This is a genomic window from Mycoplasma sp. P36-A1, assembly GCF_049478495.1.
Taxonomy (GTDB): domain Bacteria; phylum Bacillota_I; class Bacilli_A; order JAJDGJ01; family JAJDGJ01; genus P36-A1.
The window spans coordinates 1,845,487-1,903,157 of sequence record NZ_CP168083.1 but is presented as its reverse complement, the minus strand read 5'-3'; the positions used below and the strand labels follow the sequence as shown (position 1 = coordinate 1,903,157).

The following is a 57,671-nucleotide window of genomic DNA, read 5'->3' as shown; positions in this document are numbered from 1 at the left end:
AATAGGTGGAGTGGTAGCAGGATCAAGAGCAGCAGTAGATGCAGGCTGGATAAGCAAACCAAACCAAGTAGGACAAACAGGGAAAACAGTAAGACCACAAGTATACATAGCATGTGGAATCTCAGGAGCGGTACAACATACAGCAGGAATGGACAAAGCAGACTTTATCATAGCAATAAACAAAGATAAATATGCACCAATCTTTGATGTAGCACATGTTGCAATCGTAGGAGACTTATTTGCAATTTTACCAGCACTTGCTGAACAAATAGTTGCAAAAAAATAAAAATAGCAGATAGAGGATGCGTTTAGTTTTGTAGAATCAGAGTGAGTGTATCAAACTTATTAATCTGATTTGAAGTAACCGACGCCGAAGACACCATTTATTGATACATTTGGTGATCTGGAGTAGAAAAACAACTTTCCTACTCTCTCAAAAATATAAATTGAGGAGCTATCAAAAATATTATATATATTTTTGATTGCTCTTTTTTTAATCAAGAAAATAGGAGGAAATAATCAATGAAAAAAATTGAATCAACAATCAGATTAAGAATGTCAAGTCATGATGCACATTATGGTGGAAACCTAGTTGATGGTGCAAGAATGCTTGGTTTATTCGGAGATGTAGCAACAGAATTACTAATCAAACGCGATGGTGATGAAGGTCTATTTGTAGCATATGATCAAGTAGAGTTTACAGCACCAGTATACGCAGGTGATTATATTGAAGCTTATGGTTATATCGAAAAAGAAGGTAACACTTCAAGAAAAATGAAATTTGAAGCAAGAAAGGTCATTGCTCCTAGACCAGATATTAATGATAGTGCTGCAGATTTCTTAACTGATCCAGTAATAGTATGTAAAGCTTCTGGAACATGTTTAGTAACTAAGGATAAAAAAAGAAATGACTAAGTTAATATTAACAGCAGCAATCTCTGGAGCAGAAGTAACTAAAGAGCATAATGCAGCTGTACCATACACTACAGAAGAATTTGTAAGAGAGTCAAAAAGTGCATACGATGCTGGAGCATCAATAATCCACCTTCATGTTAGAGAAGAAGATGGAACACCTACACAAAGTTATGACCGTTACAAAGAAGTAATGGAAGCAATTAAAAAAGAATTGCCAGAAGTTATTGTACAACCATCAACAGGTGGAGCTGTAGGAATGAGTTCAGAAGAAAGATTACAACCAGTAAGATTGAACCCAGAAATGGCAACTTTAGATTGCGGTACAACAAACTTTGGTGGAGATGAAGTATTTGAAAACACTGAAAATATGATTATTGAATTTGCAGCAATGATGAAAGAACACAATGTAAAACCTGAATGTGAAGTATTTGATAAAGGTATGATAGATATGGCACTAAGATTAAAGAAAAAAGGCCTTATATATGATGAAAACCTACATTTTAACTTTGTAATGGGTGTAAATGGTGGAATTTCAGCAACAGCTAGAGATTTAGTATTTATGCAAGGTTCAATTCCAGAAAATAGTACATGGACTGTAGCTGGAATTGGTAGACATGAATTCCCACTTGCAGCTATAGCAATAGCTATGGGTGGACATGTAAGAGTTGGATTTGAAGATAATGTATACATCGAAAAAGGTGTACCGGCAAAATCAAATGGTGAATTAGTTGCTAAAGTAGCTAGAATAGCAAAAGAACTTGGTAGAGAAATAGCAACACCAGATGAAGCAAGAAAAATATTGGGGTTGAAATAAATGTTAAATAAACAAATAACTAAAGAACAGATTAAAGATCATTTACATAATGGTATGACAATCTTAGTTGGTGGATTTATGGCAGTAGGTACACCATCAACTATTATAGATGCAATTGTAGAAAGCAAAGTTAAAGACTTAATTTTAGTTTGTAATGATGCTGGATACGAAGATAAAGGTATAGGCTTAATTATAAAAAATGGTCAATGTAAAAAATTAATTACAAGCCATATTGGTCTTAATCCACAAGCACAAGACATGATGAAAGATGGTTCAATGGAAATTGAATTAACACCTCAAGGAACTCTAGCAGAAAAAATTAGAGCTGGTGGTAGTGGTTTAGGAGGAGTATTAACTCCAACAGGACTAGGAACACTAGTAGAACAAGGTAAAGAAGTAATAAGTGTAGATGGTAAATTATACTTACTTGAAAAACCAATCAAAGGTGATTTAGCAATAATAAAAGCTAACATATGTGATACAAAAGGAAATTCTACATTACTTGGAACAACAATTAACTTTAACCCTGTTATGTCTTTAGCAGCAGAAAATGTAATTGTTGAATCAGATGAAATTGTTGAACATGTAAATCCAAACCATGTTACAATTCCACATGTTGTAGTTAACCATATAATTCAAGGAGGTAACATCTAATGAACGCTAAAGAAAAAATTGCAAGAAGAGTTGCTCTTGAATTAAAAGATGGACAATTAATAAATTTAGGAATTGGACTTCCAACACTAGTTGCAAATTATTTGCCGGAAGGTGTTGAAGTAACATTCCAATCTGAAAATGGGATGGTTGGATTAATTGGACTTGATGAAAATCAAGATGTAAATCCAACTATAACAAATGCAGGAGGAGCACCAGTAGGAATAAACTCTTATGGAGCATTCTTTGATAGCAGCTATTCATTTGCACTAATAAGAGGTGGACATGTTGATGCAACAGTACTAGGAACACTAGAAGTTGACCAACAAGGAAACATTGCTAATTACATGATACCAGGAAAATTAGTTCCAGGTATGGGTGGAGCAATGGACTTAGTAACAGGTGCAAAAAAAGTAATAGTATCAATGGTGCATACATCTAAAGGAAAACCAAAAATTCTTAAAGAATGTACATTACCATTAACTGGAACAAAATGTGTAGACATGATTGTAACAGAAATAGCAGTATTTGAAGTTAAAGACAACTACTTACTACTTACAGAAGTTGCAGAAGAAAGTAGTGTTGAAGAAATAATTAGTCTAACTGAAGCTGAAGTAAAAGTTGCAGAGACATTAAAGACATTTTAAAATAAGGAAAGAGGAATAACATGAAACACGGAGAAAAATACGGAACACACAGAGTAATTGAACCAAAAGGGGTATTACCACAACCAGCTACAAAAATTGATAACGATATGAATATTTATGACAATGAAATCTTAATTGATGTTATAGCATTAAATGTTGACTCAGCTTCATTTACACAAATTGCAAATGAACAAGGTCATGATCCAGAAAAAATCGGAAACAGAATTATGCAAATTGTTGAAGAAAAAGGAAAACAACAAAATCCAGTAACAGGTTCTGGAGGGATGTTAATCGGAACTGTTAAAGAAATAGGACCAGCTTTAGAAGGTAAAACTGAACTTAAAGTTGGAGATAAAATTGCTACATTAGTTTCATTATCTCTAACACCATTAAAAATCAACAAAATCAAAAATATCGAAATGGATATTGACAGAGTTGAAATTGATGGAGAAGCAATCTTATTTGAATCAGGTATCTATGCAGTATTACCAAGCGACATGTCAGAAACATTAGCATTAGCTGCTTTAGACGTTGCAGGAGCACCAGCTCAAGCACAAAAATTAGCAAATCCAGGTGAAAAAGTAGTAGTATTAGGTGCTGCAGGTAAATCAGGAATTATGTGCTGTTATGAAGCTAAAAAATCAGTAGGAAAAACTGGACAAGTAATCGGTATTATTAATTTAGAAGAAGACAGAGCTTTACTAGAAAGCACAGGATTCTGTGATAATGTAATCGTTGCAGATGCTACAAATGCAATCGAAGTTCTAGACAAAGTTAAAGAAGTTACAAACAATGAAGAAGTTGATGTATGTATCAACTGTGTAAACGTACAAAACACTGAAATGGCTTCAATTTTACCAGTAAAAGATGGTGGAATCGTATACTTCTTCTCAATGGCAACAAGCTTTACAAAAGCAGCATTAGGTGCTGAAGGTGTTGGTAAAGATGTAATGATGATTATTGGTAATGGTTATACAAAAGATCATGCTAAAATCACTTTAGATGCATTAAGAGAATCACCAACATTAAGAAAAATCTTTGAAGAAAAATATTTATAAGATTATTTAAAATCATCCCCCCAAAAAATAAGAATATTAGATAACAAACTACAAGAGAGAAAAAACAAAGGAGAAAAACAAATGAACACATTTAGCTTAAGACACAAATTATTTCCAGAAGTAACTGATGAACAATGGAATGACTGGAAATGGCAATTACAAAACCGTATTGAAACTATTGAAGACCTACAAAAATATGTAGACTTAACAGAATCAGAATTAGAAGGAGCTTCTAAAACATTAGGAACATTAAGAATGTCAATCACTCCTTACTATATTTCAATTATTAATCCAGATGATCCACATGATCCAGTTCGTAAACAAGCTGTACCATTAGAAGCTGAACTTCACAAAGCTGCTGCAGACTTAGATGATCCACTACATGAAGATGTTGACAGTCCAGTTCCTGGATTAACTCATAGATATCCAGATAGAGTATTATTATTAGTTACTGATCAATGTTCAATGTACTGTAGACACTGTACAAGAAGACGTTTTGCAGGTCAAAATGATAGTGCATTACCAGTAGAACAAATCGATAATGCAATTAAATATATTGCAGCACACCCAGAAGTACGTGATGTTGTAATTTCAGGTGGAGATGCATTAGCAATCTCAGATTCTTCATTAGAACACATCTTAAAATCATTAAGTGAAATTGATCATGTTCAAATGGTACGTCTTGGAACAAGAACTCCAGTTGTTATGCCACAAAGAATTACAAAAGAATTATGTGAAATGATTAAAAAATATCATCCAGTATGGGTTAACACTCACTTTAATCACCCTAATGAAATTACTCCAGAAACTAAAAAAGCATGTGAAATGTTAGCAGATGCAGGTTGTCCAATCGGTAACCAATCAGTATTACTTGCAGGAGTAAATGATAGTGTATTTGTAATGAAAGATTTAGTAAATGAATTAACTGCAATCAGAGTTAGACCTTACTACATTTACCAATGTGATTTAAGTAATGGATTAGAACACTTCAGAACTCCAGTATCAAAAGGTATTGAAATTATTGAAGGTTTAAGAGGACATACTTCAGGACTATGTGTTCCTACATTTGTAGTTGATGCACCTGGTGGTGGAGGTAAAATTCCAGTAATGCCTCAATATGTAATCTCTCAAGCTCCAGGAAAAGTTGTATTAAGAAACTTTGAAGGTGTTATCACAACATATACAGAACCAACTCATTATGAACAAGTACCATTAAGTGGTGAAGTTGCAACTCATAAAGTTGGTGTTGCTGGACTTCTTGAAGGTGAAGAAAGCACATTAGAACCAATCGGATTAGAAAGAAATGAGCGTAGTGCTGAATAATTTTTTAACTGAAATTAAAGAATTAAATAGTATAGCAATAATAGGTTTATCAAAAAATGCAGGTAAAACTACAACAATGAATGCCATACTAAAATTACTAAATTATGAAAAAGTAGCTTTAACATCAATTGGCTATGATGGAGAAGACAACGACTTAGTCTTTAACACTCATAAACCTAATATATTTATAAAAAAAGGAATGTTAATTGCAACAGCTAAAAAATGTGTATTAGAATCGACAATTCAGTTCAAAATACTTGAAACAACAGGTTTTAATACACCACTTGGTGAAATAATTATAGTAGAAGCATTAGAAGATGGACTAGTTAAATTAGCTGGTCCATCATATAATGCTCAATTAAAAGAAGTTATAAAATTACTAAAATCATTTAAAGATAGTTTGGTTATAGTTGATGGAGCTTTAAATAGAAAAACATTTAGTGATCCAAGTGTTTGTGATGGAACAATATTATGTAGTGGAATGAATATAGCTAATAATATTAATGAAGTAGTAGCAATAACTAGCTATACATTAAAAAACTTACAAACAAAAAAATTAGAAGCTAACAATGAAATATTTGATTTAAAATCAAAACCTCTAGTTATTTTTGATAAAGAATTAAATCAAAATGAGCTAAAAGTAAAAACTACAATTAATGCAGATGCTCTTTTATTAAAACAATTAAATAAATCAGCAAAATATCTTTTTGTAAATGGACCACTAACAGATAAATTAGCTCAAGCAATCATTAGACATAGAAATAATTTGGATAATATTACAATAGTTTTAAACAATGCAACTAACAATTTTATTAAAGAAAAAAGTGCTGAGCAATTAGCATTAGCTAAGATAAAAGTAAGAGTACTACATGAAATAAATGTAGTAGCAGTTGCAATGAATCCAAATAGTTTACATATGCAGTATGATTCAAAAGAATTATGCACTAAGATGCGAAAAGAAACTAATGTATTTGTTTATGATTTTGTAAAAGGAGAATAGAAATGAAACAATATTTAGACACTAAACAAAAAAATGAAATAGGTTATAAATATGTAATGGATCTATTGAATATTAATAGTATTTATGGACAAGATCTACTAAATACATTAAAACCTTATACAAATGAAGCCGAATTAGAAGAAGAGTTTAATAAAATACAAATTGTTCAAGAATTACTAAATAATAATAAAAAAGTTTTTAAAGAAACTGAAGTCTTACTTGCACGATTTAAAGATATTAAAAATATAGTAGATAATTTAGAAATTATGATTTTAGATGAAATAGAAATATTTGAAATAAAAAAAATGATTTATAATGTAAAAAAATTAGTTGTTTTATTTACTCCAATTGAAACAAAGCTTCAAGAATTTAATTTCTTTGATTATACACCATTGTTTGAATATCTAGATAAAGATAATTCAAAGATGCCATTTTTTCATTTATATGATGAATATTCTGAAAAACTAAAACAGAATAGACGTTTATTAAAAGAAAATAAAGATGATGAATCAATTAAAGAAATTATAAAAGATGAAGAATTAAAAGTAAAAGTTGAAATAAGTAAAACAATTGCTAATTATCAAGATTCATTAATTGCTACAATAAAACAAATATCTAAATTAGATTTGCTAATAGCTAAAGCTAAAGTTGCAAATAATTATAATTTAAACAAACCTAGTTTTAGTAAAAACATTGTCTTAAATCAAGCATATAATCCAATGATAAAAGAAATAGTCTGCCAAAATGGATATAATTATACTTGTTTAGATATTGACATAGAAGAAAATATTTCATTAATTACAGGATCTAATATGTCGGGAAAAAGTGTTACTTTAAAAAATATTTTACTAAATACATTACTGTTTCAAAATGGTTTTTACCCATTTGCCGATCAAGCATCAATGCCAATACTTTCATACATACTTTTTGTTTCTGATGAGTTACAAGATGTAGAAAATAGTTTAAGTTCATTTGGTATGGAAGTATATGTCTTAAATCAAGCATTAGAAATAATTAATAACAATGATAATGGTCTAATAATACTTGATGAATTTGCAAGAGGAACAAATCCAGTAGAAGCTAAGAAAATTGTAACAGGATTAATAAGATATTTGAAAAATAAAAATGTGTATGCAGTCTTATCAACACACTTAGACTTAGATCCAGATGTTAAGCATGTACATTATCAAGTAAAAGGTTTAGATGATTGTGATATTATATGTAGTACAAGTGATGATATCCAAAGAGTAATGGATTACACTTTAGTAAAAGTTGATAAAGAAAAAACAGTTCCATATGATGCTTTTAAAGTAATGAACTTTTTAAACATGGATAAAGAACTAAAAAAATATATAGAAACAGAATACAAGAAAGGGGAATAAGAATGAGCAAATTAAACATAGATTGGAATCAAGTTGATAAAGCCAGAGAGATATCTAAAACTATAGCAGATGATGTACAAGAATTTGTGGATTTACATACTACTGTAGCAACTGAAAGAACAATCGCTCGTCTATTCGGAATTGATAATGTTGATGAAATGGGAGTACCATACCCAAATTTAATCGTTGACCATTTAGTAGAAAACAACAAACTAGGAGATGGAATTTGTTTATATTTAGGTAATGCTATGATTCAAACAAATTTAAGCGCTCAAGAAATTGCTGAAAAAGTTGGAGCAAAAGAACTAAATATAACTGAACTTGCTATGGCTAGTATTGAAGAAATTAAAAATACAGTGGATAAAGTAGCAAAAGAATCTGTAACAAAAATAGCAGGTAATCGTCAACAACGTAACAATTATTTAGCAGACTATGGAGATAAAACAGGTCCATTGTTATATGTAATTGTTGCAACAGGAAATATATATGAAGATATCACACAAGCAAAAGCAGCAGCTAGACAAGGTGCAGATGTTATTGCTGTAATTAGAACAACTGGTCAATCATTATTAGATTATGTTCCATTTGGTCCAACTACAGAAGGTTTTGGTGGTACATATGCAACTCAAGAAAACTTCAGAATCATGCGTAAAGCGCTTGATGAAGTAGGAGAAGAACAAAAAAGATATATTAGATTATGTAACTACTGTTCAGGACTATGTATGCCTGAAATCGCAGCTATGGGAGCTTTAGAAAGATTAGATGTAATGCTAAATGATGCACTTTATGGAATTCTATTTAGAGATATCAATATGAAAAGAACATTAGTTGATCAATACTTCTCAAGAATAATTAATGGATTTGCTGGGGTTATTATAAATACAGGAGAAGATAACTACTTAACTACTGCAGATGCTTATGATCAAGCACATACAGTTGTAGCTTCTCAATTCATCAATGAACAATTCGCACTTAATGCAGGTATGCCTGAAGAACAAATGGGATTAGGACATGCTTTTGAAATTGATCCAGATACAAAAGATAGTTTTGTTTATGAATATGCACAAGCGCAAATGGTAAGAGAAATCTTCCCAAAAGCACCTCTAAAATATATGCCACCAACTAAATATATGACTGGTAATATCTTTAAAGGACAAGTACAAGATGCATTATTTAATATGGTAACTATTTTAACAGGTCAAAGATTACATTTATTAGGAATGATGACTGAAGCAATTCACACACCATTTATTTCTGATAGATATGTTTCAATAGAAAATGCACAATACATCTTTGATTCAATGGCTTCACTAAGTGATGAAATTGAATTTAAAAAAGGTGGAATAATGGAAAATAGAGCAAAAGTAGTTTTAGATAATGCTGTTGATCTATTAGCAGAAATTAATGATTATGGACTTTTCAATGCATTAGAAAAAGGAATTTTTGCAGATGTAAAAAGACCAATTGATGGTGGTAAAGGTCTAGAAGGTGTAGTAGCTAAAGAAGACGTATACTATAATCCATTTATTGATTTAATGAAAGGAGTGGATCCAAGTGTCTAGTACATTAGATATGAAAAATGTTCTTCCTTATGGAGATACTATGAATGATGGTAAAGTACAACTTTCATTTACTTTACCTGTGAATAATGATCAAAAAGGAATAGAAGCAGCTAAAATAACAGCAAAAAATATGGGATTAGAAAATCCTTTAGTACCTTATGCTCATAAATTAGATGATGGATTCACTTTCTATGTTGTTTATGGTCAATTAACTAAAGGATTAGACTATGATGATATTAAAGTAGTTGAAGTAGAAACTGAAGTAATGGATATGCATGAAACAGATGATTATATCAAAGAAAACATTGGACGTAAAATAATAGTAGTTGGAGCTTCAACTGGTACAGATGCGCACACTGTTGGTATTGATGCAATCATGAACATGAAAGGTTTTGCTGGACATTATGGTTTAGAACGATACGATATGATAGATGCATATAACTTAGGTAGTCAAGTAGAAAATGAAGTATTAATTCAAAAAGCTATCGATTTAAATGCAGATATTTTATTAGTGTCTCAAACAGTAACACAAAAAGATGTTCATATTGAAAATATGACAAACTTAGTAGAATTATTAGAAGCTAGTAATTTAAGAGATAAAGTTATCTTAATTGGTGGTGGACCAAGAATTTCACATGAACTAGCTAAAGAGCTAGGTTATGATGCTGGATTTGGACCTGGAAAATTTGCTGATGATGTTGCAAGTTTTGCAGTTCAAGAGATGGTAGAAAGAAATATTAAATAGATAATTTATACAAATAAAAAAATGCTAGATGTTAAAAATCTAGCTTTTTTTTGTAAAAAATACGTAAAGTAAAGGAATAATCTATAACTTTAAAAACAATGATTAATATTATACTAATACATAAGTAATGCTTATGAGTTACATAAAAAAACAATATTAGCGAATAGTATGATAAACTTGTGATAAGGAATTATGATGTTTATAATAAAATTAGGTAAAGAAAAATTAATAAAATCACTTGAGTAAAAAGTCACATGTCAGGTGTTAGATAAATGACTAATTTAGTATTATAATTATAAATGAAGAAAGTAATAGAAAAGAAAGTGTTATTTTCTAACTCATAATAAATTTATTATATAATAGAATAATCTACTAAAAATTGAGAAGTGATGTAAATAAAAATTGATTTACCTTATTCAGAAAAATCAGAAAAAATATAAAAAAAATAACCTAAAGGAGGATATACATATGAATGTATACATTATTGATTCTAAAAGAACAGCAATTGGTTCTTTAGACAAATCATTATCAAAAGTACCAGTAAGTGAATTAGGAGCTACAGTTGTAAAGACTCTTGTTGAAGACAACAAAATTGATTCTAACGATATTAACGAAGTAATTACAGGTAATGTATTACCAGCACTAGCAGGACAAGGTGTTGGTAGACAAGTAGCTATTAAAGCTGGTTTAGATCAAAAAATTCCAGGATACTCAGTAAACATGGTTTGTGGTTCAGGAATTAAAAGTATAGCAAATGCTTATACTGCAATCAAAGCTGAAGAAGCTGAAATGATTATTGCAGGTGGTAGTGAAAATATGTCAATGTCACCATATGCTATTCCAAATGCTAGACAAGGATTAAGACTTGGAGATGCAGTTGCAAAGGATACACTAGTATTTGATGCATTAACTGATGCATATAGTGGAGTTCACATGGGAGTAACTGCAGAAAACATTGCAAGATTACACTCTATTTCAAGAGAAGCACAAGATGAATTTTCTTACAATTCAACTTTAAAAGCAATAAATGCAATAGACAATGGATACTTTAAAGAAGAAATAGTTCCAGTAACTATTAAAAACCGTAAAGGTGATATTGTTTTTGATACAGATGAACATCCTAACCGTACAAGTGATTTAGCAAAACTTGGAAAATTACGTGCTGTATTTGAAAAAGATGGAACTGTAACTGCAGGTAATGCAAGTGGTATTAATGATGGTGCAGCTTATTCAATTATCGCAAGTGAAAAAATGGTAGAAAAATATGGTTTCAAACCAATGGCAAAAATTCTTGCAGTAGGACAAGCAGCAATCGATCCTCAATACATGGGACTTGGACCAGTACATGCAATTGAAAACTTATTAACAAAAACAGATATTAAATTTGAAGATATAGAAATATTTGAATTAAACGAAGCATTTGCAGCTCAATCATTAGGAGTTGTAACAGAATTAGTTGAAAAATACAATACACCAAAAGAAGAACTATTAGCAAAAATTAATGTGTGTGGTGGAGCAATAGCTTTAGGACACCCAGTTGGAGCAAGTGGTGCTCGTATTGTAACTACACTATTACACCAAATGAAAAGATTAAACAAAAAATATGGTTTAGCTTCATTATGCATTGGTGGAGGAATGGGAATTGCAATATTAGTCGAAAATATTGATTAATAAATAAAAACAAATAAAGGGGTAAGTAAAATGAGATTAGAAAACAAAGTAGCAGTAGTAACTGGTGGAGCAAAAGGAATCGGTATGGAAACTGCAATTAGATTAGCTGAAGAAGGAGCTAAAGTTATCGCAACTGATATGTCAGAATTATCTTATACACATGAAAATGTAGAAGGAATGATTCTTAATGTAACAGATGTTGAAGGATGTAAAGCAACTTTTGATGCAATTATTGCAAAATATGGAAAAATTGATATCTTAGTAAATAATGCTGGTATCACAAAAGATACATTAACTGCAAAAATGACAGATGATCAATGGAATGCAGTAATTGATGTAAACCTTAAAGGTGTATTCAATATGACAAGATTAATTGGACCACACATGGTTTCAAACAAAGTAGGTTCAATTATTAACATTTCATCTGTAGTTGGAGAATTTGGTAATATTGGTCAAGCTAACTATGCAGCAACAAAAGCTGGAGTTATTGGTCTAACAAAAACTTGGGCAAAAGAATTTGCTCGTAAAGGTGAACAAGTTAGAGTTAACGCTGTAGCTCCTGGTTATGTAATGACAGATATCTTAAAAACTGTACCAGAAGATTTATTAGAAAAATTTGCAAAAATGACTATGTTACAAAGACTTGGTCAACCAGAAGAAATTGCAAATGCAATTTTATTCTTAGCAAGTGATGAAGCATCATATGTTACTGGACATGTATTAAGTGTTAATGGTGGAATGAGACTTTAGTACTCACACTACAAACAAAATAAATTAAAAGAGCTCAACTGAGCTCTTTTTTATATGTATTTAGATATTAATGATATTAGTATATTAGGCAAAGAATCTAAATCACTAATGTTTAGAAAATTACTAGCTCCATAAATATTCTTGATTTTTTCTTTATCATCACCAATTGCAGCAGCAATAAAGATAATACCATTAGAAATAGCTTGTCGAGTAATATCTTGTAAATCATCAATAGCAACTTGATTAGAATAATTTGGCGCAGCTTTTGGAAGCCCATCACTAATATTAATAATAATTTTAGTTCTAGCTTCTACATTTTCTAATTTACTTAAAATTACTTTTAAAACAGCACCATCACGGTTGTTTTGCTTAGGTTTAATAGCTTCTAAAGAATAGATACCTCTATCATAGTCATCTTCAAACTCCTTATATGAATAAATAGAAGTTTTCTCACGCTCGCTTATATCAGCAGTATCACCATAGATTAGTAAAGGTAGATCTAAATATTTAGCAAACAAGCTAATAGCTAAGGCAGAAACTTTTGCACTATTAATCCTATTACCTTTAGACATAGATAGTGATTCATCAATTCTCAAGGCAATAGCTATTGGTGGTCTAGTATCTTCATTAGAATACTTAGTAAAATAACGAAAATCCTTATTAACAATTTTAGAAGCATTAAACTTTTGACCAATAAAAGAATTGTTATTTATAGATACATCACTATCCTGATCAATTAAAGCAAGTGTTTTTTTAACTAATGATATTACTACAGGTTGTATTTTTAAAATATCATCATTAATCAACTCAATATATTCTTGTTTAATCTTAGGTCTATGAATAATTAAACCAGACTTACTGTGAATAGTTTTATTCAAAATGGCTCGAGCATCTTTATTCAAAAGCTTTCTATCAACACCACTTTTACTAATATCAGCTAAAGAATGAACTGATACTATATCTTTATTTTCTTGTAACTTACTATCTTTATCACTAGAGCTTTTTAAACTTTCATTATAATTACTACTTTCTATCGATTCATTAACTTCTTCTTTTTTACTATCATTAACATCAAATTTATCTTTATTTTCCAATTCTTTATTAACAAGTAAAGACAATTCATCAGAATTAATATCTTCAACAGTAAAAGTAGATAGATCAACTTGCTTTAAAGATAACTGATCATTAGAAGTTTGCTTTAATTTATTTAATAAATCATCTTTATTTAAAACATCAAGCAGTATTTGAATTTCGGTAGAATCAGTAGTAATCTTATATAAGACTTTATTGTAAAATGAATCAATAATATCATGATTATTTTTCAAATCATTAACCCAGTATAAAAATGATCTCATACCAGAGACACCTTTTATGTTATTAGCTTTTGCAGTTTCATCTAATAATTTAATAATAAGGGCCATCGAATTAAGTAAATTCCTGTTATTAAAATTAGTTTTAGCAATGGCTCTATCAATCATAATATCAATGCTAGGTAAATTCATCTTAATACTAATATGCATTCTATCTCTTAAAGACTCATTTAAAGGTCTATTACCTTGATAAGAACGATTAGTAGTTAAAACTACTATAGTATCATTATGTCTTTTTATAGACTTGAATGGGGTATTTAAAATACCATCTTGTTCTAAAACAGAGTTTAAAGCAACTAGCACAGAAGCATCCCGAATAACAGTAGGCTCTTGAATTTCAAGTAAGTAACCATGCTCAAAAGCATTTACAATTTCAGAAGGATAATATTTGTAACTAACCTCTTTAGGCTTAATTTCATTAACTAAGTTATTTAAGTAACTAGATACACTATCTTTATCAATAAATAGCTCACTGCTTATTTTATTGACTACCTCATCATAAATACTATATTTTTCTAAAATTTCTACAATAGCTTTATACTTAGTATCATCACTATCTATAACAGGCAATAAAGCCCCAAATACATCAGATTTATCCATATCTGCAAAACAAGTAACTTTAACATATGGTAGGTTTAAATGATATGAAAGAGCTTTTGCTAACTCAGTTTTTCCAGAACCAGCATCACCTTCTAAAAGGATATTATTAATTCTTAAATCACTTTCATAAAATGTTTCAAAAATATTACTAGCAATTTCTAACTCTAAATTACTAATTTTATGATTCATTGGCATATCCCATATTTTAGATAATTCATCACTACTAAAAATTCTATTATTAGTAATATTATATGGCTTCATAGTTTAATAACCTAATTCTTTAAGTAATCTAGCAATAATTTTGTATCTTTCACCTAATATTTCACCATTTTGTTGGAGTGTATTATAGAAAGAATTTAAATCTCTTTCAATATTTGGATTATCTAAATCAATATCAAAAGTTAGTCTTCCACCTTGAACACCAATTAATCCAGCTGTTGGGTTATCCTTGTCATACAAACTCTTAAATTTATAGGCATCTTGAAAGTATAATGATGTTTGTAATAAAGTAATTGCTGAATCTAGAGCTTGTGTTGCAGTTAATATTTTAGATTCGTTATCTTGAAATTCGACTGCAATGTCACCATCTAATAGACCATTTCTTTCAACATAGCCAATACTTAATGATTCAATATCAGAATCTAAATAGTCTTTACCATCTATTTTATTATAATTTTTATTTTTTATTATATAATTTATGTCTTTTTTCACGTAAAACAACTCCTTTTTGTTATTATAATTATTATACTGATAAATTTTTAACTTGTATAAGACAACACTAGTTTTTAACTAAACTTTAAATAATCTAGAATTTTGATACACTATTAGTGTTAATAAAAAAATAAAATTATAATGTGTTTTGTATATAATTGAATGTAGTGTTCTAAAATGGTAAAATATAATAGAATGAATTTAAGAAATGGGGATGAATCATGGCAAAAATAATGGCAGTTACCAATCAAAAGGGTGGTGTTGGTAAAACAACCACTAGTGTAAATTTAGCATCTGCATTAGGACATATGGAATACAAAGTATTACTTGTAGATTTAGATCCTCAAGGTAATAGTACTAGCGCATTAGGGATAGATAAACCAACAGTAGAAAAGTCAGTATATGATGTAATAATGCATCAATGCGAAGCTGAGGAAGCCTTAGTACAAACCAAGTTTGTAAATTTAATTATAATGCCTGCAAGCATTGACCTTGCTGGTGTTGATTTACAACTTGCAAGTGTTACAAATGGAAGAGAGAAAATGCTTCAAACCCAACTTGAAAAACTAAGACCCTTTTTCGATTTTATAATAATTGATTGTCCACCTTCTTTAGGAGTTTTAAATACTAATGCTTTAACTGCAGCAGACTCAGTTATGATTCCAGTTCAAAGTGAATTTTTTGCATTAGAAGGATTAACTCAATTATTAATGACTATAAGATTAGTACAAAAAAACTTCAATCATAATTTGAAAATTGAAGGAGTTCTTTTAACTATGTATGATAAAAGAAATAATCTAAGCATGGAAGTTGCAAAAGAAGTAAGAAAATACTTTAAAAATAAAGTATATGAAACTGTGGTAAATAGAAATGTAAAGCTGAGTGAAGCACCTGGAAGTGGAATGCCTATAAGTGAATATGCGCCAAATTCTCCAGGTAGCAGAGACTATGAAAGTTTAGCTAAAGAGGTGAGTGAAGCTAATGGCAAAAAGTAATAAAAAACTTGGTAAAGGTTTAGAAGCCTTATTAGGTGGCGATGTAAATGAATTCATTGATGAGTTAGAACAAAATTATAATAAAGATGAAGTAGTTAGTTTAAAATTGAGTGATATCACTCCTAATCCTTTTCAACCACGTAAAGTTTTTGATGATGAGAAAATAGAAGAACTAGCACAATCTATTTCAGAGCACGGTGTTTTTACTCCAATTATAGTAAAAAAAGCTGCCATTGGTTATAATATTGTCGCAGGTGAAAGAAGATATCGTGCTGCAATTAAAGTAGCACTAGAAACTTTGCCAGCTATTATTGTTGATATTGATGATAAAAGTATGATGGAAATAGCTTTGTTGGAAAATGTTCAAAGAGAAAATTTAAATCCAATTGAAGAAGCTGAAGCTTTAAAACAAATTATGGATTATTCTAACTACACTCAAGAAGAATTAGCTAAGAAGATGGGTAAATCACGCTCTCACATAGCTAATACACTTAGATTGTTATCTTTAAATGAAAGAATAAAAGAGTTAATATTAAATCAAAAAATTAGCATGGGACATGCTAAAGTATTGATTGGCTTAGACAATGATATTTTAGAGATAGTTGTAAATGAAATTTTAGGAAAAAATCTAAGTGTAAGAGAGACAGAAAAACTAGTACAAGATCTCAAAACAGAACATAAACCTAAAAAGAAAATCAAACAAGTAAATGCTGAGTATTTAGAAGTTGAGTCAAACTTAAGAGAAAGACTTGGCACAAAAGTTAAAGTAGATAATAAATCAATTAATATCTACTTTGAAAATGAAGATGATTTAAACAGATTAATGGAATTGCTTAATGTGAATATTGATTAATTATATTATTAAGCTAATTTTAACTGATATACAATAAAAAATTTATAAATTTACAATTCGTTGATAATACGGGTTGTTTTTTTTTGAACTTATTAAAAGCCTATACCTAAGGTAGTTATTTAACTTATTGATACTCGCATATATTGTTAATGAATGATTAAACTAGTAAAGAAACTCTGTTAGTGTGGAAAAAATATGAACAAATGTTTGACTTTTATGTGTACGTTCGTTATACTAAATGCGTAATCATATAGTTGTATAGACTATCTTTATAAGGAGGAAAAAACATGAATAAAAAGATCACGTTTACTGAAGCCCTTCTTACTGCCGTAGGTATGGTAATCGGTTCAGGAATTTATTTCCGTGCCGATAACATCCTAGCGATGACGCACGCAAATGTCGGAGTTGCTATCTTAGCATGGCTAGTATTAGGTTTCACATTAATTTTCGCAGGAATTGGTATGTCAGTTCTTGCAGCACGATCTACTAAAGAAGGTGGAATCGTAGGTTATATGGAAGAATGCTATGGAAATAAAGCAGCTTTCATTACTGGATGGTTTACAACATTTGTATATATTCCTACATTAATGGGAATTTTATCAATTGTAGCTTCTGGGTTCTTACTAGACCTAGTTAGCGTTGTAAATCCAAGTGCTATCTTAGTTCAAGGAGTAGCTTTATGTTTATTACTTCTTTGCTATGCTTGGAACTATTTCAGTACTAAGTTTTCAGCATTATTCTCATCAGCTGCTACTATCATCAAATTATTCCCAATTGTTATTGTTGGTGTAATGGGAATGGCTAAGTTTGATATGGGAGTTGTATCTTCAGGAATTGGTAATTTTGAAATGGCTTTATTTACTGCTCCACTTCTTTCAATGGCATTTGCTTTTGATGGATGGACATCAGTTGCTACACTGTCTAGAGACATGGAAAATCCACAAAAAGATATCGCAAAAGTTCTTGCAATTAACGCTATTATCGTAACTGCAGCTTATGTTTTATACTTTACAGGAATGACAATGTTATTCAAAGATAACCCACAGAGAATCGTAGACTTAGGTGATGGACACGTTGCAGAAGCTGCTACAATGTTACTAGGTAATATGGGTGGTAAATTAATTATCTTCTGTGTTGTTATCTCAGTAATGGGAACTTTAAATGGTAACCTTATGGCTGCATTTAGATATCCACATGCATTAGCTGTTAACAATGACTTACCAAATTCTAAATTCTTTGCACAAGAAACTAAATATGGAACTACTGGTAATGCTTCATATTTAACTTTAGCTGCTGCTTTAGTTTGGTTTGTACTTTATTCAATTCAAGCAATCGCTGCTGAAGGTGCTGCAGATGGTGCAAGCTATATGTTCAGTACAATTGCATTTGATGACATTCCAATCATGGCAATGGCAATATTAATCATTATCTTGTTACTAGCTTCTATTAAGTATGGTACTAGAGAAGGTGCAGGAATTCTAAAATCAGTAATTGCTCCAGTGATTGGTATTATTGGACAAGGTTATATTGTATATTCATTCATTTCAACAAATGAAGCTTGGGCTTTATACTCTGGAATTGTAATTTTAATTCTAGTAGTAGGATACTTTATTAATAATTCAGTTAAGAAAAGTAATGGGGAAGGTCCTATAGCAGAATAAGCAATTATTATAATATTAAAGAGGGTGTTTAATCACTCTCTTTTTTTTATCAAGTAATAAATAATAGTTTATTGACAAGATGTGAAATAGGTTGCTAGTAGAGCATAAATTAAGTATAATTAATATAGTTTAGAGGTGAAAGAAATTGAATTTAGATTATAAATTAAAATATAAATGTAAGCAAAGCAATGCAAGACTTGGTTCAATTACTACAAAACATGGAACATTTGAAACACCAATGTTCATGCCAGTAGGAACACAAGCAACAGTAAAAACATTATCTCCAGAAGAAGTAAAAGCAACTGGAGCTGGAGTAATACTAGCTAATACTTATCACTTATGGTTACGACCAGGTGCTGATTTAGTCGAAAAAGCTGGTGGTGTTCATAAATTTATGAACTATGATCAAGCTATGTTGACAGATAGTGGAGGATACCAAGTATTTTCTTTAAGTAATTTAAGAAATATTACCGAAGAAGGAGTTACTTTTAAATCTCATATTGATGGAAAGAAATTATTCATGTCTCCTGAAATAAGTATTGGTGTACAAAATAAAATCGGTGCTGATATTATTATGAGTTTTGATGAATGTATTCCATTTCCTGCAGATTATAAATATGCAAGAGAAAGTACAGAAAGAACTTTACGCTGGGCAAAACGTGGAAAAGAAGCACATGCTAGAAGTGATGATCAAGCCCTTTTTGGAATTGTACAAGGTGGAAACTATCCTGAATTAAGAAAATCATGTGCAGAAGAATTAGTGAAAATGGATTTTGATGGATATGCTATTGGTGGTACAAGTGTAGGAGAACCTAAAGATATTTATAAAAATATGATAGATATGGCTATTAAATATTTACCAGAAGATAAACCAAGATATTTAATGGGAGTTGGTTCACCGGTTTCAGTATTAGAAGCAATAGAACGTGGAATTGATATCTTTGATTGTGTGTTACCAACTAGAATTGCAAGACATGGTAGTGCAATGACATCAAAAGGAAGAGTTGTCATAAAAAATGCTAAGTACAAAGAATCATTTGAACCATTAGATGATGAATGTGATTGTTATTGTTGCCAAAATTATACTAGAGCATACTTAAGACATTTATTTTCAGCAAATGAGCCATTTGGTCAAAGATTAGTAAGTATACATAACACAAGATTTATTATTAATCTTGTAGAACAAGCAAGAGAAGCAATAAAAAATGATCGATTTATTGATTTTAAAAACGATTTTTATAAAAAATACGGAATAGATCCAGAATCAAATAAAGGATTTTAGGGAGTTGAAATAATGAGAGTTTTTTCATTTAGTAAAGTAATATATGATGGATATTTATCAATAGATTTAATGTTCTTCATAATTAAATTAAAACCAAGAAGATTGTTTTCATTTTTGACTTTGATACCAGATTTAATAAAGTATCTACTTAAAATGATCAATTCAACTAAATTAGCAAATCATTTTTATGAAGTACTATTAAGTAATTTAACAGTTAGTGATTTAAACTTATTTAAAGTGAGTAACATTCATAAATTAGATTTAGGTGGATTTGGTGTAGGGAAAGAAGATTTAATTATAACTGGTGAGCCAGCATTTCTATTAGAATTATTTATAAATAGGAATCAATATAATTGTTTATGCACAGAATATGATTTGCGTAACAGAGAAATAATTGGTGGTCTTAACATGGGTAACAATAAAATCTTAAACCTTAAGAAATATAAAATTAACCATATAAATCAATTATTTATTTACAATTTTAGAGATAAAGCATTAATGAAGATGGCAGATTATATATTAGTTTATAGAGATCATGAAGTAATTGATTATGATCAATACGAAATGAGACTTAAGGATATGATACTTTACAATAGTACAAATAAAAAGTGGTTATCATTTTTAATACTCTCATTAGCAACAATGGTATTAGCCGTAGTAAGTGCTGAAATATTAACTATATTTCTTCCTTTATTAGAAGCCTTTCTTATTGGATTCTTTTTATGGATATGTGTAACATATTACTTAACAACAACATTCATTAATGAACAACCATTTAATTTTGATAATATAGTTGGCTATATTATAGGGATTATTCCTAACTTTCTAACAGCTTTATTAATCGTATTATCACTTGGAGTATTCATAGGCTTTAATGTAGGAATAGTAATGCTATTGGCAGGAATTATTTCATTTCCAATGCTTATATTTGTTTTAAGATTTTACAAATTTGACTAACAAGGTGCAATATAATTTGCACTTTTTTCTTTAAAGATATAAATAAAATCCAAATTAATAAAATATTGTTAAAGGACACTTTAATAATGTATAATAATATAAGGTGATAAAAATGAAACAAGGATTGTTTATAACATTCGAAGGTCCAGATGGAAGTGGTAAAACCACAATACTAGAGAAAATTACACAATACTTTAAGACTGAAGGTATTGATTTTATAAAGACAAGAGAACCAGGTGGTTCAGCAATAGCACAGCAAATTAGGGGTGTTGTTTTAGATGAGAATAATAAAAACTTATCTGCAACAACTGAAGCTTTACTATTTGCTGCAAGTAGGGCACAACACTTTGATGAAATAATAGTGCCTACACTAAAAGAAAATAAAGTTTTGTTATGCGATAGATTTATAGATAGTTCATTAGTCTATCAAGGTATTGCAAGAGGATTAGGTGTTGAGCAAGTATTAAGTATTAATAACTTTGCAATACAAGGTAAAATGCCTGATCTAACAATATTTTTTGATGTGAAACCGCATATAGGACTAGCTAGAATTGCTTCAAATAATAATAGAGAAGTAAATAGATTAGACTTAGAAGATATCGAGTTTCATCAAAAAGTTTATGATGGGTACTTAATGATTAGAGATATGTATAAGTCAAGGTTTAGAACAGTAGATGCTTCACAAGACATCGATACCGTATTTGAACAAGTAAAAAATATAATAAAGGAGAACTTAAATGGATAATTTTATAAAATCACAAAGCAAATTTGTGAAAATGATAGATAATTGTTTAGCCTTTGAAAAACTACCACATGCAATGATGATTGAAGGTAATTCTACGTTTCTATTAGATAAAGCAGTAGATTATTTATGTACTAGAATCATAAGTGATAATAAAGAATTTGATCCACTAGTATATAAAAGAGTTGTCGAAAAAAAATTAGTTGATATTATAGAGTTTGATTTAAGTAATCAGACCCTAAAAAAAGAAAATGTTTTAGAAATACAAAAAAGATTTTCAAAAACAGCTTTAGAAGCAACAAACTCACAAATATATATAATTAAATATATCGAAAATGCCAGCAGTATTGCTTTAAATGCCTTATTAAAATTTGTTGAGGAACCAAATGAATCAGTATATGCTATCTTCACAACACAAAATAGCGAAAAAGTATTAGATACTATTGTGTCTAGATCACTAATGTATCGTTTAGCAAATAATAATATTGAACAAATAAAATCATTTTTAATAGATAATTATGATTCAACAGACATAGATCTAGTTTCATTAATAACACACGATGAAGTAATTATGCAAAATATTTTAGATAGTGATGTATTTCAATACTATAAAGAAACTGCCAAAAAAATGTTTTCTAATATATCACATGGAAACTTTTATTTAGTTAGTTATGAAACTCTTTCATCATTAGATAAAGATCAATTAAAAATATACTTTGAATTATTCTATGCAACTCTAACTAACTCTGTATTTTTAACTACTCTAGGAGTAGACAAAGAAATTACAAAAGAGTTAATAAAACCAGGAGTATATGAAATGTTATTAGATGCAAACTTAAGTGCTAGATTACAATTAGAATCTAATATGAACAAAGACTTATTAGTAGATGCATTTGCAATAAAGATTGAGGGTGTTATAGAATGAGAGTAGCATCAATAACTTTTAAAGAAAATAAAAAAGAGTACTATTTTAAAAGTGATGATAAACTTAAAGTTAAAATTGATGACTTAGTTGTTGTAGATACAGTACGCGGACCAGAACTAGCAAAAATATGTAATCCAGATGTTAAAAATTCAAATATTCCAGCAAAAGATTTGATGCCAATTTTAAGAAAAGCATCTAAAAAAGATCAAGAGCAGTTTGAAAAAAATCTTGAAATGGCACAAATAGCACACGATAAATTTGTGGAAATATTAAAAGAATTTCCAGGTTTAGAAATGTCTCTAGTAGAAACAGAATATAACTTAGATCAAAGTAAATTATTGTTCATGTATGTAAGTGATGATAGAGTCGATTTTAGAGAACTACTTAAAGTGCTTGCTTCTAATTTTAAAACAAGAATAGAGCTTAAACAAATTGGTGCAAGAGATAAAGCTAAATTAGTCGGTGGACTAGGACCATGTGGAATGGTTATATGTTGTACTAGATTTTTAAAAGAATTTGATAATATTTCAATTAATATGGCTAAAAACCAAATGCTTTCATTAAATCCAGTTAAGATATCAGGATTATGCGGACGTTTACTATGTTGTCTTAAGTATGAAAATGATCAATATTCAACAGAGAAAAAGAGTTTTCCAAAACTAGGTACTCATGTACAATATGAAGGTTCTAATTTCAAAGTAACTGGATTAAATATACTATTAGATCAAGTTAAGATAGAAGGTTGCGGTATAGTTAAGTTTATAGATAAGAAGGAAATAAAATGGTAGAAGTAGAAAATTACTTACTAGAAAATAAAAAATTAAAAATAATCCAAAGAAAAGATATGTTTAACTTTTCTTTGGATAGTGTTTTGTTAAGCCACTTTGTTTTTATTTCAAAAAAAAATAAGACCATAGTAGATTTTGGAACTAATAATGCAGCAATACCTCTAATGCTTTCAACAATGACTAATCAGAAAATAATAGCTGTTGAGATACAAAAGGAAGCTGTAGACTTAGCTAATAAGAATATAGTTTTAAACAACTTAGAAGAACAAGTAGAAGTAGTTCATTCAGATATAAAAGACTTTGTGAAAAATTTAAATATAAAAGTAGGTACAGTAGTTTGTAATCCTCCATTTTTCAAAGTGAAAGAATGTAGCAATGTTAATGAAAATGAATTTTTACAAATTGCAAGACATGAAATAAAAATAACATTAGAACAAATAATTGCTAGTGCTGCTAAAATATTAGAAAATAATGGTCGTTTTGCAATGATACATCGACCAGATAGAATGATTGAGATAATTGAATTGATGAAAAAATACAAAATAGAACCAAAAAGAATTCAATTCATCTATCCAAGAATTAATCAACAAGCTAATATGATATTAATTGAAGGTAGATTTCAAGGAAATGCAGGAGGTTTAATAATTGAGAAACCTATATATGCTCATAATGAAGATGGTAGTTATACAGAACAAGTAAAAGAAATGTTTTTAGGTGATAAAAATGAAAAAATTTAAGTATAATGATAATGAGTTTCCTACAATTTATGTAGTAGCAACACCAATTGGTAATTTAAGTGAAATATCGCAAAGAGCATTAGATATGTTAAATAAAGTAGAAACAATTTATTGTGAAGATACTAGAGTAAGTTCTAAATTATTATCACATTTTAATATTAAAGATAAGAAGCTTGAGAGTTTTTACTTACATAATGAGTATGATAAAAGCATTCAAGTTATTGAAACAGTTAAAAAATTACAGGAAGTCGTTTTAATAAGCGATGCTGGATATCCTGTTATAAGTGATCCAGGACAACATTTAGTAAGTCTAGCAATAGAAAACGATGTTAATGTAGTGGTTATTAATGGACCTAATGCCTTACTTCCGGCCTTAATAAATTCAGGATTTAAGACAATTCCATTTACTTTTATTGGTTTTCTACCACATAAAAGTAATGATGCTACAAATATGTTAGAGCAATATGTTGATTATAGACATACTTTAATAATGTATGAATCAGTTCACAGGTATAAAAAAACATTAAATATTATTCAGCAAGTATTAGGGAATGTCAATGTTTGTATTAGTAGAGAGCTTACTAAAATAAATGAGGAACATATTTATGGTACTGTAAGTGAATTATTATATGCGGATTTAGAATTAAGAGGCGAATTAGTAATAAGTATAGATAATAATACAGAAATAGAAGAAGCAGAAATTGATGATACTTTTATTATAAATGAGGTTAATATTCTTATTGAACAAAATGTATCAAGAAAAAATGCAATAAAAGATATAGCAAAAAAATATGGCTTAGAAAAGAATTATGTGTATGATTTAGTACATAGAAAGTAAGAATATGTATATATATCTTGTGTTATAATAAAAAATGAGGTGAAAAAAAGTGTTTTGCAAATATAGTTTAGAATTAAAAGAAGAAATAGAAAAACATGTATCACGTTTAAATTATAAAGATCATAATTTATCATTTACAAATATGTTTTTATGGAAGGATAAATTCAAATTAAAAGTATATCTAAGCGATGAGTTTATAATAGTATTTAGTAATTTTAATAATCATCTATTCTCCCTAAATCCCATTTGTGTACTTGAAAATGTCGATCAAGCAATTGAGTTTTTAATAAAATATTTTGAAAAAGAAAAACTACCTTTTACAATTCATAATTGTGTAAGAAAAGTAAAAGAACAAATAGAAAGTGTTTATGGAGATTACTTTAACTATGAATTAGATAGAGATTCTTTTGATTACTTATATTCAATTGAAAAAATATTAACATATAGTGGTAAAAAATTACAGAAAAAAAGAAATCATGTTAATAATTTCAAAAAACAGTATGAAGGACGTTATACTTTTAAAGAGATAGATGGTAACAAAGACGTTGCTCAAGACTGCATTGACTTTACATTGTGGTGGGCATCACAAAAAGTAGTACATGATGAATATATGCAACCTGAAGTTGATGGTACTATTGATGTATTAAACAACTTTGAAAAATTAAGTTGTGAAGGTTTAGCTTGCTATATAGATGGTAAAATTGCAGCATTTGGTATAGGAACACAACTAAATGATAAAACTGCAGTTTTAAATGTTGAAAAAGCCGATGGTGATATTATAGGATTGTATCCATTTATGAGACAAAACTTAGTTAAAACATTCTTTGATGATTTAACTTACTTAAATACTGAAGATGATGTAGGAGATGTAGGTCTAAGAAAATCAAAATTATCATATCAACCAGAATATTTAGTAGATAAATTTACAATAACAAGAGCAGATGAAAAATGATAAGAAAAGCAACTAGAGAAGATTATTCTACATTAAAAGATATTTGGTATGAATGCTTTTTAGAACATGATACAAAACAAAGTATTGACTATTACTTTGATAATGCCTTTGATTTTGACCATACTTTAGTTTTAGAAATTGCATCTGAAATAGTTTGTACATTACAATTAAATCAACATTTATTATGCATAGATAATGAAATGATAAATACAAGTTTTATTGTAGGAGTTGCAACACCAATAAAACATAGAAAAAAAGGTTACATGAAACAGTTAATGCAATATGCTATTAATTATGCTAAGAATGATCTAAATCAAAAAATCATGATATTACAAGCATATAATTGGGATTTGTATAAGCCTTTTGGTTTTAAAGAAGAATACTATAAAAGTAAGCTTACTCTAGATAAGAATTTCTTCTCAGACTTTGAACAAATATCTATAATTGAAAATGATCCAAGTAGTTTACTTGAAATTTACCAAAACTACACTTTAGATTTAAATGGATATAAAATTAGAGATGAAAAATATTACCATAAAATGATTTCAATGAATCAAATAGATAATATACACTATGCAATGTCAAAACAAGCATATATAGTTTATTCAGTAGAGGAAAAACAAATAGTAGTTAATGAAGCTGTCTTTTCGACTCATTATGAATTGTTCTCTTTAATTAAATCAATACTTATAAAATACGATTGCAACGTAGTAGAATTACATTCTGATATTTTTAATTTTAATTATTACAAATATGAAAAAGAGTTATTTATGATGATTAAAGTTTTAGATCAAAGCTTTGAATTTAAAAATAATAGACTTTTTATAAGTGAGTGGATATAAACAATTAGTTAATTCTAATTGTTTTTTTTATGCAAATACTGGCATGTATATAATTAAATACTATAATTAAATGCATTAGGATACAAATAAATAAAAAATTATGATTTAATGATAATATCATGTACAATTTATGTCTATAACTTATATAAATATTATAACAACTTGTAAATTAAATAGAATGTTTTACTGTATAGTTAATTGTTCTAACCTAAACATAATAATAGAAATTATATAATAACAATATTAACTTCATTTTATTATAAAAAAAGTTGTATAAATAAACTATTTTTTATATAATTGTAAAAAAAGATAACAGTGTTAATCATTAGATGTTGTAAATATTACAATCTAGGAAGTTAATAGTTGTAATATTTACAATAATTGATACATTAGTTAGCAAAAAATCATTAAATTTAAAGGAGAAATAATTATGAAAATTTTTGAAATTTTTATCAGTGAAACTGTTGCAGCAATAGATGCATTTAATTCAGGACTTGCAAGTGGCTCATTAAATGGATTCATTGAAGGTTTAGCAGCTTTGATATGGTCTCCGGTTACAGCACTGTTATGTTTATTTGCAGGTTTATATTTTTCATTTAGAATGCGCTTTGTTCAGTTAAGAAAAATTCCTACAATGGCAAAATTGTTGTTTTCCGGTTCCGGATCAGATGAAGGAATTTCTTCATTCCAAGCATTTGCACTTGCAGTTGCAGGTAGAGTTGGAACTGGTAATATAGTTGGAGTTGCTACAGCAATAGCTTATGGTGGTCCTGGAGCATTATTCTGGATGTGGGCAGTTGCCTTCTTTGGAGCTGGTTCTGCTTATATCGAATCAACATTAGCTCAGCTATATAAAACTGAAATAGATGGTGAATATAGAGGAGGACCTGCATACTACTTTAGAAAAAGAGGTCTTAAACCTTTAGGATATATTTTTATGTTTTGTTGTTTAATTGCTACAGGAATCCTTTTACCAGGTGTTCAATCTAATGCAATAGTAACGGCAGTATATAATGGTTTTGGAATAAGCCAAACAGTAATGATGATAATTGTACTAGTACTTATAGGAATTATAATAGTCGGTGGTACTAAATCATTATCAAGAGCAGCAGAAATAATTGTTCCATTTATGTCTGGTATATATATAATAGTAGCTATTATTATTCTTATTGTTAATATAGGACAAGTTCCAGCTACATTTAGTTTAATATTTAGATCAGCATTTGGAGCGGATGCTATACTTGGTGCTTCTTTAGGGCAAGCAATACTTTGGGGAGTTAAAAGAGGAGTGTTTTCTAATGAGGCAGGACAAGGTACAGCACCTCATGCAGCAGCAGCAGCTGAAGTTAGTCACCCAGCTAAACAAGGTTTAGTTCAAGCCTTCTCAGTATACTTTGATACAATCTTTGTATGTAGTGCAACAGGTCTTTCAATAATTATTACAGGAGCTTATAGTATATTTATACCAGGTACTCAACAAAATGGAATTTTCCAAACATATGCAGAGCATAGTACAATGGGTGGAAGCCCAGATAAGATAGCTGAATATACTCCAACAGCTATGAGTTCACTAATTGGAGGTTTTGGGCATGGATTTATTGCAATAGCATTATTCTTCTTTGCCTTTACTACACTTATGGCCTACTATTATTATGCAGAATCTAACCTTGAATTATTAATGCGAAACAAATTTAGTGATAAACAAAGAAAAATTGCTATTTGGATGCTTAAGGGAATATTCTTAGCAGCAACATACTTCTTTGGTATAAGATCAAATGCAGCAGCTTGGGCAGCAGCAGATATTGGTGTTGGATTAATGGCAATTATAAATATCATTGGAATTCTAATAATATGTAAACCAGCAATAATATGCCTAAAAGACTTTGAAAAGAAACAAGCAGAAGGAAAAGAAGACCAACCATTTGTTTTAGAAGATTTATCTATAGAAGAACAAAAATCCTTTAAGGGAGTTGACTTTTGGACTAGAGAAAATATTTCAAAAAAGAAATTTTAAAATATTAAAAAAAATCACTGTTAGTAATAACGGTGATTTTCTTCGTATTTATGCATTTTTCAACTGTTTTCTATAATAAAATTATATATCTCTATATTAATTTTAAAAAAAGCAAAAAAAAAGCAAAAAAGCGTTGACCTATAGTGTTTAAATTGTTATTATATATGGGCGTTGAAAAACGAAAGTAATAAAACGCAACGATCTTTGAAAACTAAACAGAACTGTCAATTCAATTCAGTCAGGAAATCAAAACAAATGGATAACACAATTATCCTGTCAATAAATTAATATGAAGAGTTTGATCCTGGCTCAGGATGAACGCTGGCGGCATGCCTAATACATGCAAGTCGAACGAAGAAAACCAAGAATAAAGTGCTTGCATTTTAAACTTGGATCATTTTCTTAGTGGCGAACGGGTGAGTAACACGTAGGTAACCTACCCTTTAGATTGGGACAACAGTTGGAAACGACTGCTAATACCAGATAATATCAACCATCGCATGGTGGAAGATTAAAAGAAGCTTTCAAGCTTCACTAAAGGATGGACCTGCGGTGCATTAGCTAGTTGGTGAGATAAAAGCTCACCAAGGCGACGATGCATAGCCGACCTGAGAGGGTGAACGGCCACACTGGGACTGAGACACGGCCCAGACTCCTACGGGAGGCAGCAGTAGGGAATTTTCCACAATGGGGGCAACCCTGATGGAGCAATGCCGCGTGAGAGAAGAAGGCCTTCGGGTTGTAAATCTCTGTTATAAGGGAGGAAAACTGCAAAGAGGAAATGCTTTGCACTTGACATTACCTTATCAGAAAGCCACGGCTAACTACGTGCCAGCAGCCGCGGTAATACGTAGGTGGCGAGCGTTATCCGGAATTATTGGGCGTAAAGGGTGCGCAGGTGGTTATGAAAGATTGTGGTTAAAGAATGGGGCTCAACTCCATAATGCCATGATAACTGCATAACTAGAGTACAGAAGAGGAAAGCGGAATTCCATGTGTAGCGGTGGAATGCGTAGATATATGGAGGAACACCAGTGGCGAAGGCGGCTTTCTGGTCTGTAACTGACACTGAGGCACGAAAGCGTGGGGAGCAAATAGGATTAGATACCCTAGTAGTCCACGCCGTAAACGATGAGTACTAAGTGTTGGGGCAACCCAGTGCTGAAGCAAACGCATTAAGTACTCCGCCTGGGGAGTATGCTCGCAAGAGTGAAACTCAAAGGAATTGACGGGGGCCCGCACAAGCGGTGGAGCATGTGGTTTAATTCGAAGCAACGCGAAGAACCTTACCAGATCTTGACATCTAGTGCGAAGCTATGGAAGCATAGTGGAGGTTAACACTAAGACAGGTGGTGCATGGTTGTCGTCAGCTCGTGTCGTGAGATGTTGGGTTAAGTCCCGCAACGAGCGCAACCCCTATTGTTAGTTGCCAGCATATAAGGTGGGGACTCTAACAAGACAGCTAGTGACAAGCTAGAGGAAGGTGGGGATGACGTCAAATCATCATGCCCCTTACGATCTGGGCTACACACGTGCTACAATGGTCAGTACAAAGAGAAGCAAACTCGCAAGGGCAAGCAAATCTCAAAAAGCTGATCTCAGTTCGGATTGTAGTCTGCAACTCGACTACATGAAGCTGGAATCGCTAGTAATCGCGGATCAGAATGCCGCGGTGAATACGTTCCCGGGCCTTGTACACACCGCCCGTCACACCACGAGAGTTGATAACACCCAAAGTCGATGACCTAACAGCAATGAAGGAGTCGCCTAAGGTGGGATTGATGATTGGGGTGAAGTCGTAACAAGGTATCCCTACCGGAAGGTGGGGATGGATCACCTCCTTTCTAAGGAGAAAGAAGGCTGGATTGAAAAAGGCAGTACTGTTTAGTTTTGAGAGGTCGAAAAGACTTCTTAAGTAGTAAAGATCTTTGACAACTGAATAATATTAGAAAACAAACAAGATAGATAAGTAAGACAAACAAAAATAAATGGAAGGAATTTCTGTTTATTGGAGTGGGTAATACTAAAGATTTTACAAAAAACAAGCAAAAGAAAGAGCGAAACTTTCAAAAAAACGCAAGAATAAACTTGAAAAAAAAGTAAGGTTAAGGAAGAAAGAGCGTATGGTGAATGCCTAGACACTTGGAGCCGAAGAAGGACGCGGTAATCTGCGAAAAGCCCTGATAAGAGGATAACACTCGTAGTCAGGGGTATCCGAATGGGAGAACCCATAGTTAGAGATAACTAAATGCATGCATAAATACATAGTGCATGACAAGGCAGACCTAGGGAACTGAAACATCTTAGTACCTAGAGGAAAAGAAAACAAAAGTGATTCCCCTAGTAGCGGCGAGCGAACGGGGAGAAGCCCAAACCGCAGCGATGCGGGGTTGTAGGACCACAATAGAGTGAGCGAGTGATAGCCGAATTACCTGGGAAGGTAAGTCAAAGAGAGTGAAAGCCTCGTAGGCGAAATTACTTCAACACAAAGTGGAATCCTGAGTACAACGGGACACGAGAAATCCTGTTGGAATCCGCCAGGACCATCTGGCAAGGCTAAATACTACCAAGTGATCGATAGTGAACCAGTACCGTGAGGGAAAGGTGAAAAGAACCCCGGAAGGGGCAGTGAAAGAGAACCTGAAACCATATGCTTACAAAAAGTTAGAGCCCGTTAAAGGGTGATAGCGTGCCTTTTGTAGAATGAACCGGCGAGTTATGATTGCATGCGAGGTTAAATAGAAGATATGGAGCCGAAGCGAAAGCGAGTCTTAATAGGGCGCAAAGTATGTAGTCATAGACCCGAAACCAGGTGATCTAGCCATGGCCAGGTTGAAGTTTAGGTAACACTAAATGGAGGACCGAACCTACGCACGTTGAAAAGTGCGAGGATGAGCTGTGGTTAGGGGTGAAATTCCAATCGAACCTGGAGATAGCTGGTTCTCTCCGAAATAGCTTTAGGGCTAGCCTTGATAAGAGTCTTCTGGAGGTAGAGCACTGAATGTATGATGGCCCCAGCATGGGGTACTGAGTATAATCAAACTCCGAATGCCAGAAAGATATGATCAGGAGTCAGACTATGGGTGATAAGGTCCGTAGTCGAAAGGGAAACAGCCCAGATCTCCAGCTAAGGTCCCAAAGTATATGCTAAGTGGAAAAGGATGTAAAGTTGCACAGACAGCTAGGAGGTTGGCTTAGAAGCAGCCATCCTTCAAAGAGTGCGTAACAGCTCACTAGTCGAGTGACTTTGCGCCGAAAATTTACCGGGGCTAAGCATAACACCGAAGCTGAGGACAGAAATGTGGTAGGAGAGCGTTCTAATTGAGAAGAAGCCATACCGTGAGGAGTGAGTGGATTGATTAGAAGTGAGAATGCCGGTGTGAGTAGCGAATAAGGGTGAGAATCCCTTACACCGATTGACTAAGGATTCCTGGGGAAGGCTCGTCCGCCCAGGGTAAGTCGGGACCTAAGGCGAGGCTGAAAAGCGTAGTCGATGGACAGCAGGTAGAGATTCCTGCACCGTTGTTACAACAGAAGGAGTGACAAAGAAGGCTAGGGTGAGCTAGCGAGATGGATGTTAGTAGGCTAGTAGAAGGAGTACTATAGGCAAATCCGTAGTACATAATCTAAAGACTAGACAAGATTGAGCAATCAAGAACACCCGATGCCAGCTTTCAAGAAAAGCTTCTATGGCTAATTGTAACAATGCCCGTACCGAGAACGAACACACGTGGTCAGGAAGAGAATTCCGAGGTGAGCAAGAGAACTATTGTTAAGGAACTCGGCAAAATGACTCCGTAACTTAGGGAGAAGGAGTGCTTATAGAAATATAAGCCGCAGTGAATAGGCCCAAGCGACTGTTTACCAAAAACACAGCTCTCTGCAAAGTCGTAAGACGAAGTATAGGGGGTGACGCCTGCCCGGTGCTGGAAGGTTAAGGGGAAGTGTTAGCAGCAATGCAAAGCACAGAACCGAAGCCCCAGTAAACGGCGGCCGTAACTATAACGGTCCTAAGGTAGCGAAATTCCTTGTCGGGTAAGTTCCGACCCGCACGAAAGGCGTAACGATTTGGGCACTGTCTCAACAATAGACTTGGTGAAATCTTAGTACCTGTGAAGATGCAGGTTACCCGCGACAAGACGGAAAGACCCCATGGAGCTTTACTGTAGCTTGATATTGGGATTTAGTATATTATGTACAGGATAGGTGGGAGCAAAAGAGATACATGCGCAAGTGTGTATTGATGCGATGTTGGGATACCACCCTTGATATATTGAATCTCTAACTAGAACCCCTAAACGGGGTATAGGACAGTGTCTGGTGGGCAGTTTGACTGGGGCGGTCGCCTCCTAAAAGGTAACGGAGGCGCCCAAAGGTACCCTCAGCATGGATGGAAATCATGCAAAGAGTGCAATGGCAAAAGGGTGCTTGACTGCGAGAGCAACAACTCGAGCAGGGACGAAAGTCGGGCATAGTGATCCGGCGGTGCAGAATGGAATGGCCGTCGCTCAACGGATAAAAGCTACCCTGGGGATAACAGGCTGATCTTGCCCAAGAGTTCACATCGACGGCAAGGTTTGGCACCTCGATGTCGGCTCATCGCATCCTGGGGCTGAATTCGGTCCCAAGGGTTGGGCTGTTCGCCCATTAAAGCGGTACGCGAGCTGGGTTCAGAACGTCGTGAGACAGTTCGGTCCCTATCTGTCGTGGGCGTAGGATATTTGAGAAGGGCTGTCCTTAGTACGAGAGGACCGGGATGGACCTACCTCTGGTGCACCAGTTGTCACGCCAGTGGCATGGCTGGAAAGCTAAGTAGGGAAAGGATAACCGCTGAAGGCATCTAAGCGGGAAGCCTACTTCAAGATGAGATATCCCAATAAGTAAGACCCCTTGAAGACTACAAGGTAGATAGGACACATGTGTAAGTACAGCGATGTATTAAGCTGAGTGTTACTAATAGGTCGAGGACTTAACCTTGAAAAAGACTAATATTATTCAGCAAAGACTTTACAAAGTCTGGTGTTGATGGCAAGATGGACACACCTGTACCCATACCGAACACAGAAGTTAAGCATCTTAGCGCCGAATGTAGTACGAAAGTGCGAGAATAGGACATCGCCAGGCAAAGTAAGAGCCCCCTTAAAAGGGCTTTTTTTATTAACAGCTCTTAGGGCTGTTTTTTTATATTCTTTATTAAAAAAAGTGATCGTTCTACTTAGCTTATAAATAATAAGTTATATCAATGGTAACTTATTACCAGAAAATAAAATAAAATACTCATCCCATTTTTAAATGATAACAAATCAAGCAGTAGAGCCCTTTTTCTATTAACATAGCTCTTTAGTAATATAATCTTAAACATAGTGCTAGAGTTATTAAATTATCTATTTAAAGATATTACAATAGTAGCAATCATTACTAAAGTGTCACATCGATTAATTTATAGAGATCATAATATAAATAGTTTTAAAGTAAAAGAAACAGTAGAATGTTTAAATAAAACAGCGTTATTGTAAGTGTCATTTAGATAATAATATACATGTTTAGTACTTTTACTTATAAGTGTAACTATAGATAAAGATAGATGATAAAAAATTTACATATAGTATTTAAAGGTTTTAAGTGTTGTATACTTACGTTTTTATTAAAAACAGGTTAATTTTATTTTAATATAGTAAAAAGAAACAATTAATATTGCTTATGTAAGGGAAAAAATGGTATTATATAAACAAGCCAAATAGGCGATAAAAAATAGTAATAACAAATTAATTATAAAAAAGATATGAAAAGCATTGACAAAACAGTAGTAAATTTGTTATTATATATAAGCGTTGAAAAAGCGCAAAACACATCGAAAGATGTACGATCTTTGAAAACTAAACAGAACTGTCAATTCAATTCAGTCAGGAAATCAAAACAAATGGATAACACAATTATCCTGTCAATAAATTAATATGAAGAGTTTGATCCTGGCTCAGGATGAACGCTGGCGGCATGCCTAATACATGCAAGTCGAACGAAGAAAACCAAGAATAAAGTGCTTGCATTTTAAACTTGGATCATTTTCTTAGTGGCGAACGGGTGAGTAACACGTAGGTAACCTACCCTTTAGATTGGGACAACAGTTGGAAACGACTGCTAATACCAGATAATATCAACCATCGCATGGTGGAAGATTAAAAGAAGCTTTCAAGCTTCACTAAAGGATGGACCTGCGGTGCATTAGCTAGTTGGTGAGATAAAAGCTCACCAAGGCGACGATGCATAGCCGACCTGAGAGGGTGAACGGCCACACTGGGACTGAGACACGGCCCAGACTCCTACGGGAGGCAGCAGTAGGGAATTTTCCACAATGGGGGCAACCCTGATGGAGCAATGCCGCGTGAGAGAAGAAGGCCTTCGGGTTGTAAATCTCTGTTATAAGGGAGGAAAACTGCAAAGAGGAAATGCTTTGCACTTGACATTACCTTATCAGAAAGCCACGGCTAACTACGTGCCAGCAGCCGCGGTAATACGTAGGTGGCGAGCGTTATCCGGAATTATTGGGCGTAAAGGGTGCGCAGGTGGTTATGAAAGATTGTGGTTAAAGAATGGGGCTCAACTCCATAATGCCATGATAACTGCATAACTAGAGTACAGAAGAGGAAAGCGGAATTCCATGTGTAGCGGTGGAATGCGTAGATATATGGAGGAACACCAGTGGCGAAGGCGGCTTTCTGGTCTGTAACTGACACTGAGGCACGAAAGCGTGGGGAGCAAATAGGATTAGATACCCTAGTAGTCCACGCCGTAAACGATGAGTACTAAGTGTTGGGGCAACCCAGTGCTGAAGCAAACGCATTAAGTACTCCGCCTGGGGAGTATGCTCGCAAGAGTGAAACTCAAAGGAATTGACGGGGGCCCGCACAAGCGGTGGAGCATGTGGTTTAATTCGAAGCAACGCGAAGAACCTTACCAGATCTTGACATCTAGTGCGAAGCTATGGAAGCATAGTGGAGGTTAACACTAAGACAGGTGGTGCATGGTTGTCGTCAGCTCGTGTCGTGAGATGTTGGGTTAAGTCCCGCAACGAGCGCAACCCCTATTGTTAGTTGCCAGCATATAAGGTGGGGACTCTAACAAGACAGCTAGTGACAAGCTAGAGGAAGGTGGGGATGACGTCAAATCATCATGCCCCTTACGATCTGGGCTACACACGTGCTACAATGGTCAGTACAAAGAGAAGCAAACTCGCAAGGGCAAGCAAATCTCAAAAAGCTGATCTCAGTTCGGATTGTAGTCTGCAACTCGACTACATGAAGCTGGAATCGCTAGTAATCGCGGATCAGAATGCCGCGGTGAATACGTTCCCGGGCCTTGTACACACCGCCCGTCACACCACGAGAGTTGATAACACCCAAAGTCGATGACCTAACAGCAATGAAGGAGTCGCCTAAGGTGGGATTGATGATTGGGGTGAAGTCGTAACAAGGTATCCCTACCGGAAGGTGGGGATGGATCACCTCCTTTCTAAGGAGAAAGAAGGCTGGATTGAAAAAGGCAGTACTGTTTAGTTTTGAGAGGTCGAAAAGACTTCTTAAGTAGTAAAGATCTTTGACAACTGAATAATATTAGAAAACAAACAAGATAGATAAGTAAGACAAACAAAAATAAATGGAAGGAATTTCTGTTTATTGGAGTGGGTAATACTAAAGATTTTACAAAAAACAAGCAAAAGAAAGAGCGAAACTTTCAAAAAAACGCAAGAATAAACTTGAAAAAAAAGTAAGGTTAAGGAAGAAAGAGCGTATGGTGAATGCCTAGACACTTGGAGCCGAAGAAGGACGCGGTAATCTGCGAAAAGCCCTGATAAGAGGATAACACTCGTAGTCAGGGGTATCCGAATGGGAGAACCCATAGTTAGAGATAACTAAATGCATGCATAAATACATAGTGCATGACAAGGCAGACCTAGGGAACTGAAACATCTTAGTACCTAGAGGAAAAGAAAACAAAAGTGATTCCCCTAGTAGCGGCGAGCGAACGGGGAGAAGCCCAAACCGCAGCGATGCGGGGTTGTAGGACCACAATAGAGTGAGCGAGTGATAGCCGAATTACCTGGGAAGGTAAGTCAAAGAGAGTGAAAGCCTCGTAGGCGAAATTACTTCAACACAAAGTGGAATCCTGAGTACAACGGGACACGAGAAATCCTGTTGGAATCCGCCAGGACCATCTGGCAAGGCTAAATACTACCAAGTGATCGATAGTGAACCAGTACCGTGAGGGAAAGGTGAAAAGAACCCCGGAAGGGGCAGTGAAAGAGAACCTGAAACCATATGCTTACAAAAAGTTAGAGCCCGTTAAAGGGTGATAGCGTGCCTTTTGTAGAATGAACCGGCGAGTTATGATTGCATGCGAGGTTAAATAGAAGATATGGAGCCGAAGCGAAAGCGAGTCTTAATAGGGCGCAAAGTATGTAGTCATAGACCCGAAACCAGGTGATCTAGCCATGGCCAGGTTGAAGTTTAGGTAACACTAAATGGAGGACCGAACCTACGCACGTTGAAAAGTGCGAGGATGAGCTGTGGTTAGGGGTGAAATTCCAATCGAACCTGGAGATAGCTGGTTCTCTCCGAAATAGCTTTAGGGCTAGCCTTGATAAGAGTCTTCTGGAGGTAGAGCACTGAATGTATGATGGCCCCAGCATGGGGTACTGAGTATAATCAAACTCCGAATGCCAGAAAGATATGATCAGGAGTCAGACTATGGGTGATAAGGTCCGTAGTCGAAAGGGAAACAGCCCAGATCTCCAGCTAAGGTCCCAAAGTATATGCTAAGTGGAAAAGGATGTAAAGTTGCACAGACAGCTAGGAGGTTGGCTTAGAAGCAGCCATCCTTCAAAGAGTGCGTAACAGCTCACTAGTCGAGTGACTTTGCGCCGAAAATTTACCGGGGCTAAGCATAACACCGAAGCTGAGGACAGAAATGTGGTAGGAGAGCGTTCTAATTGAGAAGAAGCCATACCGTGAGGAGTGAGTGGATTGATTAGAAGTGAGAATGCCGGTGTGAGTAGCGAATAAGGGTGAGAATCCCTTACACCGATTGACTAAGGATTCCTGGGGAAGGCTCGTCCGCCCAGGGTAAGTCGGGACCTAAGGCGAGGCTGAAAAGCGTAGTCGATGGACAGCAGGTAGAGATTCCTGCACCGTTGTTACAACAGAAGGAGTGACAAAGAAGGCTAGGGTGAGCTAGCGAGATGGATGTTAGTAGGCTAGTAGAAGGAGTACTATAGGCAAATCCGTAGTACATAATCTAAAGACTAGACAAGATTGAGCAATCAAGAACACCCGATGCCAGCTTTCAAGAAAAGCTTCTATGGCTAATTGTAACAATGCCCGTACCGAGAACGAACACACGTGGTCAGGAAGAGAATTCCGAGGTGAGCAAGAGAACTATTGTTAAGGAACTCGGCAAAATGACTCCGTAACTTAGGGAGAAGGAGTGCTTATAGAAATATAAGCCGCAGTGAATAGGCCCAAGCGACTGTTTACCAAAAACACAGCTCTCTGCAAAGTCGTAAGACGAAGTATAGGGGGTGACGCCTGCCCGGTGCTGGAAGGTTAAGGGGAAGTGTTAGCAGCAATGCAAAGCACAGAACCGAAGCCCCAGTAAACGGCGGCCGTAACTATAACGGTCCTAAGGTAGCGAAATTCCTTGTCGGGTAAGTTCCGACCCGCACGAAAGGCGTAACGATTTGGGCACTGTCTCAACAATAGACTTGGTGAAATCTTAGTACCTGTGAAGATGCAGGTTACCCGCGACAAGACGGAAAGACCCCATGGAGCTTTACTGTAGCTTGATATTGGGATTTAGTATATTATGTACAGGATAGGTGGGAGCAAAAGAGATACATGCGCAAGTGTGTATTGATGCGATGTTGGGATACCACCCTTGATATATTGAATCTCTAACTAGAACCCCTAAACGGGGTATAGGACAGTGTCTGGTGGGCAGTTTGACTGGGGCGGTCGCCTCCTAAAAGGTAACGGAGGCGCCCAAAGGTACCCTCAGCATGGATGGAAATCATGCAAAGAGTGCAATGGCAAAAGGGTGCTTGACTGCGAGAGCAACAACTCGAGCAGGGACGAAAGTCGGGCATAGTGATCCGGCGGTGCAGAATGGAATGGCCGTCGCTCAACGGATAAAAGCTACCCTGGGGATAACAGGCTGATCTTGCCCAAGAGTTCACATCGACGGCAAGGTTTGGCACCTCGATGTCGGCTCATCGCATCCTGGGGCTGAATTCGGTCCCAAGGGTTGGGCTGTTCGCCCATTAAAGCGGTACGCGAGCTGGGTTCAGAACGTCGTGAGACAGTTCGGTCCCTATCTGTCGTGGGCGTAGGATATTTGAGAAGGGCTGTCCTTAGTACGAGAGGACCGGGATGGACCTACCTCTGGTGCACCAGTTGTCACGCCAGTGGCATGGCTGGAAAGCTAAGTAGGGAAAGGATAACCGCTGAAGGCATCTAAGCGGGAAGCCTACTTCAAGATGAGATATCCCAATAAGTAAGACCCCTTGAAGACTACAAGGTAGATAGGACACATGTGTAAGTACAGCGATGTATTAAGCTGAGTGTTACTAATAGGTCGAGGACTTAACCTTGAAAAAGACTAATATTATTCAGCAAAGACTTTACAAAGTCTGGTGTTGATGGCAAGATGGACACACCTGTACCCATACCGAACACAGAAGTTAAGCATCTTAGCGCCGAATGTAGTACGAAAGTGCGAGAATAGGACATCGCCAGGCAAAGTAAGAGCCCCCTTAAAAGGGCTTTTTTTTATGTCTCTTTGATCAAAAGGGATGTAATTATACAATTTGATACATGATTTAATACAAGATAAAACAGCTTTTTGGGCTGTTTTTTTAATTAATTATATTATTGCCTAGATCTAAGATGTTAAAAATAGAAGTGTTTCTTAAAAGAGTTGATTTATAATATTAATTAAAAAAGAGCTGCTTATATTATTAATAAATGATAAAGTTATATTGGTATTAATTTGATAACTACTTAAGTAGTTAAGCTAAATAAAAAGTATTGAATCTAGTAGTGATGTAAAAAGTATTATAAAGATATTTTTTACACTAACTATTTAACAACTACTGTATTATTATTACTTGAAGCTATTATTTCCATTCAATAAATTATAGAATTAAAACATAATTAATAAAACTGGATAGTAATGATTATGAGTAAAAGCAGCCTTTATTTAGTGGTCTTTTAAAAAAACAGCTAGTTATTAATTAAGATAGAGCTTCTTATAGTAAAATAAAGAGCAAAATAACTTGATACAAGCTTAAATAAGCAAGTATAAGCTTAAATAGATAAACAATGATATAAAGTATCATCTATAGTACTAATAGCTATAATTGTGGCAACTATCTTAATTTTAGATTAGTATCTAAAACTAAAAGCAGTTAATAAATTACTTGTTAAGAAAGTTTACTAAGAAGTATTCGTTTAGTATTATTGTAGATAACTTTTAATATAGCTAGCTAAATAGTCAAAAAAAGATTAAAAATACTAGAATAAGGACAAAAAATTAAATTATTATAAGATTATATTCTAATGCTAGTATTTATAAGTGTTGATAAAATTAGCTTAAAACTATTAAAAATAGAATAATCAACTAAACTTATCCCCAAAACACTAAAAAAAGAAGGTAAAACATAAAATAAAGAAGAAATAAATAAAGTCTAAAAACAACTGTGGATAAAAGTAAAAGCATAAAAGTTTGTGAAATTATTAACAAATAGTGCAAATGAAAAAATATTATCAATTGAAAAAAATAAAAAAGAAATGAAAAGAATTAGAAATGGTTAACTAGAAAAGAAAAAAGAAGAAAAGCAAGAAAAAACAAGCAGAAAAATGATAAAAAAAAGGCAAAATACATTAAAGAAAACTATAGAATTATAAAAGAAAAGAAAATAAGTAAAAAAAGCAAAAAAAAAGCAAAAAAGCGTTGACCTATAGTGTTTAAATTGTTATTATATATGGGCGTTGAAAAACGAAAGTAATAAAACGCAACGATCTTTGAAAACTAAACAGAACTGTCAATTCAATTCAGTCAGGAAATCAAAACAAATGGATAACACAATTATCCTGTCAATAAATTAATATGAAGAGTTTGATCCTGGCTCAGGATGAACGCTGGCGGCATGCCTAATACATGCAAGTCGAACGAAGAAAACCAAGAATAAAGTGCTTGCATTTTAAACTTGGATCATTTTCTTAGTGGCGAACGGGTGAGTAACACGTAGGTAACCTACCCTTTAGATTGGGACAACAGTTGGAAACGACTGCTAATACCAGATAATATCAACCATCGCATGGTGGAAGATTAAAAGAAGCTTTCAAGCTTCACTAAAGGATGGACCTGCGGTGCATTAGCTAGTTGGTGAGATAAAAGCTCACCAAGGCGACGATGCATAGCCGACCTGAGAGGGTGAACGGCCACACTGGGACTGAGACACGGCCCAGACTCCTACGGGAGGCAGCAGTAGGGAATTTTCCACAATGGGGGCAACCCTGATGGAGCAATGCCGCGTGAGAGAAGAAGGCCTTCGGGTTGTAAATCTCTGTTATAAGGGAGGAAAACTGCAAAGAGGAAATGCTTTGCACTTGACATTACCTTATCAGAAAGCCACGGCTAACTACGTGCCAGCAGCCGCGGTAATACGTAGGTGGCGAGCGTTATCCGGAATTATTGGGCGTAAAGGGTGCGCAGGTGGTTATGAAAGATTGTGGTTAAAGAATGGGGCTCAACTCCATAATGCCATGATAACTGCATAACTAGAGTACAGAAGAGGAAAGCGGAATTCCATGTGTAGCGGTGGAATGCGTAGATATATGGAGGAACACCAGTGGCGAAGGCGGCTTTCTGGTCTGTAACTGACACTGAGGCACGAAAGCGTGGGGAGCAAATAGGATTAGATACCCTAGTAGTCCACGCCGTAAACGATGAGTACTAAGTGTTGGGGCAACCCAGTGCTGAAGCAAACGCATTAAGTACTCCGCCTGGGGAGTATGCTCGCAAGAGTGAAACTCAAAGGAATTGACGGGGGCCCGCACAAGCGGTGGAGCATGTGGTTTAATTCGAAGCAACGCGAAGAACCTTACCAGATCTTGACATCTAGTGCGAAGCTATGGAAGCATAGTGGAGGTTAACACTAAGACAGGTGGTGCATGGTTGTCGTCAGCTCGTGTCGTGAGATGTTGGGTTAAGTCCCGCAACGAGCGCAACCCCTATTGTTAGTTGCCAGCATATAAGGTGGGGACTCTAACAAGACAGCTAGTGACAAGCTAGAGGAAGGTGGGGATGACGTCAAATCATCATGCCCCTTACGATCTGGGCTACACACGTGCTACAATGGTCAGTACAAAGAGAAGCAAACTCGCAAGGGCAAGCAAATCTCAAAAAGCTGATCTCAGTTCGGATTGTAGTCTGCAACTCGACTACATGAAGCTGGAATCGCTAGTAATCGCGGATCAGAATGCCGCGGTGAATACGTTCCCGGGCCTTGTACACACCGCCCGTCACACCACGAGAGTTGATAACACCCAAAGTCGATGACCTAACAGCAATGAAGGAGTCGCCTAAGGTGGGATTGATGATTGGGGTGAAGTCGTAACAAGGTATCCCTACCGGAAGGTGGGGATGGATCACCTCCTTTCTAAGGAGAAAGAAGGCTGGATTGAAAAAGGCAGTACTGTTTAGTTTTGAGAGGTCGAAAAGACTTCTTAAGTAGTAAAGATCTTTGACAACTGAATAATATTAGAAAACAAACAAGATAGATAAGTAAGACAAACAAAAATAAATGGAAGGAATTTCTGTTTATTGGAGTGGGTAATACTAAAGATTTTACAAAAAACAAGCAAAAGAAAGAGCGAAACTTTCAAAAAAACGCAAGAATAAACTTGAAAAAAAAGTAAGGTTAAGGAAGAAAGAGCGTATGGTGAATGCCTAGACACTTGGAGCCGAAGAAGGACGCGGTAATCTGCGAAAAGCCCTGATAAGAGGATAACACTCGTAGTCAGGGGTATCCGAATGGGAGAACCCATAGTTAGAGATAACTAAATGCATGCATAAATACATAGTGCATGACAAGGCAGACCTAGGGAACTGAAACATCTTAGTACCTAGAGGAAAAGAAAACAAAAGTGATTCCCCTAGTAGCGGCGAGCGAACGGGGAGAAGCCCAAACCGCAGCGATGCGGGGTTGTAGGACCACAATAGAGTGAGCGAGTGATAGCCGAATTACCTGGGAAGGTAAGTCAAAGAGAGTGAAAGCCTCGTAGGCGAAATTACTTCAACACAAAGTGGAATCCTGAGTACAACGGGACACGAGAAATCCTGTTGGAATCCGCCAGGACCATCTGGCAAGGCTAAATACTACCAAGTGATCGATAGTGAACCAGTACCGTGAGGGAAAGGTGAAAAGAACCCCGGAAGGGGCAGTGAAAGAGAACCTGAAACCATATGCTTACAAAAAGTTAGAGCCCGTTAAAGGGTGATAGCGTGCCTTTTGTAGAATGAACCGGCGAGTTATGATTGCATGCGAGGTTAAATAGAAGATATGGAGCCGAAGCGAAAGCGAGTCTTAATAGGGCGCAAAGTATGTAGTCATAGACCCGAAACCAGGTGATCTAGCCATGGCCAGGTTGAAGTTTAGGTAACACTAAATGGAGGACCGAACCTACGCACGTTGAAAAGTGCGAGGATGAGCTGTGGTTAGGGGTGAAATTCCAATCGAACCTGGAGATAGCTGGTTCTCTCCGAAATAGCTTTAGGGCTAGCCTTGATAAGAGTCTTCTGGAGGTAGAGCACTGAATGTATGATGGCCCCAGCATGGGGTACTGAGTATAATCAAACTCCGAATGCCAGAAAGATATGATCAGGAGTCAGACTATGGGTGATAAGGTCCGTAGTCGAAAGGGAAACAGCCCAGATCTCCAGCTAAGGTCCCAAAGTATATGCTAAGTGGAAAAGGATGTAAAGTTGCACAGACAGCTAGGAGGTTGGCTTAGAAGCAGCCATCCTTCAAAGAGTGCGTAACAGCTCACTAGTCGAGTGACTTTGCGCCGAAAATTTACCGGGGCTAAGCATAACACCGAAGCTGAGGACAGAAATGTGGTAGGAGAGCGTTCTAATTGAGAAGAAGCCATACCGTGAGGAGTGAGTGGATTGATTAGAAGTGAGAATGCCGGTGTGAGTAGCGAATAAGGGTGAGAATCCCTTACACCGATTGACTAAGGATTCCTGGGGAAGGCTCGTCCGCCCAGGGTAAGTCGGGACCTAAGGCGAGGCTGAAAAGCGTAGTCGATGGACAGCAGGTAGAGATTCCTGCACCGTTGTTACAACAGAAGGAGTGACAAAGAAGGCTAGGGTGAGCTAGCGAGATGGATGTTAGTAGGCTAGTAGAAGGAGTACTATAGGCAAATCCGTAGTACATAATCTAAAGACTAGACAAGATTGAGCAATCAAGAACACCCGATGCCAGCTTTCAAGAAAAGCTTCTATGGCTAATTGTAACAATGCCCGTACCGAGAACGAACACACGTGGTCAGGAAGAGAATTCCGAGGTGAGCAAGAGAACTATTGTTAAGGAACTCGGCAAAATGACTCCGTAACTTAGGGAGAAGGAGTGCTTATAGAAATATAAGCCGCAGTGAATAGGCCCAAGCGACTGTTTACCAAAAACACAGCTCTCTGCAAAGTCGTAAGACGAAGTATAGGGGGTGACGCCTGCCCGGTGCTGGAAGGTTAAGGGGAAGTGTTAGCAGCAATGCAAAGCACAGAACCGAAGCCCCAGTAAACGGCGGCCGTAACTATAACGGTCCTAAGGTAGCGAAATTCCTTGTCGGGTAAGTTCCGACCCGCACGAAAGGCGTAACGATTTGGGCACTGTCTCAACAATAGACTTGGTGAAATCTTAGTACCTGTGAAGATGCAGGTTACCCGCGACAAGACGGAAAGACCCCATGGAGCTTTACTGTAGCTTGATATTGGGATTTAGTATATTATGTACAGGATAGGTGGGAGCAAAAGAGATACATGCGCAAGTGTGTATTGATGCGATGTTGGGATACCACCCTTGATATATTGAATCTCTAACTAGAACCCCTAAACGGGGTATAGGACAGTGTCTGGTGGGCAGTTTGACTGGGGCGGTCGCCTCCTAAAAGGTAACGGAGGCGCCCAAAGGTACCCTCAGCATGGATGGAAATCATGCAAAGAGTGCAATGGCAAAAGGGTGCTTGACTGCGAGAGCAACAACTCGAGCAGGGACGAAAGTCGGGCATAGTGATCCGGCGGTGCAGAATGGAATGGCCGTCGCTCAACGGATAAAAGCTACCCTGGGGATAACAGGCTGATCTTGCCCAAGAGTTCACATCGACGGCAAGGTTTGGCACCTCGATGTCGGCTCATCGCATCCTGGGGCTGAATTCGGTCCCAAGGGTTGGGCTGTTCGCCCATTAAAGCGGTACGCGAGCTGGGTTCAGAACGTCGTGAGACAGTTCGGTCCCTATCTGTCGTGGGCGTAGGATATTTGAGAAGGGCTGTCCTTAGTACGAGAGGACCGGGATGGACCTACCTCTGGTGCACCAGTTGTCACGCCAGTGGCATGGCTGGAAAGCTAAGTAGGGAAAGGATAACCGCTGAAGGCATCTAAGCGGGAAGCCTACTTCAAGATGAGATATCCCAATAAGTAAGACCCCTTGAAGACTACAAGGTAGATAGGACACATGTGTAAGTACAGCGATGTATTAAGCTGAGTGTTACTAATAGGTCGAGGACTTAACCTTGAAAAAGACTAATATTATTCAGCAAAGACTTTACAAAGTCTGGTGTTGATGGCAAGATGGACACACCTGTACCCATACCGAACACAGAAGTTAAGCATCTTAGCGCCGAATGTAGTACGAAAGTGCGAGAATAGGACATCGCCAGGCAAACAGACAGCCATTAGGTTGTCTTTTTTTGTGTATAAAAATATATTTTGTATCTTCACAATTATTTTATGTTTTAATATAAAATATAATGTATAATTAAATAAAAGGATGTGAATTTTTTAATGTACGATATAATAGTTATAGGAGCTGGTCATGCTGGAATTGAGGCATGTTTAGCTACTTCAAGAATGAATCATAATACACTATTAATTACTACTCATATAAAGTCAATTGGTCACCTACCATGTAATCCTAGCATAGGTGGTCCCGCAAAAGGAATAGTAGTTAGAGAAATAGATGCACTTGGTGGTCAAATGGGTATTACCACAGATGCTACATATATACAGCTTAAAATGCTGAATACTACAAAAGGTCCTGCTGTTCAATCACTTAGAGCACAGGTTGATAAAATTAAATATCCAGCATTTATGAAAGATGTTGTATTGAACCAAAGTAATTTAGAAGTTCTAGAAGATAGTGTTATAAGTTTAATAGTGGATAATAAAAAGAATATTACCGGGGTAATAACTAAAAATGGAAAAGAAATTCATGCGGAAAAAGTTATTATAACATCTGGTACATATTTAGAGAGTTGTCAACTTATAAGTGATGAAGTTACTAGTAAAGGACCAGATGAATATGATAGTGTAATTGGACTATCTGCTCGTTTAAAAGAATTAGGTTTTAAATTACAACGACTTAAAACAGGAACACCTGCAAGAGTCGCTCTTGATACTGTAGATTTTTCAAAAACAAGTGTAGAGTACGGTACAAATGAAAAACTCGCTTTTTCAGACATGACAAAAGAATATGTTCCATACGACTTACAGGTACCTTGTTATCTTACTTATACAAATTTAGAAACTCATAAAATTATCAATGATAATTTAAGTAGATCAAGTATGTATTCAGGAGTAGTCACAGGAATTGGACCAAGATATTGTCCATCTATTGAAGATAAGTTAGTTAGATTTAGTGATAAAGATCGACATCAATTATTTTTAGAACCAGAATCAAGAGAGATGAACTCAATCTATGTACAGGGATTTTCTACTTCTATGCCTAGAGATGTTCAAGAAAAAATGATTCACAGTATTGCAGGTCTTGAGAACGCTAAAATATTAAAATATGGTTATGCTATAGAATATGATGCTATAGATTCTACCCAACTCTATGCAAGTTTAGAGTCTAAATTAGTAAATGGATTATATTTTGCTGGTCAAATCAATGGTACAAGTGGATATGAAGAAGCAGCAGGACAAGGAATTATGGCTGGTATTAATGCAGGATTATCATTAATGCAAAAAGAGCCCCTTATCTTGAAAAGAGATGAAGCCTATATAGGTGTTATGATTGATGATCTTGTAACTAAAGGTACTGCTGAACCATACAGATTATTAACAAGTAGAGCTGAATATCGTTTATTATTAAGAACAGATAATGCTTCACAACGTTTAACTATTAAAGGATATGAAGCTGGATTAGTATCACAAGAAAGATATAATGCATTATTGAATATAGATGAACAAACACAACAGTTAAAAAATTTACTTAATACAAGCAGATTTACACCAAAGAGTGAAATAAACAAAAGGTTTAAAGAGATTGATTCAAGTCCACTATACGAAGGCGTAAGCGCTCTTGAATTGTTAAAAAGACCAGAAATAACAGTGAAATTCTTACTAGAAAACATTAATCAAAGCATTGTATTTGATGATAAAGCAATCAAAGCAGTAGAAGTAGATGTTAAGTATGAAGGTTACATTAAAAAAGCTGTTAATCAAGCAAAAAAATATCGTGAACTAGAAGATAAAATAATACCTTCTAAAATAAATTATGAAATGGTTTCTAATTTAGCACTAGAGGCTAGACAAAAACTATCTAATATTAGACCTCAATCTATAGGTCAAGCATCACGAATTTCAGGTATTAATCCAAGTGATATACAAAATTTACTTCTGTATATCAAAACAGGAGGTTTAAATGACTAAACAACAATTTACTAAGGCTTTATTAGAAATTAATATTAATATTAGCGAAGAACAATTAAATAAGTTTGATATTTATTATAAGACATTAGTTGAATGGAATGAGAAAATGAATTTAACTGCAATAACTAAGGAAGATGAAGTTTATGAAAAACATTTTTATGATTGCTTGTTAGCTTCAACTATGATAGATTTTTCAGATCAGAGTATTGTAGACATAGGAGCAGGTGCCGGATTTCCAAGTATTCCTCTTAAAATTATTTTCCCTAATCTTAAAATTACAATAGTAGATAGTTTAAATAAAAGGATTATTTTCTTAAAAGAATTAATTAACAGACTTCAAATTGAAAATGTTACAGCTATTTCAGGAAGAGCAGAAGAATTTGCACTTAATAATAGAGAAAAATATGACATTGCAACTGGTAGAGCCGTTGCAAGATTAAATATATTAGATGAACTATGCTTGCCATTAGTTAAAAAGAATGGATATTTTTTAGCATTAAAGGGTAAACAAGGATTAGAAGAGGCAGAAGAAGCCAAAAAAGGAATAGATATACTTGGTGGAAAAGAACTAAACATAAAAAAATATGAACTATCTAGTGAACATAGTACAAGATATTTGTTATTATATAAGAAGGTAAATAAAACACCAATAAAATACCCAAGAAGTTTTGGGCAAATAAAGAAAAAGCCGCTATGAGGGGGGAAAAGTAGTGGAGAAAGATATCAAAGAGATTACAGTTGATTCAATAATGTTGAATCCACATCAACCAAGACTAAATTTTAGTGAACAACATATAATAGAACTAGCAGACTCAATAAATGAGAACGGATTAATACAACCTATAGTTGTAAGACAAACAAGAGATGGTTATGAATTAGTTGCTGGAGAACGAAGATTAAGAGCTACAATGCATCTAAAACAACCTAAAATACAAGCAATTGTTACAAACTATAATGATAAAGAATCTGCTAAGATTGCTATAATAGAAAACATTCAAAGAGAAAATTTAAGCTCGGTTGAAGAAGCAATTGCATTTGAAAAATTAATAAAAGAACATGACTATACACAATCACAATTAGCTAATTCATTAGGAAAATCACAGTCAACAATTGCTAATAAACTTAGATTATTAGGTCTAAGTGAAAAAGTTAAAGAGCATATTGTAAACAAAGATATAAATGAAAGACACGGAAGAGCACTATTAAAATTTAGCTCAATAGCTGATCAGGAAGAAATAGTAAACACAATTATTGAAAAAAAGCTTAATGTAGCACAAACAGAAGCATTAATAGATAAAAAGATTGCTAAAATAAAGAAACCACTTAAAAAAAGAATTGTAGTAAAAAATGATTATAGATTAGAAGTAAATACCATAAAACAATCAATTAATATGATAAAAAAAACAGGAGTTAACGTTACTTTTGATAATTATGAAACAGAAGAAGGAATGAAAATAGAAATATTATTGAAAAAGTAGGTGGTGCTCATTCAAAAAGTATTAACAACAATACTTTTAATATTATGTAGTATATTGATAATAGTAGATGGAAATAAAGCAAAAGTATTATTAGAACTACAAACAAAAGAAGATGAAAAAGAAATAAAAAAGATAGTAAATTTAGAATCTAATAATAATATATTATCAATACCTAAAATATCATTAGAAAAACCAGTTTATAACACAGAATATTCAAAATCACAAAATATAATAGATAACAATAATCTAGTATCATTATATGAATATTCAGAAAAAGGTTATACAATATATGGTCATTATACAGATACATATAACTTGGTTTTTAATAGAATACCTGAACTAGTAAAATCAGATAGCTTATATTTGAAAATTAATAATAAACAAATAGCATTTGAAGTATTAGAAACAGGAATAATTGAAAGAAATAAAAGCCTTTCATTAGAAAAAAGAAATACTATAACAATAATAACCTGTACAAAAAATTATGATAAAGAATTATATTACTATGTACAAGGAGTTTTAAAGGAGAAATAAAGATGAAATTTACAAGAGTTATAACATATGGTACATACGACTTGTTACATTGGGGTCATATACGTCTATTAAAACGTGCAAAGGAAGAAGGAGACTACTTAATAGTTGCATTATCAACAGATGAGTTCAATGAAAAAAAAGGTAAGAAAGCTTATCACTCATATGAAGAAAGAAAAATGATGTTAGACTCAATTAGATATGTAGATTTAGTTATCCCAGAAGAAAATTGGGATCAAAAGAGTAGTGACGTTGTTAAATACGAAGCAGATAAGTTTGTAATAGGTGATGACTGGAAAGGTGAATTTGACTTCTTAAAAGATTATACTGAAGTTATCTATTTACCAAGAACAGAAGGAATATCTACTACAAAGATTAAAAGAGATTTAGAAAAAAGTTTAAAAAAATAGCTAAACTAGCACTTAATTGAGTGCTTTTTTTGTATATATAGTAATATAAAACGTATTATGACAACTGTGAAAGTTAAAATTTAGTTAAAATTGAAGTTACACAAAAAAGTTCATATGTCAACAAATAATAAACATATAAAAAAATATATAAGAAAAGGCTTACATATTGAGTATAAAAGTACTTTTGAACCGCTTTAAAATACATAAACATTCAATTATTCATTGTTAAGATTATTAAAATGTTTAAAATCGAAGTTACAATGTTAATTCAAACGTTGTTAGAATAAAATGGTTGTGCTATAATAACAGTAGAAATGAAGTTATCACATGCACAGTAGGATTAATTCTAGTATTTGTAAGTAATAGTATGATTTATAATAATGGCTGGGAAGAACCGTTTCTAAATAAACGAAAGGAACTGAAATTTATGAACGGGAAAGTTTTATGGTTTAACGCTACTAAAGGTTACGGATTCATTGAAGCTGAAAATGGACAAAAAGTATTTGCTCACTTCAGCCAAATCAAAGAAGACGGATACAAAACTTTAGAAGAAAACGAAGACGTAACATTTGAAATTGTTGAAACTGACAAAGGTTTACAAGCAAATGATATCAGAAAAAAATAGGCTACGCCTATTTTTTTTGTTTTAAAATTCACAATGATTTTTAAGAAAGTTTTACGTAAAGTAAAAAGTATCAACAAAAGTTATAGTTGTGTCACAAAAGGTATAAATATTCGCTAATCAATAATAAAAATGTTTAATAATAGTATAAATGTATTATATTTGTCAATCGTTATTTACATATAGGCAAATTTGATAACACACTATGATTGCACTTATAGGTGTTGACAAATACAAAAACGAAAATAACTCAATAATTGTATTGATTTTTAGGTGGTTAGTAGTATAATAACAATAAATATCATAGAGATAATTGTGTTCAAAAAGGATGTTTATATGTTAACAAAAATACTAAAATCAAACAAAACAAAAGACTTAAAAGAAATAGTAGAAAATGATGGAGTCATTGCATTTCCAACCGAGACAGTATTTGGAATTGGAATTAGAAGCGACTCTTTTTTAGCGTATAACAAATTATTTGACGCTAAAAAACGTCCTCAAAGTAAACAGTTAACTCTCATGTTACATAATGTAAATGATATTAAAAAGTATGCACAAATCAATGAAACTGCAGCAAAGGTAATTGAAAAATTTATGCCAGGGCCAATTACAATAGTTTTACCTAAATTAGCAAATGTTAATTTAGTTGGTTTAGATGAGACTGTGGGAATTAGGGTACCTGATGATGATGAGATTAGAACGATGTTAGAAAATATACAAATACCAATGTATGTTACAAGTGCTAATATTTCAGGCCAACCTGCTTTAGAGGATTTTGATGAAGTGTATAAACAATTCAATGGGCACATTGAAGCTATCGTAAAAGGTGACTCAGGTCATCAAATGCCAAGTACAGTAGTTAATGTAAGCGATCAAGGATTTGTAATTCTTAGAGAAGGTACAATAACACTAAATGATTTAAAGGGAGTGAGTGATTAGTTATGAAAAAATTAGTTATAGGTAGCGATCATGGAGGTTTTGAATACAAAGAAGTATTGAAGCAATACCTTTTAGAACATGGTTATGAAGTTATGGATGTTGGCACACATACCAGTGAAAGTGTAGACTATCCAGATATTGCAAAGGCAGCTGCAGATGTAGTATTACTTGAGGGTATCCCAGGTATCTTAATTTGCGGTACAGGTATTGGAATTAGTATTGCGGCTAATAAAGTAAAAGGAATTAGAGCTGCATTATGTCATGATACATTTAGTGCAAAAATGTCAAGAAGACATAACAATGCTAATATGATAGCATTTGGGCAACGTGTAATTGGGCAAGGTTTAATGATTGAAATCATCAATGCTTGGTTAAACGAAACATTTGAAGGCGATCGTCATGAAAGACGCGTTAATAAAATGATGAATTTGGAGGAAAAATAATATGAAAAAATACAAAGTTCTTGATCATCCACTTATAAAGCATAAGTTGACAATCATGCGTAAAAAAGATACATCTACAAAAGATTTTAGACAAAATCTAGATGAGATTGCAGGATTAATGGCTTATGAGATTACAAGAGATGTTAAAACAAAAGAAATTGAAATAGATACACCTATAGTTTCAACAACAGGTGTTACATTAGCAGAAGATATAATATTAGTGCCAATTTTAAGAGCAGGTTTAGGAATGGTTGATGGAATTAGAAGTTTAGTTCCAACTGCTAAAATAGGTCATGTAGGAGTATATCGTGATGAAGAAACATTTGAAGCTGTAGAATACTTTAAAAAATTACCAGTTGGTATAGAAGATGCATATGTAATGGTTTTAGATCCAATGCTAGCAACAGGTGTTAGTGCTACATCAGTCTTAGATATAATTAAAGCAGCAGGTGCTAAAAAAATTAAACTAGTTTGTTTAGTTGGTGTTATGGAAGGTATTAATGCAGTTCATGAAAAACACCCAGATGTAGAAATAGTCTTAGCTTCATTAGATGAAAAATTAAATGAAAATAATTATATAATTCCTGGTCTAGGTGATGCAGGGGATCGTTTGTTTGGAACGAAGTAATAAAGGTAATCACAACTCACAAACTAACCGTCAAATTGTTTCAACTTTAAGTTCACTAGGTGGATATATGGCTGCTTCTGTTTTGATTGGGATGTATTTAGATGACAAATTTTTTAACAATAATGGAATAGCTGTAATAGTAACAGTCTTATTAGGAATATTGTTTGTAATTTTAGGTTTAATTAGGTTGGTGGTGATTAGTCGTGATAATTAAAGAATTTAGAAAAATTGGTTTAATAATCGCATTGTTATTCATAGTTGGAATAATGATTGCTACAAAAAAATATGAATATGCAATTTGTTATATTCTAGGGGTTTTAGTAAGCAATATTAATTTAACATTAAATGATAAGTTTTTTGATATTAGTGGAAGCAAATCAGGGATAACTAGAAATCTGAGTAATTACCTGTTAAGAATAGTGTTATATGCATTTGTAATGATTCTTTCAATTAAATGGATGAATGTTGAAGGATTAATATGCACTTTCTTAGGTTGTATGAATATCAGAATAGCGATATTAATATATGGAATTAAAGGAGGTATAAAGGATGAATATAGTAAATAGCTTCTTAGAACTACAGTCTCAACAAACAATTACCTATATTGGAGTAGTAATATTCTTATGTATAGTGTTTGTAATTGCTGGAAACTACATTAATAAACAAGATCCATTCAAAAAAAATGGCAAGTTTATGACAATCATAGAAATATATTATGATATGATGAGTGGTTTAGTTGATCAAATGTTCAAAGGACGCGCAGGTATACTTAAACCTTATTGTACAATGCTAATATTATTGTTGTTAACATGTAACTGGCTACCATTATTGTTACCATTAGATGCACCGACAACAGACTATAATATACCACTTGCATTAGTGCTAATAACGTTTGCATTTAAATACGTTTATGAGTTTAAGTTTAATGGAGCAAAAAGCATGGTTAAAGGTTACTTTGAACCAGTACCTGTTATGCTACCTCTAAACTTAATGGACATAGTTGCCAAACCATTAAGTATGTCAATGCGTATTTTTGGTAACTTATTATCGGGAACATTAATTATGATGGTGTTTATGACCGCAACAGCGTGGTTACAAAATCAAATATTTGTATTTGGACCACTTGATGCCGATGGATTACCGTTGTTGAATATAATAGGTGGTGTAGTTTCTCCACCATTACATTTCTATTTTGATGTATTTGCCGGAGCAATTCAAGCATTTGTATTTACATTGCTAACACTTGTATTTACTAGCTTAGAATTAGATTTTGATGCAATGAATCAAAAGAGTGGGGGTAAATAAATATGGACATAAATAACGGATTAATCGCAATAGGTGCAGGACTAGCTGTACTTACAGGTTGTGGAACTGGAGCAGGACAAGGGGTATCAGCATCAGGAGCTGCACAAGCAGTAGGACGTAACCCAGAAGCAGAAGGAAAAATAAGAACAATGATGATCATTGGTCAAGCAGTAGCTGAATCATCAGCACTTTATGGACTATTGATTGCATTAATTCTAATCTTTACAAAAATGTCTTAATGAAAGGATAAAAATACTATGGATATAAATAATGGATTAATCGCAATAGGTGCAGGACTAGCTGTACTTACAGGTTGTGGAACTGGAGCAGGACAAGGGGTATCAGCATCAGGAGCTGCACAAGCAGTAGGACGTAACCCAGAAGCAGAAGGAAAAATAAGAACAATGATGATCATTGGTCAAGCAGTAGCTGAATCATCAGCACTTTATGGACTATTGATTGCATTAATTTTAATCTTTACAAAAATGTCTTAATGAAAGGATAAAAATACTATGGATATAAATAATGGATTAATCGCAATAGGTGCAGGACTAGCTGTACTTACAGGTTGTGGAACTGGAGCAGGACAAGGGGTATCAGCATCAGGAGCTGCACAAGCAGTAGGACGTAACCCAGAAGCAGAAGGAAAAATAAGAACAATGATGATCATTGGTCAAGCAGTAGCTGAATCATCAGCACTTTATGGACTATTGATTGCATTAATTTTAATCTTTACAAAAATGTCTTAATGAAAGGATAAAAATACTATGGATATAAATAATGGATTAATCGCAATAGGTGCAGGACTAGCTGTACTTACAGGTTGTGGAACTGGAGCAGGACAAGGGGTATCAGCATCAGGAGCTGCACAAGCAGTAGGACGTAACCCAGAAGCAGAAGGAAAAATAAGAACAATGATGATCATTGGTCAAGCAGTAGCTGAATCATCAGCACTTTATGGACTATTGATTGCATTAATTCTAATCTTTACAAAAATGTCTTAATGAAAGGAGAAAAATAATATGAGTAATGTAGAAATAAATTTGTTTCCTACACTTGCAAAATTAATAACTGTTTGGATAGGTACAGGAATATTATTCTTCTTCTTCAAGAAATTCTTTTGGAATTCACTTATGGACTTCTTACAAAGAAGAGAAGAGTATATTTTGAATCAAGTTGAATCAGCATCAACTTCAAACAAAAAAGCAGTAGAGTTTGAACAACAAGCAAACGAAGCACTTAAACAAGCTCGCATTGATTCAAAATCAATTTTAGATAAATCTAAAGATGAAGCGATAAAAATTAAAGAAGATATACTTAATAAGGCACAAAATGAAGCAACAGATAAAATGGAAAAAGCACGTATTGAAATAGAAAGAGAAAAAGCTTCAGCACAAAAAGAAGTAGAAGGTCAAGTTGTTGATATAGCAATGGATGTTGCACGTAAAATTGTTAAAGGAAATATTGATGAACAAAAATCTGAAAATATTGTTCAAGACTTCATTAAGGAGTTAAACGAATAATGGAAGCAGTTAGTGTAGCTTACGCAAATGCAATGTTTGATTTAGCGCTAGAAGACAATAAACAAGATATAGTTTTAGAACAAATGTCTAGCATTAATGAAATCATTTCTTCAAATAAAGATTTAGTTAAAATACTAGAAAGTAAAAATTTATCTAAGATAAACAAAAAAGAAATGATAGAAAATATTTTTTCAAATATCTTAGACAAAGATGTACTAAACTTTTTAAAGTTACTAGTTGATAAATCAAGAGTAAGATACATTGTTGATATTACAAAAGCATATAAAAATGCTTACCTTAAACACTATAAAATACATGAAGCAATAATTTACTCAACTAAAGAGTTAAATCAAACTCAATTAGAAGAAATAAAAGATGCCTTAGAAAATAAATATAATCAAAAATATGTTGCTATTAATAGAATCGACGAAACACTACTTGCTGGAATAAAAGTAGTAATAAATGATTTAGTAATAGATGGAAGTATCGCAAATAAATTAGATCGTATGAAAACAACGATCTTAAAAAAATAATAGATAAGAAGGTGATTGTGTGAGTTCAATTAGACCAGAAGAAATTAGTCAAATAATTAAAGAACAAATTAAACGATATGACGATAAAATCGAAACGTCTGAAGTTGGTACAGTTATCACAGTTGGTGATGGTATCTCTTTAGTATATGGTTTAGATAATGCAATGTCAGGAGAATTACTACAGTTTGGTGATGTTTATGGAATGGCACTAAACTTAGAAGAAGAACATGTCGGAGCCGTATTAATGGGTGATGATACAAATATCAAAGAAGGTGACACTGTAAAAAGAACAGGTCATGTTATCGAAGTTCCAGTTGGTGATGGAATGTTAGGTAGAGTTGTAAATGCTCTAGGACAAGCAATTGATGGTTTAGGTGAAATAGCATCAACAAAAACAAGACCGATTGAAAGAGTTGCACCTGGAGTAATGACTAGACAAAGTGTTGATAAACCATTACAAACAGGAATAAAAGCAATAGATTCTATGATTCCAATTGGAAGAGGGCAACGTGAGCTTATCATTGGTGACCGTCAAACTGGTAAAACAGCAATCGCTTTAGATACAATCTTAAACCAAAAAGGTTTAGGTGTTAAATGTATCTATGTTGCTATAGGACAAAAAAATTCAACAGTTGCACAAATTGCAGAAGTTTTAAGACAAAATGGTGCAATGGAATATACAACAGTAGTATCAGCAACTGCATCAGAAATGGCACCACTTCAATATATTGCACCATATTCAGGAGTAACAATTGGAGAAGAGTGGATGGAAAATGGTGATGATGTGTTAATCGTCTTCGATGATTTAAGCAAGCATGCTGTAGCATACCGTACATTATCATTATTATTACGTAGACCACCAGGTCGTGAAGCATATCCAGGAGATGTATTCTATCTTCATTCACGTTTACTAGAACGTGCTGCATGTTTAAATGCAAATTATGGAGGAGGATCAATTACAGCTCTTCCAATTATCGAAACACTTGCAGGGGATATTTCAGCATATATCCCAACAAATGTAATATCAATTACAGATGGACAAATTTTCTTACAGACAGATTTATTTAATCAAGGTCAAAGACCAGCTGTAGATTCAGGACTATCTGTATCAAGAGTAGGATCATCTGCACAAATAAAAGCAATGAAACAAGTATCAGGTTCACTTAAACTAGAACTAGCACAATATCAAGAACTAGAAGCATTTTCTCAATTTGGAAGTGACTTAGATGATAGCACTAAAAAAATTCTTGATCATGGTGCAAGAGTTTTAGAAGTTTTAAAACAAAATCAATATTCACCAATGGCAGTATATGATCAAGTTGTAGTGTTATTTGCACTTAAAAACCATTACTTTGATGGAGTACCAGTACAAGAAGTAAAACGTTTTGAAGCCGAATTACTAGCAACAATTAAGTCTGAATATAGTTTACTAATGAGTCAATTAGAAGATAAAAAGGAAATTACATCTGGAATCGAAAGTGAGTTAAAA

The 57,671-nt window shown here is 33.8% G+C and carries 48 protein-coding genes and 9 rRNA genes (2 of these 57 only partly in view); 55 read left to right on the top strand and 2 right to left on the bottom strand.

The annotated features are described in order from the left end of the window. The 13 genes from ACD762_RS09215 to ACD762_RS09155 all read left to right on the top strand — a co-directional run. Positions 1–286 carry the final stretch of an electron transfer flavoprotein subunit alpha/FixB family protein gene (locus tag ACD762_RS09215; RefSeq protein ID WP_423363704.1) on the top strand. 731 nt of this gene lie to the left of the window's left edge, so 286 of the gene's 1,017 nt are visible here — the last part of the coding sequence; its start codon lies off the left edge, out of view; it ends in the stop codon at positions 284–286. A gap of 236 nt (positions 287–522) precedes the next feature. Further along, positions 523–915 (top strand): hotdog fold domain-containing protein, encoded by a 393-nt coding sequence (locus ACD762_RS09210; protein WP_423363703.1) that lies wholly within the window; start codon positions 523–525, stop codon positions 913–915. Beyond that, positions 908–1,729, top strand: coding sequence for a 3-keto-5-aminohexanoate cleavage protein (locus ACD762_RS09205; protein ID WP_423363702.1), 822 nt, complete (start codon positions 908–910; stop codon positions 1,727–1,729). The genes ACD762_RS09210 and ACD762_RS09205 overlap by 8 nt, the downstream gene beginning before the upstream one ends. Next, the gene (locus ACD762_RS09200) at positions 1,730–2,383 is read left to right on the top strand and encodes a CoA transferase subunit A (RefSeq protein WP_423363701.1); all 654 of its coding nucleotides are present in this window, start codon (positions 1,730–1,732) and stop codon (positions 2,381–2,383) included. Continuing rightward, positions 2,383–3,027, top strand: a complete 645-nt coding sequence (locus ACD762_RS09195) for a 3-oxoacid CoA-transferase subunit B (RefSeq protein ID WP_423363700.1) — start codon at positions 2,383–2,385, stop codon at positions 3,025–3,027. Before ACD762_RS09200 ends, ACD762_RS09195 begins: the two co-directional genes overlap by 1 nt. A gap of 20 nt (positions 3,028–3,047) precedes the next feature. After that, complete coding sequence (locus ACD762_RS09190) at positions 3,048–4,085, top strand: L-erythro-3,5-diaminohexanoate dehydrogenase (protein WP_423363699.1); 1,038 nt, start codon at positions 3,048–3,050, stop codon at positions 4,083–4,085. An 81-nt stretch (positions 4,086–4,166) separates the two neighbouring features. Next, a complete protein-coding gene (ablA, locus tag ACD762_RS09185; protein ID WP_423363698.1) occupies positions 4,167–5,408 on the top strand; it encodes a lysine 2,3-aminomutase in 1,242 nt (413 codons plus the stop codon). Beyond that, positions 5,389–6,408, top strand: coding sequence for a hypothetical protein (locus ACD762_RS09180; protein ID WP_423363697.1), 1,020 nt, complete (start codon positions 5,389–5,391; stop codon positions 6,406–6,408). Before ablA ends, ACD762_RS09180 begins: the two co-directional genes overlap by 20 nt. 2 nt (positions 6,409–6,410) lie before the next feature. Further along, a complete protein-coding gene (locus ACD762_RS09175) occupies positions 6,411–7,790 on the top strand; it encodes a MutS-related protein (RefSeq protein WP_423363696.1) in 1,380 nt (459 codons plus the stop codon). Positions 7,791–7,792: 2 nt separating this feature from the next. Further along, on the top strand, positions 7,793–9,352 hold the full coding sequence (locus ACD762_RS09170) for a lysine 5,6-aminomutase subunit alpha (RefSeq protein WP_423363695.1): 1,560 nt from the start codon (positions 7,793–7,795) through the stop codon (positions 9,350–9,352). Then, a complete protein-coding gene (locus ACD762_RS09165) occupies positions 9,345–10,097 on the top strand; it encodes an OAM dimerization domain-containing protein (protein ID WP_423363694.1) in 753 nt (250 codons plus the stop codon). The genes ACD762_RS09170 and ACD762_RS09165 overlap by 8 nt, the downstream gene beginning before the upstream one ends. A gap of 468 nt (positions 10,098–10,565) precedes the next feature. Further along, positions 10,566–11,768: a thiolase family protein gene (locus ACD762_RS09160; RefSeq protein WP_423363693.1), complete on the top strand. Its 1,203-nt coding sequence runs from the start codon at positions 10,566–10,568 to the stop codon at positions 11,766–11,768. A 30-nt stretch (positions 11,769–11,798) separates the two neighbouring features. Next, positions 11,799–12,518, top strand: a complete 720-nt coding sequence (locus tag ACD762_RS09155; RefSeq protein ID WP_423363692.1) for a beta-ketoacyl-ACP reductase — start codon at positions 11,799–11,801, stop codon at positions 12,516–12,518. A 50-nt stretch (positions 12,519–12,568) separates the two neighbouring features. On the opposite strand, the gene ACD762_RS09150 is transcribed toward ACD762_RS09155, so the two are convergent. Further along, the gene (locus ACD762_RS09150) at positions 12,569–14,749 is read right to left on the bottom strand and encodes an AAA family ATPase (RefSeq protein WP_423363691.1); all 2,181 of its coding nucleotides are present in this window, start codon (positions 14,747–14,749) and stop codon (positions 12,569–12,571) included. A 3-nt stretch (positions 14,750–14,752) separates the two neighbouring features. Continuing rightward, positions 14,753–15,199: a DUF6530 family protein gene (locus tag ACD762_RS09145; RefSeq protein ID WP_423363690.1), complete on the bottom strand. Its 447-nt coding sequence runs from the start codon at positions 15,197–15,199 to the stop codon at positions 14,753–14,755. A 221-nt stretch (positions 15,200–15,420) separates the two neighbouring features. Here ACD762_RS09145 and ACD762_RS09140 point away from each other — a divergent pair, with 221 nt between their 5' ends. The 42 genes from ACD762_RS09140 to atpA all read left to right on the top strand — a co-directional run. Beyond that, complete coding sequence (locus ACD762_RS09140; RefSeq protein ID WP_423363689.1) at positions 15,421–16,194, top strand: ParA family protein; 774 nt, start codon at positions 15,421–15,423, stop codon at positions 16,192–16,194. After that, the gene (locus ACD762_RS09135) at positions 16,181–17,047 is read left to right on the top strand and encodes a ParB/RepB/Spo0J family partition protein (RefSeq protein ID WP_423363688.1); all 867 of its coding nucleotides are present in this window, start codon (positions 16,181–16,183) and stop codon (positions 17,045–17,047) included. Before ACD762_RS09140 ends, ACD762_RS09135 begins: the two co-directional genes overlap by 14 nt. A 287-nt stretch (positions 17,048–17,334) precedes the next feature. Further along, the gene (locus ACD762_RS09130) at positions 17,335–18,708 is read left to right on the top strand and encodes an APC family permease (RefSeq protein ID WP_423363687.1); all 1,374 of its coding nucleotides are present in this window, start codon (positions 17,335–17,337) and stop codon (positions 18,706–18,708) included. Positions 18,709–18,853: 145 nt separating this feature from the next. Then, a complete protein-coding gene (gene tgt / locus ACD762_RS09125; protein ID WP_423363686.1) occupies positions 18,854–19,990 on the top strand; it encodes a tRNA guanosine(34) transglycosylase Tgt in 1,137 nt (378 codons plus the stop codon). Between the two features lie 12 nt (positions 19,991–20,002). Further along, positions 20,003–20,947 (top strand): hypothetical protein, encoded by a 945-nt coding sequence (locus tag ACD762_RS09120; RefSeq protein WP_423363685.1) that lies wholly within the window; start codon positions 20,003–20,005, stop codon positions 20,945–20,947. 112 nt (positions 20,948–21,059) lie between these two features. After that, positions 21,060–21,692 (top strand): dTMP kinase, encoded by a 633-nt coding sequence (gene tmk / locus ACD762_RS09115; protein WP_423363684.1) that lies wholly within the window; start codon positions 21,060–21,062, stop codon positions 21,690–21,692. Continuing rightward, a complete protein-coding gene (locus ACD762_RS09110; protein WP_423363683.1) occupies positions 21,685–22,620 on the top strand; it encodes a hypothetical protein in 936 nt (311 codons plus the stop codon). The genes tmk and ACD762_RS09110 overlap by 8 nt, the downstream gene beginning before the upstream one ends. Beyond that, entirely contained in the window at positions 22,611–23,402 is a 792-nt protein-coding gene (gene ricT / locus ACD762_RS09105) for a regulatory iron-sulfur-containing complex subunit RicT (protein WP_423363682.1), read from the top strand. Before ACD762_RS09110 ends, ricT begins: the two co-directional genes overlap by 10 nt. Then, positions 23,396–24,139 carry a tRNA1(Val) (adenine(37)-N6)-methyltransferase gene (locus ACD762_RS09100; RefSeq protein ID WP_423363681.1) on the top strand — a complete coding sequence of 248 codons (744 nt, stop codon included), beginning with the start codon at positions 23,396–23,398 and terminating at the stop codon, positions 24,137–24,139. Before ricT ends, ACD762_RS09100 begins: the two co-directional genes overlap by 7 nt. Continuing rightward, entirely contained in the window at positions 24,126–24,977 is an 852-nt protein-coding gene (gene rsmI / locus ACD762_RS09095; RefSeq protein ID WP_423363680.1) for a 16S rRNA (cytidine(1402)-2'-O)-methyltransferase, read from the top strand. Before ACD762_RS09100 ends, rsmI begins: the two co-directional genes overlap by 14 nt. A gap of 49 nt (positions 24,978–25,026) precedes the next feature. Then, complete coding sequence (locus ACD762_RS09090) at positions 25,027–25,932, top strand: DUF2156 domain-containing protein (protein WP_423363679.1); 906 nt, start codon at positions 25,027–25,029, stop codon at positions 25,930–25,932. Next, positions 25,926–26,771 (top strand): GNAT family N-acetyltransferase, encoded by an 846-nt coding sequence (locus tag ACD762_RS09085; RefSeq protein ID WP_423363678.1) that lies wholly within the window; start codon positions 25,926–25,928, stop codon positions 26,769–26,771. The genes ACD762_RS09090 and ACD762_RS09085 overlap by 7 nt, the downstream gene beginning before the upstream one ends. Positions 26,772–27,201: 430 nt before the next feature. Continuing rightward, a complete protein-coding gene (locus ACD762_RS09080) occupies positions 27,202–28,785 on the top strand; it encodes an alanine/glycine:cation symporter family protein (RefSeq protein WP_423363677.1) in 1,584 nt (527 codons plus the stop codon). A 286-nt stretch (positions 28,786–29,071) separates the two neighbouring features. Then, positions 29,072–30,629, top strand: a 16S ribosomal RNA gene (locus tag ACD762_RS09075). A 259-nt stretch (positions 30,630–30,888) separates the two neighbouring features. Continuing rightward, positions 30,889–33,762: ribosomal RNA gene (locus ACD762_RS09070) — 23S ribosomal RNA — on the top strand. Positions 33,763–33,800: 38 nt separating this feature from the next. Then, positions 33,801–33,909: ribosomal RNA gene (gene rrf / locus ACD762_RS09065) — 5S ribosomal RNA — on the top strand. A gap of 239 nt (positions 33,910–34,148) precedes the next feature. Continuing rightward, on the top strand, positions 34,149–34,301 hold the full coding sequence (locus ACD762_RS09060; protein WP_423363676.1) for a hypothetical protein: 153 nt from the start codon (positions 34,149–34,151) through the stop codon (positions 34,299–34,301). A 435-nt stretch (positions 34,302–34,736) separates the two neighbouring features. Further along, positions 34,737–36,294, top strand: a 16S ribosomal RNA gene (locus ACD762_RS09055). Between the two features lie 259 nt (positions 36,295–36,553). Continuing rightward, positions 36,554–39,427 (top strand): 23S ribosomal RNA (locus tag ACD762_RS09050). Between the two features lie 38 nt (positions 39,428–39,465). Then, a 5S ribosomal RNA gene (gene rrf, locus ACD762_RS09045) occupies positions 39,466–39,574 on the top strand. A gap of 1,367 nt (positions 39,575–40,941) precedes the next feature. Further along, positions 40,942–42,499, top strand: a 16S ribosomal RNA gene (locus ACD762_RS09040). A gap of 259 nt (positions 42,500–42,758) precedes the next feature. Then, a 23S ribosomal RNA gene (locus tag ACD762_RS09035) occupies positions 42,759–45,632 on the top strand. A gap of 38 nt (positions 45,633–45,670) precedes the next feature. Continuing rightward, positions 45,671–45,779, top strand: a 5S ribosomal RNA gene (gene rrf / locus ACD762_RS09030). Together the 16S, 23S and 5S rRNA genes form the textbook arrangement of a ribosomal RNA operon. Before the next feature lie 122 nt (positions 45,780–45,901). Continuing rightward, a complete protein-coding gene (mnmG, locus tag ACD762_RS09025; protein ID WP_423363675.1) occupies positions 45,902–47,770 on the top strand; it encodes a tRNA uridine-5-carboxymethylaminomethyl(34) synthesis enzyme MnmG in 1,869 nt (622 codons plus the stop codon). Beyond that, positions 47,763–48,554 carry a 16S rRNA (guanine(527)-N(7))-methyltransferase RsmG gene (gene rsmG / locus ACD762_RS09020; protein WP_423363674.1) on the top strand — a complete coding sequence of 264 codons (792 nt, stop codon included), beginning with the start codon at positions 47,763–47,765 and terminating at the stop codon, positions 48,552–48,554. The genes mnmG and rsmG overlap by 8 nt, the downstream gene beginning before the upstream one ends. Beyond that, the gene (locus ACD762_RS09015; RefSeq protein WP_423363673.1) at positions 48,481–49,248 is read left to right on the top strand and encodes a ParB/RepB/Spo0J family partition protein; all 768 of its coding nucleotides are present in this window, start codon (positions 48,481–48,483) and stop codon (positions 49,246–49,248) included. Before rsmG ends, ACD762_RS09015 begins: the two co-directional genes overlap by 74 nt. Before the next feature lie 54 nt (positions 49,249–49,302). Continuing rightward, on the top strand, positions 49,303–49,782 hold the full coding sequence (locus tag ACD762_RS09010; RefSeq protein WP_423363672.1) for a sortase: 480 nt from the start codon (positions 49,303–49,305) through the stop codon (positions 49,780–49,782). A 2-nt stretch (positions 49,783–49,784) separates the two neighbouring features. After that, positions 49,785–50,189 carry a glycerol-3-phosphate cytidylyltransferase gene (tagD, locus tag ACD762_RS09005; protein ID WP_423363671.1) on the top strand — a complete coding sequence of 135 codons (405 nt, stop codon included), beginning with the start codon at positions 49,785–49,787 and terminating at the stop codon, positions 50,187–50,189. Positions 50,190–50,616: 427 nt separating this feature from the next. After that, positions 50,617–50,814: a cold-shock protein gene (locus tag ACD762_RS09000; RefSeq protein ID WP_423363670.1), complete on the top strand. Its 198-nt coding sequence runs from the start codon at positions 50,617–50,619 to the stop codon at positions 50,812–50,814. Positions 50,815–51,147: 333 nt separating this feature from the next. Further along, complete coding sequence (locus ACD762_RS08995; RefSeq protein ID WP_423363669.1) at positions 51,148–51,750, top strand: L-threonylcarbamoyladenylate synthase; 603 nt, start codon at positions 51,148–51,150, stop codon at positions 51,748–51,750. Positions 51,751–51,752: 2 nt separating this feature from the next. Further along, positions 51,753–52,193, top strand: a complete 441-nt coding sequence (gene rpiB / locus ACD762_RS08990) for a ribose 5-phosphate isomerase B (RefSeq protein WP_423363668.1) — start codon at positions 51,753–51,755, stop codon at positions 52,191–52,193. Position 52,194: 1 nt separating this feature from the next. After that, the gene (upp, locus tag ACD762_RS08985; RefSeq protein ID WP_423363667.1) at positions 52,195–52,821 is read left to right on the top strand and encodes a uracil phosphoribosyltransferase; all 627 of its coding nucleotides are present in this window, start codon (positions 52,195–52,197) and stop codon (positions 52,819–52,821) included. Then, on the top strand, positions 52,808–53,035 hold the full coding sequence (locus ACD762_RS08980; RefSeq protein ID WP_423363666.1) for a hypothetical protein: 228 nt from the start codon (positions 52,808–52,810) through the stop codon (positions 53,033–53,035). The genes upp and ACD762_RS08980 overlap by 14 nt, the downstream gene beginning before the upstream one ends. Beyond that, the gene (locus tag ACD762_RS08975) at positions 53,025–53,387 is read left to right on the top strand and encodes an ATP synthase subunit I (protein WP_423363665.1); all 363 of its coding nucleotides are present in this window, start codon (positions 53,025–53,027) and stop codon (positions 53,385–53,387) included. Before ACD762_RS08980 ends, ACD762_RS08975 begins: the two co-directional genes overlap by 11 nt. Then, complete coding sequence (locus tag ACD762_RS08970) at positions 53,371–54,126, top strand: F0F1 ATP synthase subunit A (RefSeq protein WP_423363664.1); 756 nt, start codon at positions 53,371–53,373, stop codon at positions 54,124–54,126. Before ACD762_RS08975 ends, ACD762_RS08970 begins: the two co-directional genes overlap by 17 nt. A 2-nt stretch (positions 54,127–54,128) precedes the next feature. Continuing rightward, the gene (gene atpE / locus ACD762_RS08965) at positions 54,129–54,365 is read left to right on the top strand and encodes an ATP synthase F0 subunit C (protein ID WP_423363663.1); all 237 of its coding nucleotides are present in this window, start codon (positions 54,129–54,131) and stop codon (positions 54,363–54,365) included. A gap of 18 nt (positions 54,366–54,383) precedes the next feature. Beyond that, entirely contained in the window at positions 54,384–54,620 is a 237-nt protein-coding gene (gene atpE / locus ACD762_RS08960) for an ATP synthase F0 subunit C (RefSeq protein WP_423363663.1), read from the top strand. A gap of 18 nt (positions 54,621–54,638) precedes the next feature. Beyond that, positions 54,639–54,875, top strand: coding sequence for an ATP synthase F0 subunit C (gene atpE / locus ACD762_RS08955; RefSeq protein ID WP_423363663.1), 237 nt, complete (start codon positions 54,639–54,641; stop codon positions 54,873–54,875). Between the two features lie 18 nt (positions 54,876–54,893). Next, on the top strand, positions 54,894–55,130 hold the full coding sequence (gene atpE, locus ACD762_RS08950; protein WP_423363663.1) for an ATP synthase F0 subunit C: 237 nt from the start codon (positions 54,894–54,896) through the stop codon (positions 55,128–55,130). Positions 55,131–55,148: 18 nt separating this feature from the next. Then, positions 55,149–55,649: a F0F1 ATP synthase subunit B gene (gene atpF, locus ACD762_RS08945; protein WP_423363662.1), complete on the top strand. Its 501-nt coding sequence runs from the start codon at positions 55,149–55,151 to the stop codon at positions 55,647–55,649. Next, entirely contained in the window at positions 55,649–56,182 is a 534-nt protein-coding gene (gene atpH, locus ACD762_RS08940) for an ATP synthase F1 subunit delta (protein WP_423363661.1), read from the top strand. Before atpF ends, atpH begins: the two co-directional genes overlap by 1 nt. A 19-nt stretch (positions 56,183–56,201) precedes the next feature. Further along, on the top strand, positions 56,202–57,671 hold the 5' portion of the coding sequence (gene atpA, locus ACD762_RS08935; RefSeq protein WP_423363660.1) for a F0F1 ATP synthase subunit alpha. 63 nt of this gene lie beyond the right edge of the window; the window shows 1,470 of its 1,533 coding nt (coding positions 1–1,470); its start codon is at positions 56,202–56,204; its stop codon lies beyond the right edge, outside the window.